Here is a 53,904-nt window from a genome sequence, read left to right on the forward strand (position 1 = left end):
GTCTTCAATTTCGCGCAGGGTGCGATGGTGTTTTTCGCCGCGCTGACCTGCGTCGGCATCATGGACAAATTCGGCGTGTCGCTATGGGTGGCGATACCGCTGACGATCGTGGTGATGATACTGCTGGGTATAGCGATTGAGCGGGTGGTCCTGCGGCCGCTGGTCAACCAGCCCGAGATCACGCTGTTCATGGCCACCATCGGCCTGGCCTTCTTCATCGAGGGGCTGGCGCAGCTGATGTGGGGCAACCAGGTGCACAAGCTGGAACTGCCGATCGAGGACGTGCCGTCGGAGTACCTGATGGAGAACTTCAACCTGCTGGTGTCGCAGTTCGACATCATGGCGGCGGCGGTGTGCGGCATTCTGGTCACCACCCTGGCGCTGCTGTTCTCCAAAACCAAGGTGGGCCGCGCGCTGCGCGCCGTCGCCGACGATCACCAGGCCGCGCTGGCGGTGGGCATCCCGCTGCAGCGCATCTGGGCGGTGCTGTGGGCGGTGGCGGGCGTGGTCGCGCTGGTGGCCGGCCTGCTGTGGGGCGCCCGCAATGGCGTGCAGTTCGCGCTGACCTTCGTGGCGCTGAAGGCGCTGCCGGTGCTGATCCTCGGCGGCTTCACGTCGATGCCGGGCGCGATCGTCGGCGGCCTGATTATCGGCGCGTCGGAAAAACTCGCCGAGGTGTATATCGGCCCGCTGGTCGGCGGCGGCATCGAAGGCTGGTTCCCGTACGTGCTGGCGCTGATGTTCCTGCTGGTGCGGCCGGAAGGCCTGTTCGGCGAAAAAATCATCCGCAGAATTTAAGAGGCCCCTAAATGCTCTACCGCGAAGCAGGACAATTCAAGACAAGTTATCAGGCCGACAACCAAATCTTCCCGATTTTGCAGGACCGCATGGCGATGCTCGCGCTGCTGGTCGTCGCCATCGTGGTGGTGCCACTGGCGGCATCGCCATACGCCTTGTCGGCGATCCTGATTCCTTTCTTGATCTTCTCGCTCGCCGCGCTGGGACTCAACATCCTGACCGGCTACGCGGGCCAGCTCTCGCTCGGCACCGCCGCCTTCATGGCGGTGGGCGCCTTCGCCTCGTACAACTTCGTTGCCCGCATTCCGGGTATTCCGGTGCTGGTGGCGTTCGTGCTCGGGGGCTTGAGCGCGGCGGCGGTCGGCATCGCGTTCGGCCTGCCGTCGCTGCGGATACGCGGCTTCTACCTGGCCGCGTCGACCCTGGCCACGCAGTTCTTCGTGATCTGGTGCCTGACCAAGATCCCCTACCTGACCAACTACAGCGCCTCCGGCGTCATCACCGCGCAAAAAATCGTCATCCTCGGCTACCAGTTCGATACGCCAGACCGCAAGTACCTGCTGGTGCTCGGCGTGGTGGCGGTGATGGCACTGCTGGCCAAGAACATGGTGCGCTCCAACGTCGGCCGCTCCTGGATGGCGGTGCGCGACATGGACGTGGCGGCGGAGGTGATCGGTTTCCGGCTGATGCGCACCAAGCTGCTGGCGTTCGCCGTCAGCTCCTTCTACTGCGGCGTGGCCGGCGCGCTGTACGCCTTCGCCTATCTGGGCACCGTTGAACCGGAGGCCTACAACCTCGATCTGTCGTTCCGCATCCTGTTCATGATCATCATCGGCGGCGTCGGCTCGATACTGGGCTCCTTCCTTGGCGCCGCCTTCATCGTACTGCTTCCGGTGCTGCTCAATATTCTGGCGCACAGCCTGGCGCTGCCCAACAGCGTGGCGTCCAACCTGGAATTGATGGTGTTCGGCGCCTTGATCATATTTTTCCTGATCGTCGAGCCGCACGGCCTGGCACGTTTGTGGCAAATCGGTAAAGAGAAACTGCGTCTGTGGCCATTCCCGCACTGAACTCAGTCAACCAGCGTAGTACCCAAGAGGAGACAACAATGAAAATCATGGCATCGTTTGTACTTGGAGCCGCACTTGTCGCAACCATCGCGCCCGCGCTGGCGCAGCAGGCCGCCGGACAGTACGTCGCCCTGCCCTCGTACCGCGTCGGCCCTTACGCGGCGGGCGGTTCCGGCTTTTACGGCGGCATCATCGACTATTTCAACCTGGTCAACCTGTCGGGCGGCGTCAATGGCGTCAAGATCGCCTGGGAGGAATGCGAGACCGAATACAACCCGTCGCGCGGCGTCGAATGCTACGAGCGGCTGAAAACCAAGAACGGCGGCGCCACACTGGTCGAACCGCTGTCGACCGGCGTCGCCTACGGCGTTCTCGATCGCCTGCCGACCGATAAAATCCCGATGACGATGATCGGCTACGGCCGCTCCGACGCCGCCAACGGCAAGGTCTTCCCCTACGTCTTCCCCCTGATCACCAGCTACTGGAACCAGGCGGCCGGCATGATCAAGTACCTCGGTGACAAAAACGGCGGCATGGACAAACTCAAAGGCAAAAAGATCGTCCACCTGTACCACGACTCGGCCTTCGGCAAGGAGCCCTTGCCGGTGCTGGAGGCGCTGTCCAAACAATACGGCTTTGAACTGATCAAAATTCCCGTCACGCCGCCGGGCAGCGAACAGCAATCGCAATGGCTGCAGATCCGCCAGGCCAAGCCCGATCACGTGATCCTGTGGGGCTGGGGTTCGATGAACGCGGTGGCGATCAAGACCGCGCAGCGCAACGGCTTCCCGCGCGAGAAAATGCTCGGCGTCTGGTGGGCGGGCTCGGAGGAAGACACCGTGCCGGCCGGCGACGCCGCCAAGGGCTACAGCGCGATGACGTTCAACACCCCCGGCAACTACCCGGTGATGGACGACATCAGGAAAAAACTCTACGAGGCCGGCAAGGGCAATCTGGCGGACCGCAACCGCATCGGCTCCGTGTACCACATGCGCGGCGTCAGCGCGGCCATCCTGTGGGTGGAGGCGATGCGCACCGCGCAGGAGAAGTTCGGCAAGGGAAAAGCCGTCACCGGCGAGCAAATGCGCTGGGGCCTGGAGAACCTCAACGTCGACGAAGCGCGCCAGAAAGCCATCGGCGCACTCGGCATGCTACCGGTGGTGAAGACCAGCTGCGACGATCACGAGGGCTCCGGCGCGGTGAAGGTCCAGCAATGGGACGGCAAAAAATGGAACGCCATCACACCCAACTGGGTGGTGGGCGATAAGGCGCTGACCCGCAAGCTGTTGGACGAAAGCTCCGCAGCCTACGCGGCCGAGAAAAAAATCACCCCGGCCTGCGCAAAATGACGCCCTACCTCTCCGTCAACAACGTGGAAGTGATCTACGACCATGTGATCCTGGTGCTGAAAGGCGTGTCGCTACAGGTCCCGCAAGGGAAGATCGTCGCGCTGCTGGGGGCCAACGGCGCCGGCAAGTCCACCACCTTGAAGACCATCTCCACCTTGTTGCGCGGAGAGCGCGGCGACGTCACCAAGGGCGACGTGCAGTTCAAGGGCGAACGCATCGACCAGCTCACTCCCAATGAACTGGTCAAGCGCGGCCTGTCGCAAGTGATGGAGGGCCGCCACTGCTTTGGCCACTTGACCATCGAGGAAAACCTGCTGACCGGCGCCTATACGCGCAGCCTGTCGCGCGCGGAGCTCAAGGAATCGCTGGACAAGGTGTACCACTACTTCCCGCGATTGAAGGAGCGCCGCACCAGCCAGGCCGGCTACACCTCGGGCGGCGAGCAGCAGATGTGCGCGATCGGCCGGGCGCTGATGGCCAAGCCGTCGATGATTTTGCTGGACGAGCCATCGATGGGCATCGCGCCGCAAATCGTCGACGAGATTTTCGGCATCGTGAAGGACTTGAACGGCAAGGAGAACGTGTCCTTCCTGCTGGCCGAGCAAAACACCAACATCGCGCTGCGCTACGCCGATTTCGGCTACATCCTGGAAAACGGCCGCGTCGTGATGGAAGGCGCGGCAGCCGACCTGGCCAGCAACGAGGACGTCAAGGAGTTCTACCTCGGCGTATCCGGCGCCGGCCGCAAGAGCTTCCGCGACATGAAATTTTACCGCCGCCGAAAACGCTGGCTGGCCTGAGGAACCTCGCGCATGAATATCAATAAAGCCAAGGCCCTTTGCCGCTCCCTGCCCGGCGCCACCGAGGACGTCAAATGGGAAACCAACCTGGTGTTCTCGGTCGGCGACAAGATGTTCGCCGTCACCGAGACCGACGACAAAGCCAAAGGCATCAGCTTCAAGGTTGACGACGACCGCTTCCTGGAATTAACGGACCGCCCCGGCATCATCCCCGCGCCGTACCTGGCGCGCGCCAAATGGGTCTATATCGAAGACCTGAAAACCATCAACGACGCCGAGGCGGCCGAGCTGCTGAAACGCTCGTACGAACTGGTGTTCGCCAAACTGACCAAAAAACTGCAGCGCGAAATCGGAGGACAGCAATGATCACGGATACCCTGGACAGCCTGGAAGTACGCCCGCCCGAACAACGCGAGCGCGAACTGATGGCGCGCCTGCCGCAACTGGTGGCGCGCGCGAAGGCTGCCGCCGGCTGGTCGCGCATCCTGCGGGACGTGAACGCGGCCGACATCACCAGCCGCGCCGCGCTGGCGACTTTGCCGGTGACGCGCAAATCCGAGCTGCACGCGCTGCAAAAGATGCAGCCTCCGTTCGGAGGCCTGAATACGACGCCGGTGGGACAATTGGCGCGCCTGTACATGTCGCCCGGCCCGATCTTCGACCCGGAAGGCAAGGGCCAGGACTGGTGGCGCTTCGGCCGTCCCATGTACGCGGCCGGCGTGCGTCCCGGCAGCCTGCTGCAAAACTGCTTCTCCTATCATTTCACGCCGGCGGCTTTCATGGTCGAAGGCGGCGCCGCGCGCATCGGCTGCACCGTCATCCCGGCCGGCAGCGGCCAGACCGAGATGCAGGTGCAGGCGATCAGCGAACTGCGGCCGGACACCTATGTCGGCACGCCGTCCTTCCTGAAGATCATCATCGAGAAGGCGCAGGAGATGGGCGCCGACATCAGCAGCATGACCAAAGCGCTGATGGGCGCCGAGGCGCTGCCCGAATCGCTGCGCGAGTGGTTCGCCAGCAACGGCGTGCCGCATGTGCTGCAGACCTACGCCTCCGCCGATATCGGCAGCATCGCCTTCGAAACGCGCAGCGGCGACGTGCGCCATCCCGGCATGGTGCTCGATGAAGACGTGATCCTGGAAATCGTCCGTCCCGGCAGCGGCGAGCCGGTGGCGGACGGCGAAATTGGCGAGGTGGTGGTCACCGTTTTCAATCCCGACTATCCGCTGATCCGCTTCGCCACCGGCGACCTGTCGGCGGTTTTGACCGGCGTTCCCGATTCGCCGTGCGGCCGCACCAACACCCGCATCAAGGGCTGGATGGGCCGCGCCGACCAGACCACCAAGGTGCGCGCGATGTTCGTTCATCCATCGCAGGTGCATGAGGTGACGCGCCGCCATCCGGAAATCGTCAAGGCGCGGCTGGTGATCTCCGGCCGGATGGCGCAGGACGTGATGACCTTGCACTGCGAGGTGGCCGATCCCGGCGCCATCAGCGACGCGGCCATCGTCGAATCGATCCGCGAGCTCACCAAACTGCGCGGCGAGGTGCGTTTCGCCGCCATCGGCAGCCTGCCCGGCGACGGCAAAGTGATCGACGACGTACGGGATTACACGTAGCACCGCGGCAAATCCTGTGGCGGGATAGCAACGGTGAGCGGCGGGCGGGGATATGGCGGATAATAGCGTTCTTCCACATGTTTTTAAAAGCCGAAGAAGACCATGCAAGACTTCCACCACAACCGCGCCCGCGCCCTGCTGGAGAACGCGGAAGAGCTGTTCAATAAAGAGACCGTCGACAGCGCCGTCACCGCGATGGCCGACACCCTCAACGCCCGTTTCAACCAAGCCGACAGCGAGGAGTTCCCGCTGGTGCTGGGCGTGATGGGCGGCGCGGTGGTCTTCACCGGGAACCTGCTGCCGCAGCTGACGTTCCCGCTCGAATTCGACTACATCCACGTCAGCCGCTACGGCGATGACGACCAGGGCGGACAAGTGGTGTGGAAAGTGGTGCCGCGTTCGAACGTGGCCGGCCGCGTCGTCATCGTGTTGGACGATATCCTCGACGAAGGCGAAACCTTGGCGCACGTCAAACAGCGCCTGCTGGACATGGGCGCGGCCGAAGTGGTGTTGGCCGTCTTCGCCGACAAGGCGATCGGCAAGCCCAAGCCGGTCAAAGCGGACATCGTCGGCATCACGATCCCGAACCGCTTCGTGGTCGGATTCGGCATGGACGCATACGGGTACTGGCGCAATCTGCCGGGCCTGTGGGCGATCCAGACCGAGAACCAATAACCGAATCTACGGCTGCAACCCCCAGGTATCGACGAATTTACGGATACCGTTCGGATGCGCCGTCTTCCACGCCTCGAATTCGGGGCGGTAGGATTCCTTGTACCGCAATATCAACAACCCCGCCTCCAGCTGATCGGCCTTGGCCAGCATCTGCATCGCGACCAAACCGGGATCGGTAAGCGCGCCGCCACCGTTGGCCGCCAGCTCGTCGGCCACTTTCATCGCCCCCTTCCATACCGCCAGCTCCATCGCGAACGGCGTGGTGGTGGTCTTGTCCTGAAGGTCTTTCGAGCGGATGTTCGCTTCGCTCACGCCCACCATCAGCCACACCGCGCCATCGGGCTTCTTCTGCTCCGCCGGATCGCTGAACGCCGGGTCCAGCCTGACCGTCCCTTTGCCGGTGGCCGGATCAAGCGTGGCGCTGGCCTTGCGCACCAAACCCAAAGGCTTCAGCGGCGTACCTGCCGCCTCCCGCAAGCGCGCCAGTTTGCCCCAGCTGGGCATCTGGCTCGGTTGCGCGGCGATCCCGTTCAGCAGCGCTTCCTCGGCTCCGGCGCGCTTACCTTGCGCCGCCAACGCGTCCGACAGGAAGCGCCAGCCCTGGCCATTGAGCGGTTCGATCGTCACTCCCTTGCGGAACATCTCCTCCGCCTCCGGCCATTTTTTCTGCGCGTAGTAGCAATCGCCGGCGTAGATCCACGGGGCCGAATATAGCGGATCGGCCTTCGCCGCGAGCATATATTTTTCGCGGGCCTCGTCGAATTTTCCGGCGACGAAAAGCTGCTCGCCTTCAGACGAAAGCTTGACCGATTCAGGCGTCGGCACGTGCAGCGGCGCTGGCTTTTCCTCCGCCAGCAACCGCAACACCTCCTGCGCGATGGGGTCTCGCGGATCGAGCTTCAACGCTTGCTGCGCGAGGCCCTCGGCCTGCGCGCGCATGTTCGCTTTTTTATCGGCATCGGCGACGCGCGACAACGTGTAAAGAAGACTGGAGAGTCTCGACAGCGGTTGCGAGGACGCGGGATCGGCCTTGCCGGCCGCTTGATAGCTGCGCACCGCATCCATGTACTTCCCCTGGGTCAGGGACTTATCGCCCTCCTGCGTCAGCGCATTGGCGGCGTCGTTGATCGGCACTTGCGCCGACACGTTGGCCGCGCAGCATAGCAGCGCCAGCGACAAGGGGATGGATTGACACAGTGCGCGCAACTTCATCGTTCGAACCTAATATTTTTTGCCAAGGTTAATTTAATTATAATTGCTTTCGATGGTCGATGCTGTCAGCATCGATGGATGCCCGTTCCAGCGATTTTTGCCTCAAATCAAACACCTGGTGCCACGATATTCAGTTCGAGCGCCCAGCCGTCGAACCGTAAAGCAGTTTTAACAGCTGACACCTATCGCAACTTTGGATTGCTACGACATGAATGAACTGCTGAATGCCGATTCCCGCGCCCTGCATGCTCCCTTCTCGACAGTTTTGGCGACGCAGACCGCTGACGAAGCGTTTCGTTGGATTACCGCCGTCCTCGCCGCTCAGAGCAACAATCTCCGCTCGTCCAATTCGCATCTGGTCGCCTACACCGGAAGCGACTCGGGGTTCAACTGGTATGAAACCAACGTCGGCTCGCCGGTGACAGATCATTGGGGGAGTGGGGCAGCGCTGCTAGGTGTTCCGTGGCCGCGTCTGGCGACCTGGCTGAAAGCCGGCGGACCGCAAACCCTGATGGCGTTGGATGTGCTCATTGCTTACCGTAAGCCCGCGCCGAACATGTCACCTTTGGCCCGAATCGCCGCGCCAGTGCTGCCGGAGGCGCCTGATAGGGCCCAATTTGAGCGAACTCTCTTGGACGTACTGGAGAAAAACGGCACGCCGCGAATAAAGAGCGCTGTGCAAACGGTGATGGATTATGTCGAAGAAATACTTCGCGGTGACAATCGGGGCGTAGCCGTGGGCGACCTTCCTCTTCTGTTCTTGAATCCCGAAAAATTTGAAAATGCCGCACCGATTCTGGAACAACATAATTCGGCAATCAGTGCAATGAGAGCATCATTTACAGCCTTGATAGATAAAAGCCGATGACAGGGCTAAGAGCGTGCGCGACATGACGACGGCGCGACAGTCTGACCGAGTGACTCGCGAAAATTTATGAAAAAAAACCTTTCCCTATCGCTGTCTTTAGCCATCCTTGGTTCGACCGCGCTTCTCCAGGGTGCTCGCGCGCACGCATGCAAGCTTGCGCTCGAGGCGCATGATTTGTCTGCGTACCTATCTTCCGACCGTCCGAATAAAATTGTTTTTCAAGGAGAGGTTGAGAGGGCGACTATGGACGCCGAGACCAAAGAAGGCGGAAAGGTTCAGATCATTCGCTTCAAGCCGAGTCGATGGTGGCTCGGTCAGGCACGTGAAAAAGTGAATGCGCGCGGTGTGACGGGAAGTGTGCCCGGCACATCTTGCGCAGGAATGTTCGATTTCACGGTAAAAACCCGCGAGATTTGGCTGATCGCCGGATACGAAGAAAACGGCGTTATCTATCCATCACCACATTTAAGTCGCATTCTTCCGAAGGGACGGTTGCCAGCCGACGCACAAAAGGTGCTCCAGGCTGCGCGCAATGGGGTCAAATCAAAGTGAGGTGCACCAGTGGAGCTCAGCCCGTACGAACTGCAAGCCATACGAACAATTTCCCTCGATACTCCTTATCAGGACATCCTTCTGGCACAATTAGTGAAAGCCCGCTGTGATGCACGCGAATACACAGGCGTGGGCCTGTACACAAAAATTCTAGTGGATGCGACGGCACCAAAACTGAGTATCGACTTGTGGAAAATTGAAGACCTTCCAAAAGGATACGCTGAGCACCCAGATCTCGCCGCTGGGGTTTCGATCATCTTGTGGCTGACAGACGGATATATGACCGGTCTTGAATCTTATACTCATGAAGGCGACTGGCCAAAAAACGAGTCACTCTTCCGAATATCTACCTAGCCCCCCGTTAAGGGCAGCTAAACCCGAGGGTCAGGTCCGACATTCGGACATCAGGGAACTTTTAAGCGGTGAAAAAATTCCCCATTTTTCCCATTTGTCCGAATGTCGGACCTGACCTAATGCCGCTAATGCCGCAGGAGCACTTCAAACAGCGCCTGCTGGACATGGGCGCCGCCGACGTGGTGCTGGCCGTCTTCGCCGAGAAGGCGATCGGCAAGCCCAAGCCGGTGAAGGTGGACATCGTCGGCATCACGATCCCGAACCGCTTTGTGGTCGGATTCGGCATGGACGCATACGGTTACTGGCGCAATCTGCCGTGCCTGGGGGCGATACAGACCGAGAACCAGTCACTACGGCTGCAATCCCCACGTATCGACGAATTTGCGAATGCCATTCGGATGCGCCATGGTTGTGATCTTATAGCAACGTTAATTGCTAAAAACAAGTTGTAAATTTATAACTATCCTTAGAATAGTGCTATCTTCGGTTTTTAACTTGAAAATGGCGTTATATGAAATTATTCCGAGTATTTATAGGTGCCGCCGCGATATTCGCTTCGGTTCACGCGGATGCAGCTCAGCACACCTATGCTGTCAAAGGTTATCAAGGGCCAGAATGGGCTTCACCGATCAGCTCGGAATTACTTAGCCTCTATCAGGTAGGAACCAACTTCAGTGGAACTTTCACGTTGGACGACTCGGCTCCGCCCTTCAGATATCCAGAAATACGCGAATATCGCACTGGTTTTAGTGGTGCAATCAATGTCGGTGGCAACGAGATCAAGTTCGCCGACAGCCTGGTCTACACTTTCCTCCCGTCCAATAGTCCGCCCTGGCTCACCATGTTGGGCGGAAATGCATGGGGTACCGGCGGCACGATTAGTGAGTCGCAGTCCGTTAGCGGCCTTCATTTGGACGGCCTGCAGATTTCATTCGGTCTCGATCCTTCTCTTCAGCTTTCCAACGATGCGCCGCTAGCTACTTGGGTGGCAGCGGCGAATCCACAATACGGTTCTCTTTATCTGGACTACGTCGACGCAAACGGTCAATCGTTTGGGGGTTGGTGACAAATCACTGAAATGACGCAAATATCTCCGGTACCAGAACCGGATTCGGTTGCGATGCTCACGATGGGAATTGCAGTATTACTGGCTGCGGCATCGCGCCGAGGCCGTCAAAACGAAACGAATACTGCCCGCCTTAAAGTGCTTTTGTAGACGGCCGATCTGCTGGTTGGAGCTTTCGGATGGCCGGACTAGCGAAAGTGAGCGACGGGGGCCACACCGTCGCTCACTCTAGATAGAAGCCGTTACCTTTACAGCGCCAGGCGCGCGCGGGCCGCGTCGTATTCGGCCTTCAGACGCGCGACCATCTCGGCGGTGGTCGGCACGTCGTCCATCAGGCCCACGCCCTGGCCGGCGCCCCAAATGTCGCGCCAGGCCTTGGCGCTGCCGGAGCCGAAGTTCATCGAGCTCTTGTCGGCCTGCGGCAGCGCGTCCGGATCGAGGCCGGCGTTGATGATGGATTTCTTCAGGTAGTTGCCATGCACGCCGGTGAACAGGCTCGAATACACGATGTCGGCGGCCGACGATTCGACGATGGCGTCGCGGTACTCATCGCTGACGTTCGATTCCTTGGTCGCCAGCCAGCGCGAGCCAATATAGGCGAAGTCCGCGCCCATCGCCTGCGCGGCCAGGATGGCGTCGCCGGTGGCGATGGCGCCGGACAGCGCGATCGGGCCGTTGAAGAATTTGCGCACCTCGCCCACCAGCGCGAACGGCGACAACGTGCCGGCATGGCCACCGGCGCCGCTGGCGACCAGGATCAGGCCATCGACGCCCGCTTCCAGCGCTTTTTCGGCGTGGCGGATCGAGACGATGTCGTGCATGACGATGCCGCCGTAGCTGTGGATCGCGTCCAGCATCTCTTTCGGCGGCGCGCGCAGCGACGAGATGATGATCGGGATCTGGTGCTTGACGCAGACTTCCACGTCGTGGGCGAGGCGGTCGTTCGATTGGTGCACGATCTGGTTGACGGCGATCGGGCCGACGCGTTTGTCCGGATTGGCTATCTGGTAATCGGCCAGTTCGTTTTGCAGGTCGGTCAGCCAGACGTCGAGCGTTTCCGCCGGGCGGGCGTTCAGCGCCGGGAAGGAGCCGACGATGCCCGCCTTGCACTGCGCCGCCACCAGCGCGGGGCCGCTGGCGATGAACATCGGGGAGGCGATTACGGGAAGTGAAAGATTTTGTAACGCTGCAGGCAGGGCCATGGCGAACTCGCTGACGTAAGTTGATCGGGGTGTGACTGTCTCAGACGATTATAAGCTGAAAATAGTACGATCGTGCCAAAAATAGGTGGAGTGCTCTAGAAGTTGGCGAAGGCCGGTGGCGGCTTGGTGGCGGATTACGCGCTTTGCGCTAATCCGCCAGGTTCCGCCCTCGGCTCACGTATTAAGTAAGTACTCACCTTCGACGCGCGCCGCTAAACTGCGCACCAGCTGTCGAACCGCCCACGTGGCCAGCGCCTCCGGCGTCTCCTTCAAAAAACGCGCGTTGGCTGTCTCGAACACCGGCATCGCCAGCAGCAACGCCGGCACATCGCTCAACGCGATCCGCTGCCGCTCCAAAAGCAAAAACTTCAGCAGCACCTTGATCGCGTTCTGCGCGTTGCGCACCGGGTCCGCCTCCAGATAAGCCAGCCGCGACCTGGCCCGCGCCAGCGCGCCCGCCACGTCGCTGAACGGCCGTCCGTGCCCCGGAATCACCAGGCGCACATCCAACGCCGCGATCACGTCGAGCGTGGCCCGCTCCTCGGCGAAACCGGATTCGCCATCGAGTTCCGGGAAGATCACGCCGAAGCCGTTCTCCCACAACGCGTCGGCCGACACCAGCACGCGCTCCGCCGGACAGTAAAAAATCAGCGAGTGCGGATCGTGCCCCGGCGCGCCCAGCGCCTGCCACTCCATGCCGCCCAACGCCAGCACCTCGCCCGGGGCGATGGTGGCGTCGAAGGTGAATCGCTCGCAGCGCTGGCCGGTGGCCTTGAAACTGAGCGCGTCGACGTCCCAGTCCCGCACCTTGTCCGCCTCGGCGACCGGAATCGCGACGCGGCTGCCGTAATGCGCCTGCAGCGTGGCGTTGCCGCCGCAATGGTCGGAGTGAAGATGGGTATTGAGCACCAGGTCGAGATGCCGGCCTTGCAGCGCGTGCCGCACCAGTTCCAGCGTTTGGGGCGCGTGGGTCAGATAGCCGGTGTCGATCAGGGCCGCGTCGTCGCGTCCCAACAACAGCACGTTGTTCGAGGACAGCCAGCCCCGCTCGAATACCTGGATCGAGGCCGGCAGCGCGTTCATTGCTGGAAATCGTCGTCGAAATTCACCGCCAGTTCGCGCCGGCGGATCTCCGCCCAGACGCCGCGCTTGTAGTCGTCGTCCGCCTTGGACCAGTTGACGATTTCCTCGATGGTGCGCAGGCATCCCATGCAATAACGCCGGTCGGCGTCCATCTTGCACAGGCTGACGCAGGGTGATGGGACGGGGGTGGCGAGCTCGGGGACCGCGCCCGGGGCTGCTAAGTTAGTTGGATCACTCATGACCACATTATGACCCGAATGCGCTTGACTTGGGGAACGCGAAGCCTATACTACCATCCATGTAGATGGTAACTGGATGGAGACGTATGGCTAAGCAAGAACTAAAACTGAAGACCGCCGAGTCGGAAAAGATCACGATCAACCTCGGTCCCATCGACCTGGGGCAGATCGATTTGCTGGTGCAGGAGGGGTTTTATTCCAACCGCACCGATCTGATCCGGACGGCGATCCGCAATCAGTTAAACGAGCACGCCGACGTGGTGAAGCAAACGGTGGCGCGCAAAAGCCTGGTGCTCGGAATGCAACATTACACCCGCTCGGATCTCGAGGCGGTGCAGGCGGCCGGCCAGCGGCTGCAGATACAGGTACTTGGTTTGGCCAGTATCGCCAGCGACGTGTCGGTCGAATTGGCGCTGGCGACCATCGATTCGATTTTTGTACTAGGTTCGCTACACGCCAGCGCGGTGATCAAAACCGCATTAGCCCAACGAATCCACTAAAGGACAGCTATGAAATTACCGTTTATGTCGAGCGTGCGCAGTGCCGCACAAAAGCTCATTAACAAGGGCGCCACGGCCGCCGTGCAAAAAGCCATGGAAAGCATGATCGAACTGCAGCAAAAGCAGCAGCAACAACGCGCCGCCGGACCGCAGCCGGCATCGCCATCGGCGGCCCAACCGTCATCGCCACCGCATATGCGCGACATTAACCCGCCGCCCGAATATGTGGCGCCGCGTTCCGCGCCCCAATCGACCGCCGACAGCGCGCGTGTTCACGCCGAGTCGACGGCGAAACCGGCCGCCAATCAGGCCAGTCACACCGCCAAAGCGGCCGCCGAACCGCAGCAGCAGGCCACGCCGGCCAGCGCGCCCAATCCGGCCACCAATCCGACCGAATACGCGCAAGACATGCTGAACCGGATGGGCATCAAGATCGATCTGCAGTCCATCGATCTGCAGTCCAACTTCGGCATGGACATGGGTTCGATCATGAATCCCACCAAGGCCGCGCCGCTGCCGGAAGGTGCGAAGTTCATCAGCGGCAGCTATGCCAACCACGCCGGCAGCCGCAATTACAAGTTGTATGTGCCGTCGACCTACACCGGCCAGGCCATGCCGTTGCTGGTGATGCTGCACGGCTGTACGCAAAACCCCGACGATTTCGCCGCCGGCACGCAGATGAACCAGGTGGCAGAGGAGATGGGCTGCTTCGTCGCCTATCCGGAGCAGACGGCCGGCGCCAACCACTCGAAGTGCTGGAACTGGTTCAACGCCATCGACCAGCAACACGGCCAGGGCGAGCCATCCATCATCGCCGGCATCGCACAGCAGATCATCGACGAGTATCCCGTCAACGAGCGCCAGGTGTATGTGGCCGGGCTGTCGGCCGGTGGCGCGATGGCGGTCATCGTCGGCACCTTGTATCCGGAGCTGTTCGCGGCGGTCGGCGTGCATTCGGGCCTGCCGTTCGCCTCGGCGCAGGATTTGCCGTCGGCGCTAAGCGCCATGAAGCGCGGCGCCAGCAGCGCGCACAAGGCCGGCAATGGTTCGCAGCCGATCATCGTGTTCCACGGCGACAGCGACACCACGGTCAACCCGCGCAACGGCGAGCAGGTCATCGCGCAACGCCTGCATAGCCACAAGGGCGCGCCATCGATCCAGTCGGGCAGCGTGCCGAATGGCTATCGCTACACGCAGACCACGCACACCAAGGCCGACGGCACGCCGCTGGGCGAGCATTGGGTGGTGCACGGGGCGGGCCACGCGTGGTCGGGCGGCAGCGCGCACGGCACGTACACCGATGCCAAGGGGCCGGACGCCAGCCGCGAGATGCTGCGGTTTTTCCGGACGGTGAGCTAGGCCTCGGCCCGCGATCACGTCTAGAGACACGTAGGGCGGATTAGCGCAGCGTAATCCGCCATGAGTCGCCGACGGCGCATGCATGGCGGATTACGGCTTCGCCTAATCCGCCCTACGTGGTTCCGGGGTCCGGTTCAGGTCTACATGCTGCTTGAGGCACGCCGGACACCAGCAGCTGGCGCCCGGCGCCGACGGCACCGGCAGCGCCGCCGGCAAATATGTGCACCAGCAGGGCTGCGCCGCCGTCGCGGGGTCGGCGTCCACCATGGCGCACGAGAATTCGGCGCCGCAACGCGAGCAGGTACTCATAGGGCGGCAAGTTGGCTGGTCATGCGGTCCAGCGTATCGGATGATCTCGGAAAATACAACCGGATAGCCCTATAATGCGTAACTGATCGCAGCGATCGCAGCCACAGGCTGTAAAATTGCACAAAATTTTTAACCGGACTCGCCATGACCCAACTGACTAACCTTAACTTAGGCATGAATGACGACTTGACCGCGGTGTCGCCGCAGATCAAGGCGCAGATTCTGGCCGAGGCCCTTCCCTACATCCGTAATTTCCATGGCAAGACCATTGTCATCAAATACGGCGGCAATGCGATGACCGACGAGCGCCTGAAGCACGGCTTCGCCCGCGATGTCATTTTGCTCAAACTGGTGGGCATGAATCCGGTCGTGGTGCACGGCGGCGGTCCGCAAATCGACAACGCGCTGAAAAAAATCGGCAAGCAGGGCACCTTCGTGCAGGGCATGCGCATCACCGACGAAGAGACCATGGAAGTGGTGGAGTGGGTGCTCGGCGGCGAAGTCCAGCAGGACATCGTGATGCTGATTAATCACTACGGCGGCCAGGCCGTGGGCCTGACCGGCAAGGACGGTGGCCTGATCCGCGCCAAGAAGATGGCGATGCCGGACAAGGAAAATCCAGGCCAGTTCCTCGACATCGGCTTCGTCGGCGAGATCGACGCGATCAACCCGGCCGTCGTCAAGGCGCTGCAGGACGACGCCTTCATCCCGATCATTTCGCCGATCGGCTTCGGCCAGGATGGCCAGGCGTACAACATCAACGCCGACGTCGTCGCCGGTAAGATCGCGGAAATCCTGAAAGCCGAAAAGCTGATCATGATGACCAACATCGCCGGCGTTCAGGACAAACAAGGCAATCTGGTGACCGACCTGTCGGCGCGCGAGATCGACGAGATGTTCGCCGACGGGACGATTTCGGGCGGTATGCTGCCTAAAATATCATCAGCGCTGGACGCCGCGAAGTCCGGCGTCAATACGGTTCACATCATCGACGGGCGAATTGAACACTCTTTATTGCTCGAAGTGTTGACCGAACAGGCATTTGGAACTATGATCCGGTCTCACTGAAAAAACGGCGATGCACTTTTAGCCGCGTTTTTGAGTGCATCGTCATACCAGTACGCCCTTTTAGCTCAGTGGTAGAGCACTCCCTTGGTAAGGGAGAGGCCACGTGTTCAATCCACGTAAAGGGCACCACTTCCCTGCTTTCCCCCCTCCCGCAGCACCTTCCCCGCTTGTCCTTAACTATTTAATAAATCCGCTCCACCGTCATGCCGCGTTGGCGCAGCAGTTCCGGCACGCTTCCCTTGCCGATCAAATGCAGCACGCCGATCGCCGCGACGCTGTTGTTTTCACGCGCCATCAGCTTGGCCATGCTGTCGGCCAGCGCCGGATTGCGGCCGTCCAGCAGCACCTTCTGCACGAAGCGGCCGGAGAAGGTGTCGTCGCGCTCCGCCTGGGCGGCCAGCGCGTCGAGCGCCTTGATGTCGGCGTTGCGCCAGGCCTCGGCGATCTCGCGCGCCTGCTTGGCTTGCTCCTTGTCCTCGATGCCGGCGATGGTCTCCTGCAGGAACAGCAGCTGCTCGGCCGGCGACAGACTGCCGAACAGGCCCATTTGGCCCTCCGGCGATTCCAGTTCGATGACTTTCTGGCCACGGTCGTGCGCCTGTTTGGCCAGGTGGGCGTCGACCGCCTGCGCGGCGTCGTAGCCCTGGCTGGCGAATTCGCTCACCGTCAGCACGCTGGCGAGCAACCATGGCTTCATCGCCGCCACGGTCTGCGGTTCGATCTTGTACTGCTTGAGCAGAACGTCGAGCCGGTGCCGCCATTCCGGCGACAACGCCGGCGCGGCCGCGCCGGGTCCCACCAGGCCATACTTCTGCACCGCCCGCGCCAGTTTTTGCGGATCGCCCAACGGATCGATTTCCAGCGCCAGCACGGACGCCTGCTTCAACACGCCGGCCACGCGCGGCTCGAGCGGATAGAAATCCTTCGAGCCGACATGGATGGTGCCGAACAGGTATAGCGCATGTTCGCCGCTGCGCACCTTGAACAGCGCGCCACGGTTGGGCGCCCGCTCCTGGCCCGCCGCCTGGTCCGCCGCCCAGGTGGGGCCGAGGGCAAAGCAGAACAAACTGCAGAACATCACTATAATCTGGCGTCGCATGGCTTCCTTTGTAGATTGGTCTCCCGTGAATATTACTCGTAACTCACCCGTGTGGTTGTTCGATCTCGACAATACACTGCACAACGCCTCCCACGCCATCTTCCCGGCGATCATGGCGAACATGAACGTCTATATCGCCCGCGTGCTGGGCGACGGCGTCACGCCGGCCGGCGAGGATGTCGTCAACGCCGCGCGCACCAAGTACTGGCGCAGGTACGGCGCGACGATACTGGGACTGGTCAAGCACCATGGCGTAATACCTGCCCACTTCCTGCACGAGACCCACGCGATCGCCGAGCTGACCGAGATGATCCGCGCCGAGCGCGGATTGCGCCAGCTGATGCGCCGCCTGCCCGGACGCAAAATCCTGCTCACCAACGCGCCGCACCGCTATTCGACGCAGGTGCTGCGCCATCTGGGCCTGCACCGTGAATTCGGCCAGCACGTCTCGGTCGAATCGATGACGGTGCACAGGCAGATGCGCCCCAAGCCGTCCAAGCTGATGCTGCGCAACCTGATGCGCCGCCACCGCCTGACGCCGGAGCGCTGCATCCTGGTCGAGGACACGCTGGCCAATCTGCGCAGCGCCCACGCGCTCGGCATGCGCACCGCGTGGATCACCCAGTATCTGACCATCGGCGACACCGCCGGCCTGGCGCATCCCCAAAAAAGGCTAATTCGCCCCGCTTATGTCGATGTCAAAGTAAAATCTGTCAGGAATCTGCCGGCACGCCTGCATCATCTGCGCTGATTCCCCTCTTTTTCGACACCTATCCGCGAGATCACATGGCAAGCACACCGCCGGGCCAGCGCCGCCTTGAAATCCTCCGAGCGCTGGCGGAGATGCTGGAACAGCCCAAGGGCGACAAGATCACCACGGCCGCGCTGGCGCGCAAGCTCGAGTTTTCCGAGGCCGCGCTGTACCGGCATTTCGCCAGCAAGGCGCAGATGTTCGAGGGGCTGATCGAATTCATCGAGTCCACCGTTTTCGGCCTGATCAACCAGATTGCCGAACGCCAGGCCGACGGCCTGACGCAGGCGCGCGACATCGTCGGCATGCTGCTGCAATTCGCCAGCCAGAATCCGGGCATGACGCGGGTGCTGATCGGCGAGGCGCTGGTCAACGAGGACGAACGCCTGCAACTGCGCATGAACCAGTTCTACGACCGCATCGACCTGGCGCTCAAACAGGCGTTGCGACAGTCGGTGGCGGAGGGGCAGGCGCACGAGAACGAAGTGCAGGCGCGCGCAGGCATGCTGACCAGTTTTGTCATCGGCCGCTGGCACCGTTATGCCAAGAGTGGCTTCAAGAACAACCCGTCGCAGGACGCCCCGCTGCAAATCGCGCTGCTGTTATCGTAAATGGAAATGAACGCTGAATGTTTCGCACTGCTGGACGACGCCAGTCCCGGCAACGGCCGTGAAGGAGAGGCCGCGCAACCCGCGCCCTCGCGTTCGCGGCTGTACACCGGCCATCTGGGCACGCTGCGCTGCGACGACATCGGCCAGTGGCCGCAAGTGCTCGAGCAGATGCGTGCGGCGCTGACGCGCGGCGAGCACGCGGTTACCCTGTGCGCCTATGAGCTGGGCGCGCAGCTGCTCGATATCGGCACCGCCCCGCCGGCGGGCGGGCCGCTGGCGCAAATTCTGCTGTTCAAGGATTGCGCGTCGCTGACCAACGCCGAAGTGGGCGACTGGCTGGCCGCACGCTCGTTCCCGATCGACCGGCCGGCCGGCATCGCCGACATCCGCGCCAACATCGGCCGGGACGAATTCGACGCCGCGCTGGCGCGCATCCACGACTACATCGAGGCCGGCGATACCTACCAGGTCAACTACACCTACCGGCTGCGCTTCGACGCCTTCGGCGGCATCCACGCGCTGTACGCGCGCCTGCGCGGCCGCCAGCCGGTGCCCTACGGCGCGCTGGTGGGACTGGAGGACGGCTCGGCCATCCTGTCGCTGTCGCCGGAGCTGTTCGTGCGCCACCAGGACGGCGTGCTGACGGCGCGGCCGATGAAGGGCACGGCGCCGGCCGCGCCGCCGGCGCAGGCGGCCGAGAACATCCTGCGCGCCACCGTGCTGGCGGCCGATCCGAAGAACCGCGCCGAAAACCTGATGATCGTCGACCTGCTGCGCAACGACATCGGCCGCATCGCCCGCACCGGCAGCGTGAAGGTGCCTGCGCTGTTCGAGGTGCACCGCTACAGCAGCGTGCTGCAAATGACGTCGACCGTCACCGCAGAACTGCGCGACGACGCCACGCTGGCCGACATCTTCGAGGCGCTCTATCCGTGCGGCTCGATCACCGGCGCGCCCAAGCGCCGCACGATGGAGATCATCGGCGAGCTGGAACCGGACCCGCGCGGCATCTACACCGGCGCCATCGGCTGGTTCGATCCGGACAAGGAAGGCAAAGTCGGCGACTTCTGCATGTCGGTGCCTATCCGCACCCTGGCGCTGGGCGCGCCGGACGGTATCGACGGCGTGCGCCGGGGCGAGATGGGCGTGGGCGCCGGCATCGTCTTCGACAGCGACGCCGCCGGCGAATACGCCGAGTGCCAGTTGAAGGCGCGCTTCCTCACCGGCCTGAAAAACGACTTCGAAATCTTCGAGACGATGTACGCCACGCCCCAGGGCGGGGTCCGCCACCGCGCGCGCCACCTGAAGCGCCTCGCCGCGTCGGCGGCCTACTTCGGCTACGCTTGGGACGAGGCGGCGGCCAACGCCTATCTGGACACCGCCTGCCACATGCTCGCGGACGACGCGCCCCCACCACCAGCGGCAGGCATCGCGTACCGCCTGCGATTGGCGCTGGGTTCATCGGGGGCGTTCTCGGTGCAGCACGCGCCGCTGGCGCCGCTCACGCAACCGGTGCGCGTGCTGCTGGCCGGCGACGCCACCGCCTCCGGCGACCTGTTCCTGCGTCATAAAACCAGCGTCCGGGCGCGCTACGACGCCGCCTGGCGCGACGCCGAGGCGCACGGCGCCTTCGACACGCTGTTCTTCAACGAGCGCGGGGAACTGACCGAGGGTGGGCGCAGCAGCGTCTTCGTGCGCATCGACGGCCGCTGGCTGACGCCGCCCCTGGCCTGCGGGGTGCTGCCCGGAGTGATGCGCGGCGTGCTGCTCGACGATCCCGAATGGAACGCCAGCGAGGCGGTGATCACGCGCGCCATGCTGGAGCGCGCGCAGGACATCGTCGTCTGCAATGCCCTGCGCGGCGCGATGAAGGCGACGCTTTAAAGGTCCACGATCATCTCGAAACCGCCGTAGATCATGCGCTTGCCGTCGAAGGGCATGCTCTTGGGATCCATGAAGTCGGCCAGGCGCGGGTCCTTCATGACTTTCTCGTTGATCTCGTCGCGCTTGGCGCGCGATTCGTAGACGATCCAGGAAAACGCCACCACTTCGTTTTCCTTCAGATCCACGCTCATCGGGAACGAGGTGACCTTGCCGGGCGGTACGTCGTCCCCGATGGTTTCACGGAACTCCAGCGCGCCGTATTCCTTCCAGACCGCGCCGCAGGCCAACGACATTTTTTTGTACGCTTCGATGTTCTCTTTAGGTACCGGAATCACAAATCCATCGACATATGCCATGACTGTCTCCTAGTTATTGGGTGAACAATCAGATTAGTCAACTAACCACCGGATGACAAGCGACATAGCTTAGGGTGAATCAAAACGATTGACGATTTTCAGCCGGCGTCGACGAAGCGTTTCCGGTAGGCGCCCGGCGTGGTCGCGGCCAGCCGGCGGAAATGATGCCGCAGCGATTCCTCGGAACCGAAGCCGGCCCGTTCGGCGATCTGCGCCAGCGGCACGTCCGGCACTTCCAGCATCTCCTTGACGAGCGCCACCCGCTCGCGGATCAGCCACTCGAGCGCGCCCAATCCCGTTGCTTGCTGGAACTGACGCTGCAAGGTGCGCGGACTCATCGCGGCGCGCTCGGCCATGCTGGCGACCGTGTGCGGCCGCTCCGGATGGCTGCGCAGCCAGTCCATCAGTTTCGACAGCCTGCCCTGCTCGCCCTGCGCCATCGGGCGCGGCAGGAACTGCGCCTGTCCGCCCTCCCGGTGCGGCGCCACCACCAGCCGCTGCGCGACCAGATTGCCGACGCGGGCGCCGTGGTCGCGCCGCACCACGTGCAGCAGCATGTCGAGCCCGGCGGCCGAGCCGGCCGCGGTGATGACCTGGCCGGTGTCCACATACAAATGGTCCGGCTGGACGTCGATGTTCGGGTAGCGCTTGGCCAGCTTGTCGGCGTAGCGCCAGTGGGTGGTGGCGCGCTGGCCGTCCAGCACGCCGGCGGCGGCGAGCACGAAGACGCCCGAACAGATCGAGCACAGGCGCGCGCCACGACGGTGGGCGGCGCGGATCAATTCAAGCAGCGTGGGCGGGGGCGGCTCGTCGGCGTCGCGCCAGCCGGGGATGACGATGGTGTCGGCCAGCGCCAGCAACTCGGGCGCGTACGGGGCCTGCACGGTGATGCCGCCGGCCGCGCGGATCGGCCCCGGCTCGATGGCGCAGACGGCGAAGTCGTACCAGTCGACGTCCAGTTCGGGACGCTCCAGGGCGAACAGTTCGACCGTGCAGCCGAACTCGAAGGTGCACAGCCGGTCGTAGGCCAGCGCGACAACGAGATGTTTTTTCATGGCGTGATCTTAACGCAGAATGGCGGATGCGCCACTTATGGGGATAGCGGTGGCCAGGGACAATAGGGTCACCGTTCAAACACGTAGGGGGGATTAGGCGGCACGCCGTAATCCACCATGCATGAGCCGCCGACGGAGCTTGGCGGATTACGCTGCGCTAATCCGCCCTACGTGGAACTCGTCTACCCAGGAGATAACATGCAAGCCAAATCCCTCGTCAGCGCCATCCCGGCCGCCTCCAGCGCCGCCGCCCTCGCCCACTTCGAAGCCAGCTTCACCTACGAAACCGATTGCTGGGACGTGCACGACGCGCTCGCCGGCGGCAAGCAGGATTTCGTGTTGCTGGATGTGCGCGGCACGGAGAAGTACGCCGCCGGTCATGTGCCCGGCGCGCTGGATCTGACGCACCGCAAGATCATCGGCTCGAAGATCGCCGAATTCCCGGACGATACGCTGTTTGTCGTCTACTGCGCCGGCCCGCACTGCAATGGCGCGGCGCGCGCCGCCGTGCGGTTGGCGCAACTGGGGCGCCCCGTCAAACTGATGGCGGGCGGCGTCACCGGCTGGCTCGACGAAGGCTTCGCCCTCGCCACCGCCCCGGCCGGCGAGCCGCACCAGGACTGATTACATCGCCAGCGCTTTTTCGACCGCGCCGACCAACTGCTTGTCGTCCGGTTTGACTTTGCTGCCGAAGTTATCCACAACCTTGCCGTTGCGGTCGATCAGGTATTTGTGGAAGTTCCAGGCCGGCGCCTTGCCGGTCGCCTTGATCAGGTTGGCGAAGAGCGGATTCGGCTCCTTGCCCGACACCACCGACTTGGAGAACATCGGGAACTTCACGCCATAGGTGTTGTAGCAAAAATCGGCGATTTCCTTGCTGCTGCCCGGCTCCTGCTGGCCGAAGTCGTTGGACGGGAAGCCCAGCACCACCAAGCCCTTGCCGCCGTATTTGGCGTACATCGCCTCCAACCCCTCGTACTGGTTGGTGAAGCCGCAGTACGACGCGGTATTGACCACCAGAATCACCTTGCCCGAGTACTGGCACAGGTCTTGCGGCGCCTCGTCCTGCAGACGCTTGAACGTTTGTTTGAGGATGGCCGGACAATTGGCCGGCGCGGCCGTCGCCGCAGGCGCCGTCCCGGCCGCGACGGCGGGGGCTTGCGCGAACGCCGAGGCGCCCGCCAACAAGGTCAGCGAGGAAACTACGCACAACTGGGCAATTGTCTTGGACATGGTCGAGGTCGCTAAGAGTAAAAAAATCATTCTATGCCAATCCGCAAGAGCTTGCCTGACGAGCATGCGAAATCATAAACTTCGGCGTTCCTTTGACCGAGATTAAGCGACCGCGACCGTAGTAGCCGACACTGGGTATCCGCTTTAAACCCAAGGCCGCAAAGGAGGTCGACATGCGTATCCTATTGGCACTGATGCTGTTTGCCGCCAGCCACGCGGTGCCTGCGGCACCGGCGCAAACGCTGGCGCGGTCGTCCGTGCCGCTGGTCGCGTTGCCGTACATGAAGGCGGAACAGGTCACGGTCTCGGGCTTGTCCGCCGGCGCCTACATGGCGGTGCAGTTCCAGGTAGCGTTTTCGCGGACGATCAAAGGCGCCGGCATCATCGCCGCCGGGCCGTATTTCTGCGCGCGCGGCAATGTGCTCACCGCCACCACCGTCTGCAGCTGCACGAACGACGTGTTCCCCTGCCAGGTCGCCCCGCGCGCCACCCGCGTGCGCGAGCTGATCGCAGTCACCGACTGGTATGCCGCACTGCAGGCGATCGATCCGACCAGCGCCATGGCCGGACACCGGATCTGGATGCTGTCGGGCACCGCCGATACCGTCGTGCCCCAGGCGGTCGTCAACGACCTGCAAAGCTTCTACCGGCACTATGTCGCGGCGAATCGTATTTCCTACAAACGCGATTTGCCCGTCCAGCACGCCATGCCGACGGACAACTTCGGCAACGCCTGCGCCAAGCTGGCCTCGCCGTTCATCAACAATTGCGGCTTCGACGCGGCGGGGGAATTGCTGAAGTGGATCTACGGTCCGCTGGCGGCGCGCAACCCAGCCGGCCCGGCGGGCCGCTTCGTCGTGTTCAACCAGGCGGAATTTCTGGCGCATCCGCGCATGCACGGCATGGCCGAGCGCGGCTATCTGTACGTGCCGCCGGCCTGCGACAACGCCGGCAACAACGGCTGCCGGCTGCACGTGGTGTTCCACGGCTGCCTGCAAGACCTGGAAGAGATCGGCACCACTTTTATCGAAAGGGCCGGCTACAACGCCTGGGCCGACAGCAACAAACTGATGATCCTGTATCCGCAGGCGGCGTCGATCGGACAGTACAAGAACCCCAACGCCTGCTGGGATTGGTTCGCCTACGACGACCTGCGCTACCCGCAGAAAGGCGGCCGCCAGATGAAGGCCGTCAAACGCATGGTCGACCGGCTCACCGGCGCGCCGGCGGCCATGCTACCGACGGCGCCGCCGGTCCCACCCGCTAAATGCCGCCTAGGCAAATGTACTTAACCACCAGGAACTCATCGATGCCGTGATGCGACCCTTCACGGCCCAGGCCCGACTGCTTGACGCCGCCGAACGGCGCCACCTCGTTCGAGATCAGGCCGGTGTTGACGCCGACGATGCCGCATTCCAGCGCCTCGGCCACGCGCCAGATGCGGCCGATATCGCGCGAGTAGAAGTAGCTGGCCAGGCCGAACTCGGTGTCGTTGGCCAGGGCGATGACCTCCTCGTCGGTCTTGAAGCGGAACAGCGGCGCCAGCGGGCCGAAGGTCTCCTCGCCGGCGACCAGCATGTCGTTGCCGACGTCGGCGATGACGGTCGGCTGGAAGAAGCTGTGACCCAGCGCGTGGCGTTTGCCGCCGGTCAGCAGGCGGCCGCCCTTGGACAGCGCGTCGGCCACATGCTCCTCGACCTTCTGCACGGCCTTCTCGTCGATCAGCGGGCCTTGCGTGACGCCCTCCTCGACGCCGTTGCCGACCTTGAGTTTTTCGACGGCGGCCACCAGTTTTTCGGCGAATTGTTCGTACACCCCGTCCTGCACATACAGGCGGTTGGCGCACACGCAGGTCTGGCCGGCGTTGCGGTATTTGGAAGCGATCGCCCCTTCGACGGCGGCATCGAGGTCGGCGTCGTCGAACACGATGAACGGCGCGTTGCCGCCCAGTTCCAGCGACAGTTTTTTGATCGTCGGCGCGCTTTGCTCCATCAGCAGCCGGCCGATGGCGGTGGAACCGGTGAAGGTCAGCTTGCGCACGATGGGGTTGGACGTCATTTCGCCGCCGATATCCTTGGAGGCGCCGGTCAGCACGCTGAACACGCCCGGCGGCACGCCCGCGCGCCCGGCCAGTTCGGCCAGCGCCAGCGCGCAATACGGCGTGGCCTCGGCCGGCTTGAGCACCATCGGGCAGCCCGCCGCCAGCGCGGGGCCGGCCTTGCGGGTGATCATCGCGATCGGGAAGTTCCACGGCGTGATCGCCGCGCACACGCCGATCGGCTCCTTGGTCACCAGCAGGCGGCGGTCCGGCCACGGCGACGCCAGCGTCTCGCCGGCCACGCGCTTGGCTTCCTCGCCGAACCATTCGATGAACGAGGCGCCGTAGGCCACCTCGCCGCGCGACTCGGTCAGCGGCTTGCCCTGCTCCGCCGTCATCAACAGCGCCAGGTCGTCGGTGTTTTCCAGGATCAGGTCGTTCCACTTGCGCAGAATGGCGGCGCGCTCCTTGGCGGTCTTTTTGCGCCACGCCGGCCAGGCGGCGTTGGCGGCGTCGATGGCCCGTTTTGTTTCGGCCGCGCCCATGCGCGGCACGGTGCCGATTTGCTCGCCGGTGGCGGGATTGGTCACCGGATGGGTTTCGCCGTTGTCGGCGTCGCTCCAGACGCCGTTGATATAGGCTTGCTGGCGCAGCAGTGTGGGGTCTTTCAGTTGCAGCATCGGTCGGTCCTCCTCACGCAAAGAATGACTATGCCATAGACCGCGCCGGCGTGATTTACACTACGGTGAACGAGGACAGGTCCGGGTGCGGCGGCGGGAAGCTCAGTTCCATGCCTTCCAGCGTCTCCAGCAGCAGGCTGGCGATCACCAGGTTGCGGTGGGTCTTGGAGTTGGCCGGCACGATGTACCACGGCGCGTGCGGCTGGTCGGTCTCGCGGATGGCTTGCTCGTAGGCGCGCTGGTACTCGTTCCACTTCTTGCGCTGCTCGATGTCGGTGGGGGCGAACTTCCACTGCTTGTCCGGATCGTCCAGGCGCTCCTGCAGCCGCTCGCGCTGCTCCTCCTTGGAGATATGCAGGAACACCTTGACGATCACGGTGCCGGTTTCGGCCAGCATGCGCTCGAAATCGCGGATCTGCGCGTAGCGGCGCTTGCACTCTCCGCCGTCGATCATGCCCTGCACCTTGGTGATCAGCACATCCTCGTAGTGGCTGCGATTGAAAATCGCGATCTGCCCCTTGACCGGCACATGCTGATGCACCCGCCACAGGTAATCGTGGGCCAGTTCCTCGTCGGTCGGCGCCTTGAAGGCGACCGCGCTCACGCCCATCGGGCTGACGCCGCTGAACATCGCGCGCACCGTGCCGTCCTTGCCGGAAGTGTCCATCCCCTGCAGCACCAGCAGCACCTTCTGCTTACGCTGGGCGTACAGCATGTTCTGCAACTCGGAAATGCGTTTGATCAGCGCGTCGGTACGCTCGATGTCCAGCGCCTTGCCCTTGGCTTTACTGAGTTTGGGATTGGCGGCGCGACTGGAGAAGGCGCTGTCGCCGGCGTCCTCGTCACGCAGTTTTTGTTTGTCGGCGGCGCGGAAGTGCTGGCGGGCGTTATGGGTCATGGCGGTCGATTCGATTTATATGATTTAGCTAGAATATCATTTCGCCGCCAGTCCGGCTGCCCGGTAGCCCCACCACGCCGCCTCCTCGAACACCGAGAAGCCGGAAAGGTCGGCATGGGCGAACAAAATCGGGCCGTCCACCTCGCGCAAGGCCTTCATGCCGGCGTTGGCGCGGAAGTTGGGCCATGGCGCCGCCATCGCGTGGCCGCGCAGGGTGATGTCCACCCGCTCGACGCAGGATGCGAACTGCGTGCCGTAGGCGGTTTTGAGGTCGGCGCCGGCCAGCGCCAGCAGTTCCTCCGGCTTGGCGGCCGCCATCCAGTGCCGGGCGCTGCTCGGCTTGCGGTCGGACAGCGCGATGTAGGCGCTGAAGACGGTCTTTTCCGGCGGCCGCACGCGGATATCCTGGTGGGTGGAGACGACATAGCCCAATCCCGGTTCGCTGTAGACGACGTTGTCCCACGACAGCGGCGGCGAATGCGGCCCCTCCTGCAACTCCTGCGGAAAACGCTTGAGCAGGAAGTTGGCGACCATCCACGGCGCGTATTCGGGGATATGTTTGGCCGGATCGAAACCGTAGGCGGCGATGTTGTCCACAACCCGCGCGGCGACATAGATCGGCATCGCGCAGATGGCTTTGCGGGCGCGCACCAGATACGTGGTCGGCTTGCCGTTTTCGAGCTTGAAGCACAGGGCCTCGACGCCGTCCGCCGTTTTTTTCAGCGACACCACCGTGCCGGCGACACGCTTGATGCCCGAGGCGCGCTCCATGCCGGTGGCCAGCGGTTGCAGGCCGCCCGGCCACGTCAGCCAGGTGCCGCTGCTGGCGTTGGCGGCTGCGCCCCAGCGGCTGCAATAATAGTGCAGGCCGGCCCACGCCGAAACCTTGTCGTAGCGGGTGCCGTAGTCGTCGCGGCAGCAGTAATTCAGGTACCAGTGCAAGGTCGGCGAGCGATAACCGCTTTGCTCCAGCCACTGCTTGAGGGTGATGCGGTCCAGCGCCTGCCACTTCGGGTCCTCCGACGACATCACCGTCGGGAACACGAACACGCGACGGCCATCGGCGCCGTGGGTTTGCCGCAGCCGTTCCACTTCGGCGAAGAAGCGCGTGTGCTCGTCGATCTCCCATTGCGGCACGCCCTCGGTCGGCATGAAGCCTTCCTGCCACTGGCCGTTGTACAGCAGCCGCTCCTCCGGCGCATGCAGGATGAAGCGCTCGTCGTAGTAGGGCTTCTCGCCCATCGGGTCTTTTTGGATGATGCCAAGATCGGCCAGGATCTCGCGCACGTGCACCGATTCGGGCGATGGCAGCGGCAAATAATGCGCGCCGGTCGGATATTCGAACTCGCCGAAGGCGCCGCCGGCGGCGTTGCCGTGCGGTTGCGGGCCGTCGACCATCAGCATGTCGGTCTTGCCGAGCTTTTTGAGCTTCCACGCCGCGGTCAGGCCGGCGATGCCGGAACCGAGGATGGCGATATCGGTGTGCAGCACCTGCGACGGCGGCGGCAGCGGCTTGTTGCGTAGGTCGCGCAGGAAGTGGCCCTCGTCGCGGCCCGGATAGTGCAGCGTGGGCGTGATCTCCTGCCAGCGCTGGAAAGCGGCCACACTGCCCGCCGCCGCCAAGCCACCTGCGGCGCCGGCGCCGGCCCACACAAGAAAGGATCGGCGCAGCATCAGCGTATCACCCGGCGCCAATCCTGCTCGAACTCGTGCACCAGCGACTGCGTATTGAGGCGGTTGGGCTCCATCGGCAGCCGCTTCATATCGGGCGGGAAGATGAACATCTCGCGCGTGGTGTCGGCGTTCAGGTAGCGCATCGGCAAACGGTACTCGGCGGGCGGCGTGTACTGCGCCTGGGGCGTGGCGAGGATGAAGCCCCATTCACCGAACGACGGCACGTAGGCGTGATAAGGATAGGTTTTCATGCCGACTTCGCGCAACGTGGCGTCGATGGTCCAATAAGCGTGTGGCGCGAAGAACGGCGACGTCGATTGCACCGCCATCAGGCCGTTGGCCGCCAGGTGCTTGCGCAGCATGCCGTAGAACGGCACCGAGTACAGCTTACCCAGCGCGAAACTGGACGGATCGGGGAAATCGACGATGATGGCGTCGAACATGTCGTCGTTCTTTTGCAGCCAGACCGCCGCGTCGGCGTTGACCACGCGCACCCGCTTGTCGCTGAGCGAGCCGCCATTGAGCTTGACCAGTTCCTCGCGATTGGTGAAGGCGCCGGTCATCGCCGGGTCCAGGTCGACCAGGGTGACATGCTCGATATTCTTGTAGCGCAGGATCTCGCGCAGCGCCAGGCCGTCGCCGCCGCCCAGCACCAGCACCCGCTTCGCCCACGGCAAGGGCTGTAGCACCGGATGGACCAGCGCCTCGTGATACCGGTACTCGTCGCGCGACGAGAACTGCAGGTTGCCGTTGATGTACAGGCGCAGATCGTCCTTCCAGCGCGTGACCACCAGCCGCTGGTAAGGCGTGGTGGTGGCAAAGACGATTTCGTCGCCGAACAGGCCATGCTCGCCCCAGTAGGTCAGCTTGTCGGCCGACGCGAAGCCGGCCACCAGCACGAACATCACGGCCGACGCGCGCAGCATGCGGCCGGTGACGTTTTTGAGCTCCGCACGAAACACGCGAATTGTCCACAGGGCGACGCCGACGTTGAGCATCCCGAACAGGAAACCGGTGCGCACCAGGCCGAGGGTCGGCGCAAGCACCAGGGGGAACATGAGCGACACGGCCAGCGCGCCCAGATAATCGAAGGTCAGTACCTTGCTGACGATTTCGCTGAAGCCGGTCTGGCGCGCGTTCAGCGCGCGCATCACCAGCGGCACCTCCATGCCGACGAAAGCGCCGACCAGGAACACCATCAAGTACAGCATGGTGCGGAACGGCGCCGCCATCCACGAAAACGTCAGGAACAGGATCGCCGCCGACAGCCCGCCGACCAGGCCGACCGCCAGCTCGATATCGACAAAGCGTGACAGCACGTCCTCATCGCGCACATACTTGGAGAAGTGGGCGCCGACGCCCATCGCAAACAGGTAGCATCCGATCACGGTGGAGAACTGCAGCACCGAGTCGCCCAGCAGGTAGCTGGACAGGGCGCCAGCGATTAATTCATACGCCAGGCCGCAGGAAGCGACCACAAACACGGACAATATAAGAATCTTTTTGTTCATTTGGCTCTTTTGCACTAAGATGCTTCAGCGTTAGTAACTTAACCACAAGGTTCAACACTTTACCCCACTGAGAGCGCGCCGTGCCCGCCATCCTAAACTATCTGATTCACCTTTTACTGGCCGCCGTGCTGCTGGCCGTCTTTTTTGTCGTCTACACGCGCACGACGCCGGCCAACGAGGTGCTGCTGATCCGCCAGGGCAACCAGGCGGCGGCGCTATCGCTGGGCGGCGCGCTGATCGGTTTTTCAATCACCGTCGGTTCGGCGCTGATGCATACTGCGAATTACCAGGAGTTCTTCGCCTGGGCCTTCGGCGCGATGCTGGTGCAGGTGCTGGCGTATGCCATCACGACACGAGTGCTGAACATGTCGAAGGACCAGATCGAGGCGAACAACAGCGCCTTCGGCGGCCTGCTGGGGGCGATCTCCATTTCCATCGGCGTCATCAACGGCGCCTGCATTTCCTAATTTACGCGTAGTTTTACCCAACAGAGCGAGGACCATCATGGGCATCGGCAGCTTTATCAAGAAGCAGTTTATCGACGTACTGCAGTGGAACGAGGAAGTCGACGGCGTACTGGCCTGGCGCTATCCGATGCAGGATTTCGAGATCCAGAACGGCGGCGTGCTGGTGGTGCGCGAGTCGCAGATGGCGGTGTTCGTCAACGAGGGCCAGGTGGCCGACGTCTTCGGCCCCGGCACCCACAAGCTGACCACGCAAACCTTGCCGATCCTGACCAACCTGAAAAACTGGGACAAGCTGTTCGACTCGCCGTTCAAGTCGGATGTCTATTTTTTCAGCACCCGGGTGCAGACCGGCCGCAAATGGGGCACGCCGCAACCGATCACGATCCGCGACAAGGACTTCGACATGGTGCGCGTGCGCGCCTTCGGCATGTATTCGTACCGTGTGGCCGATCCGCGCCTGTTCTTCAAGGAGATCAGCGGCACGCGCGAGGTCTACACCCGCGACGAGGTGGAGGAGCAGCTGCGCGGCATCCTGATGGCGACCATGGCCAGCTCGCTGGGCGGCGCGCAGGTGCCGTTCCTCGACATGGCGGCCAACCAGGCGCTGATGGCGCAGCAGGTCAAGGGCGACCTGTCCACCGCGTTCGGCCGCTACGGTATCGGGCTCGATGAATTCAACGTCGCCAGCGTCAGCCTGCCGGAGGAACTGCAGGCCGCGCTCGACGAGCGCATCTCCGCAGGCATGAAGGGCGGCATGAGCGCCGACAAAATGGCCGGCTTCACGCGCTACCAGGTGGCCAGCGCGATCCCGATGGCGGCGTCGAACGAAGGCGGCCTGGCGGGCATCGGCGCCGGCCTGGGCGCCGGCATGACGGTCGGCCAGATGATGGGACAGGCGATGGCCGGCGCGGCGGCGCCCGCGGCCGCGGCACCTGCGGCACCCGCCGCGGCGCCGGCCGAGGACTCCATCGAAAACCGCCTGGAAAAGCTCAAAGGACTGCTCGACAAGGGCCTGATCTCGGCCGCCGACTACGACAGCACCAAGGCCGAACTGCTCAAAAAACTGATCGGCTGACAAGGACACATGCAAATCGTTTCCTGTCCCAGCTGCGGCGCGGAGGTCAAATTCCGCTCGCACGCCTCGGTCATGGCCGTCTGCGAATACTGCGGCACCAGCGTGCTCAAAGACGCCGACTCGGTCAAGGACCTGGGCAAGATGTCCTCCGTGCTGGAGGACTATTCGCCGATCCAGATCGGCGCCTCCGGCGTTCTCGGTCAGCGCCAGTTCAGCGTCGTCGGCCGCATCCAGCTGCGTTATTCGGCAGGCATGTGGAACGAGTGGTATTTGCTGTTCGACGACGGCGCCACTTCGTGGCTGGGCGATTCGTCCGGCATGTACACCATCACCGCCGAATACAAGGGCAATGGCATCACACCGCACGAGATCAACGTGCCGGAGTTCGAACGCCTGCGCCCCGGCGCCAGCTACGGCATCAACGGCGCGCCGTATATCGCCGCCGAGATCCGCGTGGCCGATTGCATCGGCGGCCAGGGCGAGCTGCCGTTCAAGGTGGGCGAGGGCTATCAGAGCAGGGTCGCCGACTTCCGGCGCGGCACGGAGTTCATCACCCTCGATTACTCGGATTCGCCACGCCCGGTCATCTACACCGGCATGGCGGTCACGCTCGACAGCCTGCGCATGCAGCTGCTGCGCGACGACGAGACCATCCATCGCTCCGCCGGCCTTTATCGCGGCAAGCTCGATGCGCTCGATTGCCCCTCCTGCGGCAGCGGCATCAAATATCTGCCGGGCGTGACGACCACGCTGGTCTGCCCCGCGTGCCAGACGCAAATCGACGCGGCGGGCACCGAGGCGACCGTGCTGGCGGCGGGCGAACGCGTGACCGCCGCGCGGCCGACGCTCGATCTGGGCGCCACGGCCAACATCAACAAACAGGATTTCACCATCATCGGCATGATGCGGCGCATGGACGACGAGGGCACCGAGTGGACCGAGTACCTGATGTACGGCGCGCGCGCCGGCTTCTCGTGGCTGGTGGAGACCGACGAGGGCTGGTCCGGCGCGACGGTGATGTCGGAGTGGCCGGTCGTCTACGCGCCCGGGCAGCAAAGCGTGGCCGTGGAAAAAGCGCAATACGAGCTGCTGTACGCGTACGGCTCGGAGGTCACCTTCGCCGCCGGCGCCTTCAACTGGCGCGTGGCCGTCGGCGACCATACGCAGGTCGAGGAATTCCAGGCAGGCCAGATCCGGCTGGCCTGCGAAACGAGCGAACAGGAAATGACGTGGTCGCGCTCCGCGCCGGTGGCGGTCGACCAATTGAAGGCCTGGTTCGGCGACCAATTCCACGGCAGCGCGACGCCGGCGAAGACAGCGGGCGGCAAGCTGGCGGTCAAGAACCGCTACCGCAACGCCGCCAAATACATCATCGGATTCATGCTGGTGATTAACGCGATACCGCTGCTGACGAATTTTTCCGGCACCTGGTTCATGAGCGCGATCGGCGCCCTGGCGATTTACCTGCCGGCGACATTTTTAGATAGCAACGACAAATCATGACGAAATTTTTCATTTACGCGGTCGTTGTTACCGTTCTCACCTCCTGCAACAGTTGGACGCGACTCGGCGGCGGTGGCGGCGCGGCTTCTCGCGGCAGCACCTGGAGTTCGCACACGGGCGGCGGCGGTGGCAGCTTTGGCGGCGGCTCCGGCGGCGGAGGCCACAAGTGAAACGCGAAACGCTCCCGGGCGCGGTTGCCGCGCCTGTCGTTCACCAGCCGGCCGGCATCCACGTGCTGGCCGATTTGAACGGAATCGATGCTGAAAAATTGTGCAGCTGCGAGGCGCTGGAACAGTTGCTGCGGGCGGCTGCCGAGGCGGCGCATGCCCATGTGCTGCACAGCCATTTTCACGGATTTGGCGAAGGCCAGGGCGTGACCGGGGTGGTGTTACTGGCCGAATCGCATATCTCTATCCATACGTGGCCGGAATGCGGCTTTGCCGCCGCCGACATCTTCATGTGCGGCAACGCGCGGCCGGAGTTGGCGCTCACCATCATCGAACAGGCCTTGGCGCCTGCCTCCAGCCAGATCAACACGGTGCGGCGAGCGCCGCCCGGCTTGGACTGATCAGTTCATCCTGGCCGCGCTTTGGCTGGCGGTCATCGGTTTAAGCGGAATGTCGTGGAAAATGGGGTTTTGGGGCGTGACGGCCGAAGTCCTGTTACCCGCGACCGACTCCGCTGTCAGCGATTGATGCCGAACAGTTGGTGCGCAGCCGGCAAGCGCCACCACGCCAATTAAAAAAAATGCCTTTTTCATATGTTGTCCCCGTTTTGCTATTTTACCTACTCGCATAACTGAAGTAACAATACCTCAAAGCGCCACGGGAACAATTGAAAAACGACGCAATCTGAAAAATAAATTGGAAATTAGCAACGGTGTTGCACTAGTGATAATCTTCTGGTGCGCGGGTGCTTGTCAGCCCGCTTGCGCGGCGGCCATCTCTTCATCCCGTCGCTGGACCTCGACGGCGGCTGGGCGGCCCTGCACACGGGCGACGTAGTCGGTGATTTCCTGGCGCTTGGGCAGCAGGTCGAAAGCGGTCATCCATCCCAGCGCCCCACCCCACAGCACATCGAGCGCGGTGAACTGCCCGCCCAGCATATAAGGTCCCTTGGACAACTGGCCCAACAGGGTGTTGAAAACGTCGTCGAAATTGCCGTAGCCGGTGGTCTTCTTGTCCTCGACTTCGCGCTTGAGCCAGCGGTCGACCAGCGCCGGCTCGAAGCAGCTGCCGTAGAACGCCATCCAGCGCAGATACGGGCCGCGCCGCGGATCGCCGATCGGCGGCGCCAGTTTCGCTTCGGGGAACAGGTCGGCCAGATACGGGTAGATCGCCACCTGTTCGGTGACGATGGCGTCGTCGTGACGGATCGCCGGCACCTTGCCCATCGGATTGACGGACAGATAGGCGGCCTCGCGGTTCTCGCCCTTCTTCATGTTCATCACGTGCAGCTGGTATGGCGCCTTGAGTTCCTCCAGCAAGGTGATCACGCTGGTGGAGCGGGAGTGCGGGCAGTGATATAAGGTGATTTGCGATGCCATGGACGTCTCCTGTCGGTGGTGAGGAAAATGCCACGATAGCCGCTGCTATCATGGCAGTCTTGTAAAAACGCGAACACGATCATGATGAACAAGCTGATGGCCGATGACCGCTACAAAGGTGTGGTGCATCCGGCGGCGGTGGGCAAGGTTTTCCGGCTGGAGCGCTATCTGCCCGAGCCCGACCTGGCGCCGTTCGTCGAGTACTTCTGGCTGGTCGCCTGGCAATTGCCGCCAGGCGTGGTCCACGTACAGCGCACCCTGCCCTCGCCGTGCATCCATGTGGTGTTTGACAGCGGCCGGAGCGGCGTGTTCGGCGTGATGACAGGCGCCTTCGAATACACGCTGCGCGACAGCGGCCGCGTGCTTGGCACACGGTTCCGGCCGGGCGCGTTTCGCGGTTTTCTTGGGCGGCCGGTGCAATCCATCACCGACCAGGAACTGCCGCTGTCGGCGCTGTTCCACTGCGACGACGCCGGGGCCGAACGCAGCGTGCTCGACGCGTCCGACGACGCCGGAATGGTGGCCGCCGCCAGCGCCATCCTGCGCGGCGCCCTGCCGCCGCACGATCCGCAAGTCGACCGCATCGGCGCAATATTGCAGACAATTAAAGACCATCCCGACATCACGCAAGTCCAGCAACTTGCCGATCAACTGGGAATCAGTGTGCGCCGGCTGCAACTGCTATTCAAGGAATATGTCGGCGCCAGTCCGAAGTGGGTCATCCGCCGCAACCGCCTGCTCGACGCCGCCGACCAGCTGGCCAACGGCACGGACGTCGACCTCGCCACCTTGGCGCAAGCGCTGGGCTACTACGACCAGGCCCACTTCACAACCGACTTTGAAAAACTGGTGGGCAAACCGCCAGCCGACTACCGCCGCAGCTGTAAGACAACGGCGGCCTGAGACTGTGAAAATACTGTAAATCACGTAGGGCGGATTAGCGAAGCGTAATCCGCCAAGCTCCGCCACAGACACTAGAGCTCGTGTAGAAATGGTGGACCTGACCCCGGAGTTATGAGAAAATTAACTCCCTTTTCACCCACCGGAGACAATTCATGCGCACCTTTGACCTTGCCCTCCTGTCGGCTGCCTGATTCCCCGGACTTCCCTGTCATTGTGTTGATCCGCGCGGCAACGCGCAGCTGACTTCCCGTATCCGTTCCTGTCGCGCTCGCGCGAAGGATTCTGCTCGCTTACCGGAAAACACACACCATGATAGAGATCGACTTCGCCTTACTGCGCCGCATCGGCTTGACGCACGCCATCGCGGCCCAACTTCACCAATATCCCGACGACACGCGCCTGGCGCGCATCACCGAGATCCAGCGCGACTGGATCACCGTCCATGACGGACAGGAGGAATTTCGCGCCCGCGCGCTGCCGGCGCTGCACGACGAACACCTGGCCGTCGGCGACTGGGTGCTCGGCACCGTGCGCGACCATGACGAGCGCTGGCTATGCGCGCTGGTGCCGCCCACCACTCACATCGCACGGCGCGGCAACGATGGCCGGCATCACCGCCTGGTCAGCAACGTCGACACGGCGCTGCTGGTGATGGGACTCGACCACGACTTCAACCCGCGCCGCCTGGAGCGCTACCTCGCGATCGTACAGAGCGCCGGCGTGCAGCCGGTGGTGGTGCTGAGCAAGGCCGACATCGGCGGCGACGTGGCGCAACGCGTGGAGCTATTGCGCCAGCGGCTGCCCGCAGGCATCCCGCTGCTGGCCGTCGACGGCACCAGCGACGATGCCACGCGGCAGTTGGCACCTTGGCTGGCGGCGGGACAAACGCTGGTGATGCTGGGCACGTCCGGCGCCGGCAAATCGACCTTGACCAACACTCTGACGCAAGCGGGCCAGTTGACCGGCGGCGTGCGCAAGGGCGACGGGCGTGGCCGCCATACGACCACTTCGCGTTCGCTGCATCAATGCGCCGACGGCGCCTGCATCATCGACACACCCGGGCTGCGCAGCTGGCAACCCGACACCGATGAAGCGGGCCTGGCGGCGGCGTTCGGGGACATCGACGCTTTGGCGGCGGATTGCCAGTTCCGCGATTGCCGGCACAACGGCGAACCGGGTTGCGCCGTGCAGGGCGTGATCGACGCCGACCGCCTGCGCAACTATCACAAGCTGTTGCGCGAGGCGCGGCGTGGCCAGCAAACGCCGCTCGATCGCATCGCCGACGTCGCCAAGTGGAAGGTCATGCAACGCGCCGCCCAGGCGAGATCGAAAGCCCGGCGCGGTTGATGATACGGCGGCGCGCCAGCCCGGCGCGCCGCCGATGTGAACAGACCGGACGCCGGGATTCAGTTACACTGAAAGTTAGTCACAGCCACGCGGCCCAGCCGCGTCCAAACTTCGAGGGGCGTCATTGAAAGACGCGCCTCGCGCCACTCTGGAAAGCCAAATAGTGATATGAGCATCTCCGCCTTTATCCGCAACAACATGACGGAGATCCTCGCCGAATGGACCGCCTTCGCCGAGAAAACCGCGCCACCCGAAGGGGAAATGACCAAGCTGGCGCTCACCGACCACGCCCAACAGATCCTGACCGCGATCGCGCTCGATATCGACACGCATCAGAGCGATCAACAGCAGTACGACAAATCCCAGGGCGAGGACATCGATCTGGGCCCCGAGGAAAGCGCCGCCGCCATCCACGGACGGCTGCGCCACGCCAGCAACTTCTCGCTGCTTCAGCTCAGTTCGGAATTCCGGGCGTTGCGGGCGACGGTGCTGCGGCTGTGGTTGCCGGGCGTGACGCAGATGTCGGACGAGACCATCAACGACATGGTGCGCTTCAACGAGGCGATCGACCAGGCGCTGGCCGAATCCATCGTCACCTATTCGGAGCGGGCCGACCGCACGCGGGACCTGTTCCTGGCCGTGCTGGGCCACGATCTGCGGGCGCCGCTGGCCACCATCTCACTGGTTGGCGAGCTGCTCGCGCGGCAGGACGCGTCGCCGGAACAAATCGCCACGTTGGCCGAACGCACCAAGCGCAGCGCCATGCTGATGAGCGCGATGGTGAAGGACCTGTTGGGATTCGCCCGGCTGCAGATGGCCGCCGGCATGCCGACCACGCGCACGCCGCTGCAGACCGCCGACGTCTGCAAGACGGCCGTGGCCGACGCGCAGGCCATGTTTCCAAACGCCGACATCGTCTTCCACACGGAGGGCGACCTGCATGGCGAGTTCGACGATATTCGCCTGCTGCAGCTGGTCACCAATCTGTTGATCAACGCCGCGCAGCACAGCGACAAGGGCACGCCGGTGACCTTGTCCGCGCACGGCGACGCCGACGCCATCACGTTGAAGGTGGCCAACATCGGGCCGGTGATCCCGGCCGAATCGCTGCAGACCATCTTCCAGCCGCTGGTGCAGCTGGAGCCGGCCGGCGGCCCCGATGCGCGTCCCAAGACCAGTCTGGGTCTGGGCTTGTTCATCGCGCAGGAAATCACCGCCGCGCACGAGGGCACGATCAGCGTGACGTCGAGCGAGACCAACGGGACGGTGTTCACCGTGCGCTTTCCGCGCGATCGCTGATACGCGACCAGAGTACGTCTCGAACGCTAAACTTGGAAACCTGACGAGTGCCATCTGCGGGAGTACCATAGGACCAATCAGGGCGCGTTCTTCTTAAGGAGGCCGTATGGAACAGAAAGCGATACACAGGGACGCCGAGATCATGGGCGGCATACCGGTTTTTGTGGGTACCAGGGTGCCACTGTCCTTCATGTTTGACTATTTGCGAGCTGGGGAGTCGTTGGATACGTTCTTAGAGGATTTCCCTTCTGTTTCCAAGAGTGTGGCGGTTGCAGCATTAAAGGTCGCTGAGCAATTGGCAGCTGAGTACGCGCCTGTTAGCTGAAAAATTCGACGGGATGTACAGCCGTCCAAAAATACTGTCGTTAAACGCCATGCACGTCGTCCCCGGACAGTTTCGCGGCGTGATCCAGCCAGCGCGCAACGACGGCCAGCTCTTCCTGCGAGAATCCGGCAGTCAATTGGCTATTCAAGCCTTGTAAGACCACGCTCGACTGCGTACTGGCGGCTATGCCGGCAGAGGTCAACCGTAAGCGCGTCAGACGGCCATCGGCGGCGTCTGCGACGCGCTCGATCAGGCCTGCGCCCTGCATACGCTTGGACAGGTTGGTGACCGCCGCCGGGGCCACCCGCAAGGCTTCGGCGATTTCGCCGACCGAGGCCTCGTCTTTCGACGTCAGCAGGAACAATAGCCCCACCTGCGCCGACGAAATGCCCTCCCATGAATCGGGGCTGCCTTCAATCCATTTCTGGATCGCGCGCTGGGCGCGGTTCAGCAGGAAGACCAAGCGCGGCGGCTTCGACGGCGCGCTCATTTGGGCACCGCCGCCAGCAGCCAGTTCGCCACCTTGCCCCACAATTCTTGCCCGAAGCGTTTCTTGAAAAAGCCCATATGGCCGACCGGCGGCATGCCTGCTTCGCGCGGATCGAGGTGCCAACGCTCCATTTGCGCGTTTTTCAGCGGAGATATCAGCATCTGGACGGCGCGGGCGTTGGCCCATGGGTCGTCCTCAAAGCTGACCACCAACAACGGGATGCGCAGTTGCGCCATGCGCGATTCGGCCGCCATCGCCGGATCGTCGAAAAAGTAACGCGGCAAGGTGGTCCATCGGCGCCATTGCGTCATCGCGGTCCCCGGCAAGTCTTCGCCGAAGCCCAGGCGCTTGTTGGGCATATAGCCTTTCACCGCAACCAATATCGGCGCCAGCACGCGCATGATGAAACGCACGCGTTGACGCTCGGCCCAGCCCTTGATGGTATGCGAGGCGCCGGCGTGCGACGCCAGCATCACCGCCGCGCGCAGCGCTCCGCTCGACGGCGACAAGGCGATCGCATGGCCGCCGATGCTGTGGCCGATGGCCAGCAGCGGCAACTGCGGAAACCGCCCCTGTGCCCACGCCGTGACGGTCGGAACGTCGTGATCGATCCAGTCCGACATGCTGACGTCATAGCCGCGCAAGGAGGCCGGACGCGAGCGGCCGATGCCGCGATAGTCGTAGGTGAGCACGCTCAACCCCAGGCTAGCCAGATAGCGGGCAAAACTTTGGTAGTAACCCTGCGGCACGCCGGTGGCCGGATGCAGCAGCACCAGCGCGCGTGGATTGTCAGCCGGCCAGTGGGTTCCGGAGATGGTGCCCGCATCAGGCACGTTAATGATGATATTTTCGCTGTCCACGATGGCTGGATATAGTTAACGTGTTAACGAATATAGCATCCAAGGCATGCTGCTGCAAGCAAATGCATCACGCGCGAAAGATGGTGGAACTTTGATACCGCCCTAAAACGACTATACTTCTTGAAGATACAGTCGTTCGATGTTTACCGTCGTCGAAACGCCGATGTTCCAAAGCCGCTGGCCTCTCTACTGGAGCGAGGAGGAGCGGGGAGATTTCGCATCATTCATCGCGGCTCATCCCAACGCAGGAACAGTGGTGCCAGCTACCGGTGGCGTGCGCAAGGTGCGTTGGAGACGGATGGGATCAGGCAAGTCTGGCGGTGTCAGAGTTATTTATTTCACGCGCTCAGCGGCCGGCGAAATTGTCTTGCTGACGTTGTACGCAAAAGCCGATACCGCAAATCTATCGAGTGCGATACTTAAGGAAATTCGCCGTGTCTACGAATAGAAAATTGCCTCTCAGCGACGAAGAGCTGGAAGTATTCGAAGCGACCCGTGACTTGGGCGCCGAGCTGCTACAGGCGGGCAAGGAAATGAAAGCGGGTCTGGGGCGGGTCGTGTACTCACCGCTGATTGCGGCCCGTGAAAATACCGGTCTCACACGGGAACAATTCTCGGTTTTGTTGGGAATCACCCCAGGTGAGCTCACGGAGATGGAACAAGAGCGTCAACAACCGGACGGCGCCATACGCACCCTGATTGCCATCGCCCTCAACCATCCCGAAGCATTGGTCGCCGTCGCGAACCGAACTCAAGAAGCACTAGTGCCATAAAAAAAGGCAGCCGAGGCTGCCTTTTTTGCTGTGCTGCGTGTGCGTTGCTTAGTGCTTGGCGCGCAGTTTGGCGATCGCCGCCAGCTGGCCGATCGCTGCCGCCAGTTCGGCTTGCGCTTTCGCGTAGTCGATACCGGAGGTGTTGTTCGCCAGCGCTTCTTCGGCACGTTTCTTGGCCGCTGCCGCTTTGACTTCGTCCAGATCCTTGCCGCGAATCGCGGTGTCGGCCAGCACCGTCACGGCGCCCGGCTGCACTTCCAGCAGGCCGCCGGCGACGAAGACAAATTCTTCCTCAGCTTGACCTGGTACCTGGATGCGGACCGCGCCCGGACGGATGCGGGTGATCAACGGCGTGTGCTTGGGATAGATCCCCAGCTCGCCCTGTTCGCCCGGCAACGCGACGAATTCGGCTTCGCCGGAGTAGATCAACTCCTCGGCGGAAACCACGTCAACGTGAATAGTATTTGCCATGTGTGTCCTGTCGGGTTAGCTGCGGCCCCGCCTCAGCGGGACCGCGCTCAACGATTAGTTGAGTTTCTTGGCTTTTTCGATTGCTTCTTCGATCGTGCCGACCATGTAGAACGCTTGTTCCGGCAGGTGATCGAGCTCGCCCGAAGCGATCATTTTGAAGCCCTTGATCGTGTCCTTCAGCGAGACGTATTTACCAGGCGCGCCGGTAAACACTTCAGCAACGTGGAACGGCTGCGACAGGAAACGCTGCATCTTACGTGCACGGGCGACCAGCAGTTTGTCTTCCGGCGCCAGTTCGTCCATACCCAGAATCGCGATAATGTCACGCAGTTCCTTGTAGCGCTGCAGGGTACCCTGAACAGCGCGCGCGGTGTCGTAGTGCTCTTGACCGACGACCAGCGGGTCCAGCTGGCGCGAGGTCGAGTCCAGTGGATCGACCGCAGGGTAGATACCCAGCGAGGCGATGTCACGCGACAGAACGACGGTCGAATCCAGGTGACCGAAGGTGGTCGCTGGCGACGGGTCGGTCAAGTCATCGGCTGGAACGTACACGGCCTGGATCGAGGTGATCGAACCGGTCTTGGTCGAGGTGATGCGCTCTTGCAGACGGCCCATCTCTTCGGCCAGGGTAGGCTGGTAACCCACTGCGGAAGGCATACGGCCCAGCAGTGCGGATACTTCGGTACCGGCCAGGGTGAAGCGGTAGATGTTGTCGACGAAGAACAGAACGTCCTTACCTTCGTCACGGAACGCTTCAGCCATGGTCAGACCGGTCAGCGCGACGCGCAGACGGTTGCCTGGTGGTTCGTTCATCTGACCGTAGACCATCGCCACTTTGGAGTTCTCTGGATTTTCCAGATCGACCACTTTGGCATCGGCCATCTCGTGGTAGAAGTCGTTACCTTCGCGGGTACGCTCACCCACACCGGCGAACACGGACAAACCCGAGTGCGCTTTAGCGATGTTGTTGATCAGTTCCATCATGTTCACGGTCTTGCCGACGCCGGCGCCACCGAACAGACCGACCTTACCGCCTTTGGCGAACGGGCAGACCAGGTCAATAACTTTAATACCGGTTTCCAGCAGGTCCTGCGATGGCGACAGTTCGTCGTATGCAGGAGGGGTGCGGTGGATCGAGGCGATCTGGTCGTGAGCGACCGGGCCGCATTCGTCGATCGGGTTGCCCAGCACGTCCATGATGCGACCCAGGGTCGCTTTGCCTACTGGCACCATGATCGGCTTGCCGGTGTTCTGGATCATCATGCCGCGGCGCAGGCCGTCGGACGAACCCAGAGCAATGGTACGGACCACGCCGTCGCCCAGCTGTTGTTGTACTTCCAGGGTCAGCTCGGAGCCTTCCATTTTCAAGGCATCGAATACCTTAGGCATCGCGTTGCGGGGAAACTCAACGTCCACCACAGCGCCGATACACTGAACGATTTTGCCATCAGCCATGTTCGTTCCTTCTATATAGTTTAATTCGTTTAAACCGCAGCCGCACCGGCGACGATTTCGGAGAGTTCTTTGGTAATCGCAGCTTGGCGGGTCTTGTTGTAGATCAGCTTCAATTCGCCGATCACACTGCCGGCGTTGTCGCTTGCCGACTTCATCGCCACCATACGCGCCGATTGCTCGGACGCCAGGTTTTCCGCCACCGACTGGTACACCAGCGCTTCAATATAGCGCTCCAGAAGTTCATCGATCACGCTTGCTGCGTCCGGCTCGTAGATGTAATCCCAGTTGTGATTACCCGCGTCGGCTTGCATCTTAGCGGCTGGCAATGGCAGCAACTGCTCCACCACCGGCTCTTGCTTCATCGTGTTGATAAACTTGGTGTAGCACAGGTAGACTGCGTCGACCTCACCGTTCTGGAATTTCTCGAGCATGACCTTGACCGGTCCGATCAGTTTTTCCAGGTGCGGCGTATCGCCGATCTGCGTTACTTGCGCAACGACAGGAACGCCTACGCGATTCAAAAACCCCAACCCTTTGTTACCGATGGCCACCGCGGCAATTTTGTTGCCGGCTGTTTCCAGCTCACGGGTTTTCGACGTCACCATGCGCAAGATGTTGGTGTTCATACCGCCGCACAGACCTTTGTCCGTGGTGACGATGATGAAACCAACCTTCTTGGCCGTGTCCTTTTGCTCTGTTGCCAGGAACGGGTGCGTGTATTCCGGATTAGCGGTGGCCAGATTAGCGGCGATATTGCGAATCTTCTCACTGTAGGGACGGGCGGCGCGCATACGGTCCTGCGCTTTGCGCATTTTCGATGCGGCAACCATTTCCATCGCCTTGGTGATCTTCTTCGTATTCTCTACGCTCTTGATCTTGCCTCGTATCTCTTTGCCTGCTGCCATGAGTCCTTACTCCTTCTGCGCTGAAGGCGGCATCGGGTTGTCCCCGTGCCGCCCGTGCCGCTTAAAATGCGCCGGATTTCTTGAAGTCGGCAACCGCGGCCGACAGCGTTGCTTCGCCGTCTTTGTCCAGTTGCTTCGACGATTCAATCTTCGACAGCAGATCAGCTTGCTTAGTCTTCAGGTAGGCGTGCAGACCGGCTTCGAACGACAGCACCTTCTTGACCGGCACGTCGTCCAGGTAGCCCTTGTTCACTGCGAACAGCGAAGCGGCCATCAGCGAGATCGACAGTGGCGAGTACTGGGCTTGCTTCAGCAGTTCGGTGACGCGCGCGCCACGGTCCAGCTGTTTGCGGGTCGATTCGTCCAGGTCCGAGGCGAACTGCGCGAACGCGGCCAGCTCACGGTACTGCGCCAAGTCGGTACGGATACCGCCGGACAGGTTTTTGATGACCTTGGTCTGAGCGGCGCCACCGACGCGCGACACCGAGATACCGGCGTTGATCGCAGGACGGATGCCCGAGTTGAACAGCGAGGTTTCCAGGAAGATCTGACCGTCGGTGATCGAAATCACGTTGGTTGGAACGAACGCCGAAACGTCGCCGGCCTGGGTTTCGATGATCGGCAGCGCGGTCAGCGAACCGGTCTTGCCGGTGACGGCGCCGTTGGTGAAGGCGGACACGTAGTCGGCGTTCACGCGGGCCGCGCGTTCCAGCAGACGCGAGTGCAGGTAGAACACGTCGCCTGGGTACGCTTCGCGGCCTGGTGGGCGGCGCAGCAGCAGCGAGATCTGACGGTAGGCGACGGCTTGCTTGGACAAGTCATCGTAGACGATCAGCGCGTCTTCGCCGCGGTCGCGGAAGTATTCGCCCATCGTGCAGCCCGAGTAGGCCGAGATGTATTGCATCGCCGCCGATTCCGACGCGGTCGCAGCGACCACGATGGTGTACTCGAGCGCGCCGTGCGTTTCCAGCGAGCGGACGATGTTTTTGATGGTCGAGGCTTTTTGACCGATGGCGACGTAGATACACGTCACGCCCTGGCCTTTTTGGTTGATGATCGCATCAACGGCCACAGCCGATTTACCGGTTTGACGGTCGCCAATGATCAGCTCGCGCTGGCCACGGCCAATCGGTACCATCGCGTCGATCGACTTCAGACCGGTCTGCATAGGCTGCGAGACGGACTCGCGGGCGATAACGCCCGGTGCGATCTTTTCGATCGGCGAGGTCAGCTTGGCGTCGATGGCACCCTTGCCGTCGATCGGCTGGCCCAGCGCATTGACCACACGGCCGCGCAGTTCAGGACCGACCGGCACTTCCAGAATGCGGCCGGTGCACTTGACCGTGTCGCCTTCGGAGATGTGCTCGTAAGCACCCAGAATCACGGCGCCGACGGAGTCACGCTCCAGGTTCATCGCCAGACCGAAGGTGTTACCTGGGAATTCCAGCATTTCGCCCTGCATCACTTCCGACAGGCCGTGGATGCGGACGATACCGTCGGCGACGGAAATAACCGTGCCTTGGTTGCGTACTTCAGCGCCGCCATCAAGGCCTTGGATACGGCTCTTGATCAGCTCGCTGATTTCAGATGGGTTGAGTTGCATACTAACTCCTAAAAGTGTTTCTCTCAGCTTGCGCGAGGGGAAGAATCTGTTCTAAGCGGGTCCGCCGGCTTGCGCCTTAGGCGGCCAGTGCCACACGCATTTGCGACAGCTTGGCGCGGACCGAAGTGTCCAGCACTTCATCGCCAACCACCACGCGCACGCCACCGATCAACGCCGGATCCACGGTCACGACCGGGTTCAGCTTGCGGCTGAATTTCTTTTCCAGTGTCGCGACCAGATCGGCGACTTGAGCGGCGTTCAGCTCGAAGGCGCTGGTGATCTCGGCGTCCGCCGCACCTTCCGTGGCGTTTTTCAACGCCTGGAATTGCGTGCCGATTTCCGGCAGCAGACTGATACGGCCGTTGTCGACCAGCATCGCCAGGAAGTTTTTCGCTTCCGTGTTCAGCGGCGACTTCACCAGGGCCGTAATGGCGGCGCTCACGTCGCTTGCCGAGGTCTTCGGGTTGCGGGCGAATGCTTGCACCTCGGGGTGGGCACCGATCTGGGCCAGTTCGGCCACCAGTTCGGACCACGCCGCGAGGTTGAACGATTCCTTACCTGCTTGGGCTACGCGGAACAAAGCTTCCGCGTAGGGACGGGCGACGGTTGCGTTTTCTGCCATGATTACAGCTCGACAGACAGGCGCGACAACAGATCGGCGTGGGCCGAGGCGTTGACTTCGCGCTTCAAGATTTGCTCGGCGCCCTTCACAGCCAGGTCAGCCACCTGAGCGCGCAGCGTGTCGCGCGCCTTGGCCAGTTGCTGATCGGCATCTGCCTTGGCTTGCGCAATGATGCGGTCCGCTTCGGCTTGTGCATTCGCTTTGATTTCTTCAGCCACCAGTTGCGCGCGCTTTTCGGCGTCGGCAACACGTTGCGAAGCTTCTTCGCGTGCACTGGTCAGTGCTTCGGCGGCGCGCTTTTCAGCGACAACCATCGCAGCCTGGCCCTGGTCGGCCGCGGCCAGACCATCAGCGATACGCTTGGCACGCTCATCCAACGCTGCGTTCAGCGATGGAAATACGAACTTCATCGACACCCAGACCAACACCGCGAAGGTGATCATCTGGCCGATGAGAGACATATTGATGTCCATACCTTTGCTCCTAACTAAAAGTTTCTCCTAGGGTGGAGCGGATTACTGAGCAGCGGACAGAACGGCAGCCAGGAACGGGTTGCTGAAGGTGTACAGCAGGGCAACGCCGACGCCGATCATCGAGATCGCATCCAGCAGACCAGCGATAACGAACAGCTTGGTTTGCAGTTGTGGCATCAGTTCTGGTTGACGGGCCGACGCTTCCAGGAATTTGCCGCCCAGAATTGCGAAACCGAGTGCGGTGCCGATAGCGGCCAGACCGATGATGATTGCTGCGGCCAGAACGGTCATGCTTTGTACTTGTGCGATCAGAGCTTGCATTGAAATTTCTCCTAAGATTTTAAAAAAGACTACAGATACTAAAAAAGATAAAACGATTTGTTGTTAGTGCTTCTCAACCGCAAGGCTCAGATAGACAACCGTCAACGCCATAAACACAAACGCTTGCAGGGTCACCACCAGGATGTGGAAGATAACCCAAGGACCACCCAGCAGCCACTGCGCCCACCATGGCAGCAGAGCGATCAGAATGAACAGCAGCTCGCCGGCGTACATATTGCCGAAGAGTCGCAGCGACAGCGACAGTGGCTTGGCCAGCAACTCGATCATCTGGAAGATGAAGTTGACCGGCGCCAGCACGATGGCCATGAAGCCATGCGCGTGGAACGGGGCGGTCAGCAACTCTTTACCCCAGCCGCCCAGACCCTTGGCTTTGATCGAGAAACCAATAATGCAGAGCATGACGCCGAACGACATGCCGAAAGTGTGGTTGACGTCGGCGGTCGGCACGACGCGCAGGTAGTGCACGCCAGCGTAGCCCAGCAGCTTAGGCAGCAGGTCGACCGGCAGGAAGTCCATGGCGTTCATCAGCCAAACCCAGCAGAAGATGGTGATCGCCAGCGGGGCGATGACCTTGCTCTTGGCGTGGAAGGCCGAATTGACCACTTCGTTGACCAGCTCCATGACGGCTTCGACGAAGTTTTGCAGCTTGCCCGGCACGCCGGCGGTCGCTTTACGCGACGCCATGTAAAACACGCCCAGGAAAATCAGTCCCAGAACGGCCGAAACCCAGAACGTGTCCAGGTTGTACATGCCGTCGGCACTTTTCAGGTGGGTCAGGTGATGCTGGATATACTCAATTGAGGTCGGCGCGGCTTGTTCGTGCGCCCCTGCAGCGTTTTCTGTGGTCATAAAAGTTTAGATTTTGGTGATTAAATTGCTAGCAGTGAGAACCAGTATGCCAAGGTTGCCACCGCGAAACCCAAGATCAGCCATAACCAAGAGGCCGACTGAAACAGCGCCAGTGCCACAACAAACAGCACTACCGTGATAAATATTTTCGTTACTTCGGCCCATACGTGCGACCGGAAAACTTTTTTGGGGTCATTTGTTTCGCCCGCAACAATCATCGCGTACATCAGACTCCCGATGACTGCGATTGCTCCGCCATAGGCGGCCGACCAAGCTTTGAGTACTCCACCCCAGTTCCAGGCGAGCAAGGCGAATCCAGTGACGATGGCCAGCTGGAGGGCGACGACTTTAAACATCGGCTTGGAATGACTCGTTGATTTACTCACTGCCGAGCTCCAAAAAAAGCCGATAAAACCCAAAGACGCGTGATTATATGTGTCTTTACTGTATCACGTCAAACATTGCTGCACCGCAGCAGAGCATTTTGTGCGCGAAAGAGACGCTTTTATAAACATTTCCAAACGCTTTGCACCACTTTGGAGCCAGTTAAACGTTTGGCATTTTGTTGATTTTGGAGCAAAAATTCCGGACGCTTGGGCGTCGTCTGAAACACGTAGGGCGGATTAGCGAAGCGTAATCGGCCATGGTAGCGCCCTCGGCGGCTCATCGATGGCCGATGACGGCGTTCAGCCTGATCCGCCCTACGTGTTACGCGCGCAATCTTGCCAATACACCATCGAGGATATCCAGATCGGCGAAGTCGATGATCATCTGGCCGCGTCCCTTCGTTCCCATCTTGAACACCACCGGCGTGGCCAGCTTGTCGGACAGCTCTTCCTCCAGGCGGACGATGTCGCCGGACTTCTCTTTCTGCCGCGCTTCGGTGGGAGACGCCTTCTGTTCTTCCAGGGTCTTGGTCACCAATTTTTCGGTTTCGCGCACCGACAACCGTTTAGCGATGACCATGTTGGCAAGATTGATCTGCGTGGCGGCGTCAACCGACAACAGCGCGCGCGCGTGGCCCATGTCGATATCGCCGGCCATCAACATGGTTTGCACCGCCGACGCCAGATTCATCAAACGCAGCAGGTTCGACACCGCGCTGCGCGAGCGGCCGACGGCGCCGGCCGCCTGTTCGTGCGTGAAACTGAAATCGGTGATCAGGCGGTGGATGCCCTGCGCCTCTTCCAGCGGATTCAAATCCTCGCGCTGCATGTTCTCGATCAGCGCCATCGCGGCGGCGGCCTGATCGTCCACGTCGCGCACCAAAACGGGGAGCACTTCCAGGCCGGCGATTTGCGCGGCGCGGAAACGGCGCTCGCCGGCGATGATCTCGTACTTGATCTCGCCGCTCAGTTTATCGGTGCCGACCGGACGCACCAGGATCGGCTGCATGATGCCCTGGCTTTTGATCGACGCGGCCAGTTCCTGCAGACCGCCCTCGTCCATGCGGGTACGCGGCTGATATTTGCCGGCCTGCATTTGCGTGACGTTCAATACGGACGGCGTGTTGGCGTCCGCCGTGGTCAGATCGACGTCGCCGCCGAGCAGCGCTTCGAGGCCGCGACCGAGGCCCTTGAGTTTTTTGGTTGCCATGATGTGGGTATCTTTACGTTACATTTTTTTAATGCGCGCGACCATCTCGGCGCCGAAGGCGATATACGCCTGCGCACCCTTGGAGGATGGATCGAACGTGACGCCAGGCAAACCATACGATGGCGCCTCGGCCAGACGCACGTTGCGCGGGATGATGGTTTTGAAGACCTTGTCGCCGAAGTGCTGCTCGAGCTGCGCCGACACCTGCTGCGACAGCGTCATGCGCGGATCGAACATCACGCGCAGCAGGCCGATGATCTTCAGATCGGGATTCAGGTTGGCGTGCACCTTCTTGATGGTGTTGACCAGGTCGGACAAGCCTTCCAGCGCGTAGTACTCGCACTGCATCGGGATGATGACGCCGTGCGCGGCGCACAGGCCGTTCAGGGTCAGCATGGACAACGCCGGCGGGCAGTCGATCAGGATGAAGTCGTACTCCTTGTCGACGGCCGTCAGCGCGTCCTTCAGGCGGCGCTCGCGGTTGTCCAGCGAGACCATCTCCACTTCCGCGCCGGCCAGCTCGCGGTTGGACGGCAGCACGTCGAACTTGCCCGGCTCCGAACGCTGGCGCGCGGTGGCGACGTCGGACTCGCCCAGCATGACCTCATAGGTCGACGCGGGCAGGCCCGCCTTGTTGATGCCCGCGCCCATCGTCGCGTTGCCTTGCGGGTCCAGGTCCACCAGCAGCACGCGCTGGTTCAGCTTCGCCAATCCGGCGGCCAGGTTGACGGTGGTTGTTGTTTTGCCAACTCCACCTTTTTGATTCGCTACGCAGAAAATTTTTGCCATGTAGTTCTTATCGATCTCTTTTTAGTTTCGGACGCCGCGGTCTCGTTTTTAAAAAATTATTTATACTATTAAAACGATATAAACGATTTATATCGTTTATACGGTATAAACGATTTATACGATATAAACGATTTATACATTTTCTGCCTCTATGAACACCAGATGGCGTTCCGCCTCCAGCCCCGGCACCGTCAAAGGCTCTAATTTCCGTACTTTCCATGGCTCCGGAAGCCGCTCTCTTTCGTCCTCTGGAGCCGTGCCTTTCAAGGCGATGAATCGCCCGCCCTCTTGCAGCAAATGCCCCGACCAGTTGACGAAGTCCGACAGGTCCGCAAAGGCCCGCGAGGTGATGACGTCGAACTTTGTCTTCACCTCCAGCTGCTCGACGCGCTTGGTGTACACCGTCACGTTGGACAGGCCCAGCTCCGCCTTCACCTGGTTCAAAAACGCGGTCTTCTTGTGCACCGTATCGATCATCGACACCTTCATATCCGGACGGCTGATCGCCAGCACCATGCCCGGCAAACCACCGCCCGCACCCACGTCCAGCACGTTTTTCGCGCCCGCGAAAGCCGGCACGGCGGCCAGCGAATCGAGCAAATGCAGGGTCACCATCTGCATCGGATCGCGCACCGACGTCAGGTTGTAGACCGAATTCCACTTGTTCAGCAGCGCCAGATAGTCCAGCAGCTTCTCCACTTGATCGTCCGCCAGGTCCAGCTTCAGATCCTTGATGCCTTGTTTTAAAACATCCGCGACAACTACACGGTCAAACACCTTCATTGCACCGCCTCGTCTTTCTGCGCGTTTTTGTCATTCAAATAGCCGCCGAAACCGGCCTTTTTCAGGTGCACCAGCAGCAGCGAGATCGCCGCCGGTGTCACGCCGGAAATGCGCGACGCCTGGCCCAGCGTCTCGGGACGCTGCGCGTGCAGCTTCTGGCGCACTTCCACCGACAGCGCGGTGATGTCCAGATAGCTGAAACCTTCCGGCAATTTCAGGTTTTCGTAGTGCTCGTGGCGCTCCACTTCCTTGGTTTGGCGGTCGATATAGCCCGAATATTTGAGCTGGATTTCGACCTGTTCGCGCACCGCGTCGTCGCTCACGCCGGGTCCGGCGAGCTCGCGGCCGTCGATGCCGGACAGGCTCATCAGCTTCTCGTACTCGACGCCGGGACGGCGCAGCAGGTCCGCCAGCGAGTATTCGCGCTCGATTGCCTGGCCGATGACGCGCTCCGATTCGGCTGCTTCCAGGATGCGTGGATTCACCCACGTGGAACGCAGACGCTCCAATTCCAGCGCCACCGCTTCGCGTTTTTTCTCGAACGCTTCCCACTGCGCGTCGCCGACGCAGCCCAGTTTGCGGCCGATTTCGGTCAGGCGCATGTCGGCGTTATCCTCGCGCAGACTGAGGCGATACTCGGCGCGGCTGGTGAACATGCGGTACGGTTCCAGCACGCCTTGCGTGACCAGGTCGTCGACCAGCACGCCCAGGTAAGCCTCGGAACGGGCCGGCGTCCACGCTTCCTTGCCCTGGGTTTGCAGCGCGGCGTTGAGGCCGGCCAGCATGCCCTGCGCCGCCGCTTCCTCGTAGCCGGTGGTGCCGTTGATCTGGCCGGCGAAGTACAGGCCGCTGACAGCCTTGGTTTCCAGCGACGCTTTCAAGCCGCGCGGGTCGAAATAATCGTACTCGATGGCGTAGCCGGGACGCAGGATGTGGGCGTTCTCCATGCCCTTCATCGACCGCACCAGCTCGATCTGGACGTCGAACGGCAAGCTAGTGGAGATGCCGTTTGGATAGAATTCGTTGGTCGTCAGGCCTTCCGGTTCGAGGAAGATCTGGTGCGATTCCTTGGCCGAGAAGCGATGGATCTTGTCCTCGATCGACGGGCAATAACGGGGGCCCACGCCTTCGATCACGCCGGTGTACATCGGGCTGCGGTCCAAACCGGCGCGGATGATGTCGTGGGTTTTGTTGTTGGTGTGCGTGACCCAGCACGGCATTTGCGCCGGATGCATGGCGGCATTGCCCATCACCGAGAACACCGGCACCGGATCGAGGTCGCCCGGCTGCTCGGTCATCAGCGAAAAATCGATGCTGCGGCCGTCGATGCGGGGCGGCGTGCCGGTCTTTAAACGGCCCTGTGGCAGCTTTAATTCCTTCAGGCGGGCAGACAGCGAGATCGCCGGCGGATCGCCTGCACGGCCCGCTGAGTAGTTCTGCAAGCCCACGTGGATCTTCCCGTCCAGGAAGGTGCCGGCGGTCAGCACGACGGCCGGCGCCAGGAACTTCAGGCCGATCTGGGTGACGGCGCCGACCACGCGGTCGCCCTCCACCATCAGATCGTCCACGGCCTGCTGGAACAGCCAAAGGTTGGGCTGGTTTTCCAGGCGCGAACGGATGGCGGCCTTGTACAAGATACGGTCGGCCTGCGCGCGCGTGGCGCGTACCGCCGGGCCTTTGGACGAGTTCAGGATACGGAACTGGATGCCCGATTCATCAGTGGCGATCGCCATGGCGCCGCCCATGGCATCGACTTCCTTGACCAGATGGCCTTTGCCGATACCGCCGATGGAAGGGTTGCACGACATCTGGCCCAGGGTCTCTATGTTGTGCGTCAAGAGCAAAGTCTTCTGCCCCATGCGGGCGGAAGCGAGGGCCGCCTCGGTACCGGCGTGACCACCGCCGACGACGATGACGTCGAAATTAGTTGGAAATAACATGATGGAATTGGGTAAAAGCGAAGGGATCAAGCACCGATTATAAAGTCTTTTGAGAGCTGCGACTTTTTTAGGCAAAATATTTTCGTTTGCTTGGCATCATTGTTCCACGTGAAACAATGAAAAAAAGGGATGCTTGTCATCAAACAAGCATCCCTTTTCAGCGATTCTCAGTGTTCCACGTGGAACAATCTACCAGCGTATCCACGAATCGTAGCTGGTCTTCACAATCAATATGGACACTACCACCAGGAACAATTTGCGGACGAATCCACTGCCGTGCTTCATCGCCAGACGCGTGCCGATGATCGAGCCGGCGATCTGGCACACAGCCATCATCGCCCCCAGTTGCCAGATCAGGTGGCCGCTATAACCGAACCACACCAGCGCCGACAGGTTGCAGGCAACGTTGACAATCTTGGCTACGGCCGACGCGCCGAGGAAGTCGAAACCGAAGATCCGAACGAACAGAAAGACCAGGAAGCTGCCCGTGCCCGGACCGAAGAAGCCGTCGTAGAAGCCGATGCCGGAGCCGATCAACAGCGCCAGCGTCTGCTCCTTCCGGCCGGTGTGCAGCGGCGCGTGCACGCTGCCGAAGTCCTTCTTGGCGAAGGTATAGATGGCCACAGCAAGCAGAACGATGGGCAGCACCGTGCGGAAGAAGTCGGGCGGAACCTTGGTGACCGTGTAGGCGCCAAAGAAGGAAAAGATCAGCGCGGCGAAAGCGGCCGGTGCGGCCACCGACCAGGCGATGGCGACGCGGCGCGCATAGCTGACCGCCGCCACGCTGGTGCCGGCGATACTGGCAAGCTTATTGGTGCCGATAATCGTGGCCGGCGCCATGTTGGGAAAGACCGAAAACATCGCCGGTAACTGTATCAGTCCCCCGCCCCCGACCACGGCATCCACCAAACCGGCGCTAAACGCCGCCACACCCAACACCGCATACTCAACCATAACCTGACTATCCCAACTGGCAAAAGCCACATTGTACGGAAGAAATTAGCAAGCCACCCGGCACCCCTGCCGGCCTTCATGTAAGCTTCCACGTGAAATCCACCAATCACGGACCGCAGCCATGAACGATTTCCCAGCATTCACTTTCAGCACCGTCGCCCACATCGTCTCCGAACTGGGCGCCGCCAACAAACTCGGCGAGCACATCGCCCAGCGCTTCCCCACCGTCAAACGCGCCCTGCTCGTTACCGATCCCGGCTTCCTCAAAACCGGACTGACGGACGCCCCCGCCGCCAGTCTGCGGACAGCCGGCATCGGCGTCAGCATCTACTCCAACGTCGTCGCCGATCCGCCGGAACAGATCGTGCTGGAAGCCGTCGCCGCCGCCCGCCAACACCGCAGCGACATCGTGATCGGCCTGGGTGGCGGCAGCTCGATGGACGTCGCCAAACTGATCGCCGTGCTGGCCGGCGGCGACCAGGAGATCGACGCCATCTATGGCATAGGCAACGTCAAGGGCAACCGGCTGCCCCTGGTGCAAATCCCGACCACCGCCGGCACCGGCTCAGAAGTCACCAACATCGCCATCGTCACCACCGGCGCCACCACCAAGATGGGCGT

63 protein-coding genes, 1 tRNA gene and 1 pseudogene (2 of these 65 only partly in view) are annotated in these 53,904 nt (G+C 62.0%); 34 read left to right on the plus strand and 31 right to left on the minus strand.

Annotation, left to right across the window (positions count from 1 at the left end; all coding sequences use genetic code 11):
• The 7 genes from AC07P1_RS06825 to AC07P1_RS06855 form a co-directional block, all read left to right on the plus strand.
• Window positions 1–798, plus strand: the 3' portion of a protein-coding gene (locus AC07P1_RS06825) for a branched-chain amino acid ABC transporter permease (protein WP_494695371.1). The gene continues 99 nt to the left of window position 1, outside the view; 798 of the gene's 897 nt are visible here — the last part of the coding sequence; its start codon lies beyond the left edge, outside the window; the stop codon is at window positions 796–798.
• Window positions 799–809: 11 nt separating this feature from the next.
• Complete coding sequence (locus AC07P1_RS06830) at window positions 810–1,868, plus strand: branched-chain amino acid ABC transporter permease (RefSeq protein WP_494695073.1); 1,059 nt, start codon at window positions 810–812, stop codon at window positions 1,866–1,868.
• 38 nt (window positions 1,869–1,906) lie between these two features.
• Entirely contained in the window at window positions 1,907–3,217 is a 1,311-nt protein-coding gene (locus AC07P1_RS06835) for an ABC transporter substrate-binding protein (RefSeq protein WP_494695074.1), read from the plus strand.
• On the plus strand, window positions 3,214–4,017 hold the full coding sequence (locus AC07P1_RS06840) for an ABC transporter ATP-binding protein (RefSeq protein WP_315221231.1): 804 nt from the start codon (window positions 3,214–3,216) through the stop codon (window positions 4,015–4,017). The genes AC07P1_RS06835 and AC07P1_RS06840 overlap by 4 nt, the downstream gene beginning before the upstream one ends.
• A 12-nt stretch (window positions 4,018–4,029) precedes the next feature.
• Entirely contained in the window at window positions 4,030–4,383 is a 354-nt protein-coding gene (locus AC07P1_RS06845) for an MmcQ/YjbR family DNA-binding protein (protein ID WP_494695075.1), read from the plus strand.
• Window positions 4,380–5,636, plus strand: coding sequence for a phenylacetate--CoA ligase family protein (locus AC07P1_RS06850; RefSeq protein WP_494695076.1), 1,257 nt, complete (start codon window positions 4,380–4,382; stop codon window positions 5,634–5,636). Before AC07P1_RS06845 ends, AC07P1_RS06850 begins: the two co-directional genes overlap by 4 nt.
• A gap of 102 nt (window positions 5,637–5,738) precedes the next feature.
• Window positions 5,739–6,311, plus strand: a complete 573-nt coding sequence (locus tag AC07P1_RS06855) for a hypoxanthine-guanine phosphoribosyltransferase (protein ID WP_494695077.1) — start codon at window positions 5,739–5,741, stop codon at window positions 6,309–6,311.
• Between the two features lie 6 nt (window positions 6,312–6,317).
• On the opposite strand, the gene AC07P1_RS06860 is transcribed toward AC07P1_RS06855, so the two are convergent.
• Window positions 6,318–7,523, minus strand: coding sequence for a tetratricopeptide repeat protein (locus tag AC07P1_RS06860; protein WP_494695078.1), 1,206 nt, complete (start codon window positions 7,521–7,523; stop codon window positions 6,318–6,320).
• Between the two features lie 208 nt (window positions 7,524–7,731).
• Between AC07P1_RS06860 and AC07P1_RS06865 the strand changes: the two genes are divergently transcribed.
• From AC07P1_RS06865 to AC07P1_RS06890, 6 genes and pseudogenes are all read left to right on the plus strand, one after another.
• Complete coding sequence (locus tag AC07P1_RS06865; protein ID WP_494695079.1) at window positions 7,732–8,391, plus strand: hypothetical protein; 660 nt, start codon at window positions 7,732–7,734, stop codon at window positions 8,389–8,391.
• Between the two features lie 66 nt (window positions 8,392–8,457).
• The gene (locus AC07P1_RS06870) at window positions 8,458–8,943 is read left to right on the plus strand and encodes a hypothetical protein (protein WP_494695080.1); all 486 of its coding nucleotides are present in this window, start codon (window positions 8,458–8,460) and stop codon (window positions 8,941–8,943) included.
• Between the two features lie 9 nt (window positions 8,944–8,952).
• The gene (locus AC07P1_RS06875; protein WP_494695081.1) at window positions 8,953–9,297 is read left to right on the plus strand and encodes a hypothetical protein; all 345 of its coding nucleotides are present in this window, start codon (window positions 8,953–8,955) and stop codon (window positions 9,295–9,297) included.
• 140 nt (window positions 9,298–9,437) lie between these two features.
• A pseudogene (locus tag AC07P1_RS06880) lies at window positions 9,438–9,641 on the plus strand (hypoxanthine-guanine phosphoribosyltransferase); the annotation flags it as partial.
• Window positions 9,642–9,808: 167 nt separating this feature from the next.
• Window positions 9,809–10,363, plus strand: coding sequence for a hypothetical protein (locus AC07P1_RS06885; protein WP_494695082.1), 555 nt, complete (start codon window positions 9,809–9,811; stop codon window positions 10,361–10,363).
• Between the two features lie 12 nt (window positions 10,364–10,375).
• Window positions 10,376–10,513 (plus strand): PEP-CTERM sorting domain-containing protein, encoded by a 138-nt coding sequence (locus AC07P1_RS06890; RefSeq protein WP_494695083.1) that lies wholly within the window; start codon window positions 10,376–10,378, stop codon window positions 10,511–10,513.
• Between the two features lie 98 nt (window positions 10,514–10,611).
• On the opposite strand, the gene AC07P1_RS06895 is transcribed toward AC07P1_RS06890, so the two are convergent.
• The 3 genes from AC07P1_RS06895 to AC07P1_RS06905 form a co-directional block, all read right to left on the minus strand.
• Entirely contained in the window at window positions 10,612–11,565 is a 954-nt protein-coding gene (locus AC07P1_RS06895; protein ID WP_494695084.1) for an NAD(P)H-dependent flavin oxidoreductase, read from the minus strand.
• A 174-nt stretch (window positions 11,566–11,739) separates the two neighbouring features.
• Complete coding sequence (locus tag AC07P1_RS06900; RefSeq protein WP_494695085.1) at window positions 11,740–12,648, minus strand: MBL fold metallo-hydrolase; 909 nt, start codon at window positions 12,646–12,648, stop codon at window positions 11,740–11,742.
• Complete coding sequence (locus AC07P1_RS06905) at window positions 12,645–12,887, minus strand: DUF1289 domain-containing protein (RefSeq protein ID WP_494695086.1); 243 nt, start codon at window positions 12,885–12,887, stop codon at window positions 12,645–12,647. The genes AC07P1_RS06900 and AC07P1_RS06905 overlap by 4 nt, the downstream gene beginning before the upstream one ends.
• 86 nt (window positions 12,888–12,973) lie before the next feature.
• On the opposite strand from AC07P1_RS06905, the gene AC07P1_RS06910 reads away from it, so the two are divergent.
• Window positions 12,974–13,387 (plus strand): CopG family transcriptional regulator, encoded by a 414-nt coding sequence (locus AC07P1_RS06910; RefSeq protein ID WP_209721480.1) that lies wholly within the window; start codon window positions 12,974–12,976, stop codon window positions 13,385–13,387.
• Window positions 13,388–13,396: 9 nt separating this feature from the next.
• Entirely contained in the window at window positions 13,397–14,746 is a 1,350-nt protein-coding gene (locus AC07P1_RS06915; RefSeq protein WP_494695087.1) for an extracellular catalytic domain type 1 short-chain-length polyhydroxyalkanoate depolymerase, read from the plus strand.
• A 102-nt stretch (window positions 14,747–14,848) separates the two neighbouring features.
• Here the strand turns inward: AC07P1_RS06915 and AC07P1_RS06920 are convergent, their stop codons facing one another.
• Window positions 14,849–15,055 carry a cysteine-rich CWC family protein gene (locus AC07P1_RS06920; protein WP_494695088.1) on the minus strand — a complete coding sequence of 69 codons (207 nt, stop codon included), beginning with the start codon at window positions 15,053–15,055 and terminating at the stop codon, window positions 14,849–14,851.
• A 174-nt stretch (window positions 15,056–15,229) separates the two neighbouring features.
• Between AC07P1_RS06920 and argB the strand changes: the two genes are divergently transcribed.
• Window positions 15,230–16,123 carry an acetylglutamate kinase gene (gene argB / locus AC07P1_RS06925; protein ID WP_090324085.1) on the plus strand — a complete coding sequence of 298 codons (894 nt, stop codon included), beginning with the start codon at window positions 15,230–15,232 and terminating at the stop codon, window positions 16,121–16,123.
• A gap of 54 nt (window positions 16,124–16,177) precedes the next feature.
• Window positions 16,178–16,252: transfer RNA gene (locus tag AC07P1_RS06930), tRNA-Thr, on the plus strand.
• Window positions 16,253–16,304: 52 nt separating this feature from the next.
• On the opposite strand, the gene AC07P1_RS06935 is transcribed toward AC07P1_RS06930, so the two are convergent.
• Window positions 16,305–17,222: a TraB/GumN family protein gene (locus AC07P1_RS06935; RefSeq protein WP_494695089.1), complete on the minus strand. Its 918-nt coding sequence runs from the start codon at window positions 17,220–17,222 to the stop codon at window positions 16,305–16,307.
• Here AC07P1_RS06935 and AC07P1_RS06940 point away from each other — a divergent pair.
• From AC07P1_RS06940 to pabB, 3 genes are read left to right on the plus strand one after another with little or no spacing between them, the layout of a single operon-like run.
• A complete protein-coding gene (locus AC07P1_RS06940; protein WP_494695090.1) occupies window positions 17,221–17,973 on the plus strand; it encodes an HAD-IA family hydrolase in 753 nt (250 codons plus the stop codon). The genes AC07P1_RS06935 and AC07P1_RS06940 overlap by 2 nt on opposite strands.
• Before the next feature lie 35 nt (window positions 17,974–18,008).
• The gene (slmA, locus tag AC07P1_RS06945; RefSeq protein WP_363502545.1) at window positions 18,009–18,584 is read left to right on the plus strand and encodes a nucleoid occlusion factor SlmA; all 576 of its coding nucleotides are present in this window, start codon (window positions 18,009–18,011) and stop codon (window positions 18,582–18,584) included.
• 6 nt (window positions 18,585–18,590) lie between these two features.
• Window positions 18,591–20,468 carry an aminodeoxychorismate synthase component I gene (gene pabB / locus AC07P1_RS06950; RefSeq protein WP_494695091.1) on the plus strand — a complete coding sequence of 626 codons (1,878 nt, stop codon included), beginning with the start codon at window positions 18,591–18,593 and terminating at the stop codon, window positions 20,466–20,468.
• Here pabB and AC07P1_RS06955 read toward each other — a convergent pair.
• Together AC07P1_RS06955 and ftrA are read right to left on the minus strand one after the other, a co-directional pair.
• The gene (locus AC07P1_RS06955; RefSeq protein WP_494695092.1) at window positions 20,465–20,824 is read right to left on the minus strand and encodes a DUF1428 domain-containing protein; all 360 of its coding nucleotides are present in this window, start codon (window positions 20,822–20,824) and stop codon (window positions 20,465–20,467) included. The genes pabB and AC07P1_RS06955 overlap by 4 nt on opposite strands.
• A 98-nt stretch (window positions 20,825–20,922) precedes the next feature.
• Window positions 20,923–21,879, minus strand: a complete 957-nt coding sequence (gene ftrA / locus AC07P1_RS06960; protein ID WP_494695093.1) for a transcriptional regulator FtrA — start codon at window positions 21,877–21,879, stop codon at window positions 20,923–20,925.
• Between the two features lie 198 nt (window positions 21,880–22,077).
• Here ftrA and AC07P1_RS06965 point away from each other — a divergent pair, with 198 nt between their 5' ends.
• Window positions 22,078–22,503 carry a rhodanese-like domain-containing protein gene (locus AC07P1_RS06965; protein ID WP_494695094.1) on the plus strand — a complete coding sequence of 142 codons (426 nt, stop codon included), beginning with the start codon at window positions 22,078–22,080 and terminating at the stop codon, window positions 22,501–22,503.
• Here the strand turns inward: AC07P1_RS06965 and AC07P1_RS06970 are convergent, their stop codons facing one another.
• Window positions 22,504–23,112 carry a glutathione peroxidase gene (locus AC07P1_RS06970; RefSeq protein WP_494695095.1) on the minus strand — a complete coding sequence of 203 codons (609 nt, stop codon included), beginning with the start codon at window positions 23,110–23,112 and terminating at the stop codon, window positions 22,504–22,506.
• 173 nt (window positions 23,113–23,285) lie between these two features.
• Between AC07P1_RS06970 and AC07P1_RS06975 the strand changes: the two genes are divergently transcribed.
• Window positions 23,286–24,404 (plus strand): extracellular catalytic domain type 2 short-chain-length polyhydroxyalkanoate depolymerase, encoded by a 1,119-nt coding sequence (locus AC07P1_RS06975; protein WP_494695096.1) that lies wholly within the window; start codon window positions 23,286–23,288, stop codon window positions 24,402–24,404.
• Here AC07P1_RS06975 and gabD read toward each other — a convergent pair.
• From gabD to AC07P1_RS06995, 4 genes are read right to left on the minus strand one after another with little or no spacing between them, the layout of a single operon-like run.
• Window positions 24,376–25,830 (minus strand): NADP-dependent succinate-semialdehyde dehydrogenase, encoded by a 1,455-nt coding sequence (gene gabD / locus AC07P1_RS06980; RefSeq protein WP_494695097.1) that lies wholly within the window; start codon window positions 25,828–25,830, stop codon window positions 24,376–24,378. The two genes, AC07P1_RS06975 and gabD, sit on opposite strands and share 29 nt — an antisense overlap.
• A gap of 55 nt (window positions 25,831–25,885) precedes the next feature.
• Complete coding sequence (locus tag AC07P1_RS06985; protein ID WP_494695098.1) at window positions 25,886–26,728, minus strand: PPK2 family polyphosphate kinase; 843 nt, start codon at window positions 26,726–26,728, stop codon at window positions 25,886–25,888.
• A gap of 36 nt (window positions 26,729–26,764) precedes the next feature.
• Entirely contained in the window at window positions 26,765–28,402 is a 1,638-nt protein-coding gene (locus tag AC07P1_RS06990; RefSeq protein WP_494695099.1) for an NAD(P)-binding protein, read from the minus strand.
• On the minus strand, window positions 28,402–29,913 hold the full coding sequence (locus tag AC07P1_RS06995) for a polyamine aminopropyltransferase (RefSeq protein ID WP_494695100.1): 1,512 nt from the start codon (window positions 29,911–29,913) through the stop codon (window positions 28,402–28,404). Before AC07P1_RS06995 ends, AC07P1_RS06990 begins: the two co-directional genes overlap by 1 nt.
• Window positions 29,914–29,993: 80 nt before the next feature.
• On the opposite strand from AC07P1_RS06995, the gene AC07P1_RS07000 reads away from it, so the two are divergent.
• From AC07P1_RS07000 to speD, 5 genes are read left to right on the plus strand one after another with little or no spacing between them, the layout of a single operon-like run.
• Window positions 29,994–30,380, plus strand: a complete 387-nt coding sequence (locus AC07P1_RS07000) for a DUF350 domain-containing protein (protein WP_494695101.1) — start codon at window positions 29,994–29,996, stop codon at window positions 30,378–30,380.
• A 37-nt stretch (window positions 30,381–30,417) separates the two neighbouring features.
• Window positions 30,418–31,455, plus strand: coding sequence for an SPFH domain-containing protein (locus tag AC07P1_RS07005; RefSeq protein ID WP_494695102.1), 1,038 nt, complete (start codon window positions 30,418–30,420; stop codon window positions 31,453–31,455).
• Between the two features lie 9 nt (window positions 31,456–31,464).
• Window positions 31,465–32,958: a DUF4178 domain-containing protein gene (locus AC07P1_RS07010; protein WP_494695103.1), complete on the plus strand. Its 1,494-nt coding sequence runs from the start codon at window positions 31,465–31,467 to the stop codon at window positions 32,956–32,958.
• Window positions 32,955–33,128: a hypothetical protein gene (locus tag AC07P1_RS07015; RefSeq protein ID WP_315221278.1), complete on the plus strand. Its 174-nt coding sequence runs from the start codon at window positions 32,955–32,957 to the stop codon at window positions 33,126–33,128. The genes AC07P1_RS07010 and AC07P1_RS07015 overlap by 4 nt, the downstream gene beginning before the upstream one ends.
• The gene (speD, locus tag AC07P1_RS07020) at window positions 33,125–33,526 is read left to right on the plus strand and encodes an adenosylmethionine decarboxylase (RefSeq protein ID WP_494695104.1); all 402 of its coding nucleotides are present in this window, start codon (window positions 33,125–33,127) and stop codon (window positions 33,524–33,526) included. The genes AC07P1_RS07015 and speD overlap by 4 nt, the downstream gene beginning before the upstream one ends.
• Here the strand turns inward: speD and AC07P1_RS07025 are convergent, their stop codons facing one another.
• Together AC07P1_RS07025 and AC07P1_RS07030 are read right to left on the minus strand one after the other, a co-directional pair.
• On the minus strand, window positions 33,527–33,718 hold the full coding sequence (locus AC07P1_RS07025; RefSeq protein ID WP_494695105.1) for a hypothetical protein: 192 nt from the start codon (window positions 33,716–33,718) through the stop codon (window positions 33,527–33,529).
• A gap of 159 nt (window positions 33,719–33,877) precedes the next feature.
• Window positions 33,878–34,504, minus strand: coding sequence for a glutathione S-transferase family protein (locus AC07P1_RS07030; protein ID WP_494695106.1), 627 nt, complete (start codon window positions 34,502–34,504; stop codon window positions 33,878–33,880).
• A gap of 81 nt (window positions 34,505–34,585) precedes the next feature.
• On the opposite strand from AC07P1_RS07030, the gene AC07P1_RS07035 reads away from it, so the two are divergent.
• The 4 genes from AC07P1_RS07035 to AC07P1_RS07050 all read left to right on the plus strand — a co-directional run bounded on the left by AC07P1_RS07035 (window position 34,586) and on the right by AC07P1_RS07050 (window position 38,378).
• The gene (locus AC07P1_RS07035) at window positions 34,586–35,407 is read left to right on the plus strand and encodes an AraC family transcriptional regulator (RefSeq protein ID WP_494695107.1); all 822 of its coding nucleotides are present in this window, start codon (window positions 34,586–34,588) and stop codon (window positions 35,405–35,407) included.
• 309 nt (window positions 35,408–35,716) lie between these two features.
• Window positions 35,717–36,754: a ribosome small subunit-dependent GTPase A gene (gene rsgA, locus AC07P1_RS07040; RefSeq protein WP_494695108.1), complete on the plus strand. Its 1,038-nt coding sequence runs from the start codon at window positions 35,717–35,719 to the stop codon at window positions 36,752–36,754.
• Between the two features lie 168 nt (window positions 36,755–36,922).
• On the plus strand, window positions 36,923–38,053 hold the full coding sequence (locus AC07P1_RS07045) for an ATP-binding protein (RefSeq protein ID WP_494695109.1): 1,131 nt from the start codon (window positions 36,923–36,925) through the stop codon (window positions 38,051–38,053).
• Between the two features lie 106 nt (window positions 38,054–38,159).
• On the plus strand, window positions 38,160–38,378 hold the full coding sequence (locus tag AC07P1_RS07050) for a DUF433 domain-containing protein (protein WP_494695110.1): 219 nt from the start codon (window positions 38,160–38,162) through the stop codon (window positions 38,376–38,378).
• A gap of 40 nt (window positions 38,379–38,418) precedes the next feature.
• Here AC07P1_RS07050 and AC07P1_RS07055 read toward each other — a convergent pair whose 3' ends face one another.
• Both AC07P1_RS07055 and AC07P1_RS07060 read right to left on the minus strand, forming a co-directional pair.
• On the minus strand, window positions 38,419–38,868 hold the full coding sequence (locus tag AC07P1_RS07055) for a MarR family winged helix-turn-helix transcriptional regulator (protein WP_494695111.1): 450 nt from the start codon (window positions 38,866–38,868) through the stop codon (window positions 38,419–38,421).
• Entirely contained in the window at window positions 38,865–39,728 is an 864-nt protein-coding gene (locus AC07P1_RS07060) for an alpha/beta hydrolase family protein (protein ID WP_494695112.1), read from the minus strand. Before AC07P1_RS07060 ends, AC07P1_RS07055 begins: the two co-directional genes overlap by 4 nt.
• A gap of 139 nt (window positions 39,729–39,867) precedes the next feature.
• On the opposite strand from AC07P1_RS07060, the gene AC07P1_RS07065 reads away from it, so the two are divergent.
• The gene (locus AC07P1_RS07065; protein ID WP_494695113.1) at window positions 39,868–40,176 is read left to right on the plus strand and encodes a type II toxin-antitoxin system RelE/ParE family toxin; all 309 of its coding nucleotides are present in this window, start codon (window positions 39,868–39,870) and stop codon (window positions 40,174–40,176) included.
• On the plus strand, window positions 40,163–40,501 hold the full coding sequence (locus AC07P1_RS07070) for a helix-turn-helix domain-containing protein (protein ID WP_494695114.1): 339 nt from the start codon (window positions 40,163–40,165) through the stop codon (window positions 40,499–40,501). Before AC07P1_RS07065 ends, AC07P1_RS07070 begins: the two co-directional genes overlap by 14 nt.
• Window positions 40,502–40,549: 48 nt before the next feature.
• On the opposite strand, the gene AC07P1_RS07075 is transcribed toward AC07P1_RS07070, so the two are convergent.
• From AC07P1_RS07075 to AC07P1_RS07140, 14 genes are all read right to left on the minus strand, one after another.
• On the minus strand, window positions 40,550–40,972 hold the full coding sequence (locus AC07P1_RS07075) for a F0F1 ATP synthase subunit epsilon (protein ID WP_315221295.1): 423 nt from the start codon (window positions 40,970–40,972) through the stop codon (window positions 40,550–40,552).
• Window positions 40,973–41,026: 54 nt separating this feature from the next.
• A complete protein-coding gene (gene atpD / locus AC07P1_RS07080; protein WP_090324137.1) occupies window positions 41,027–42,427 on the minus strand; it encodes a F0F1 ATP synthase subunit beta in 1,401 nt (466 codons plus the stop codon).
• A gap of 29 nt (window positions 42,428–42,456) precedes the next feature.
• The gene (atpG, locus tag AC07P1_RS07085; protein WP_090324140.1) at window positions 42,457–43,332 is read right to left on the minus strand and encodes a F0F1 ATP synthase subunit gamma; all 876 of its coding nucleotides are present in this window, start codon (window positions 43,330–43,332) and stop codon (window positions 42,457–42,459) included.
• A gap of 61 nt (window positions 43,333–43,393) precedes the next feature.
• A complete protein-coding gene (atpA, locus tag AC07P1_RS07090) occupies window positions 43,394–44,935 on the minus strand; it encodes a F0F1 ATP synthase subunit alpha (protein ID WP_090324142.1) in 1,542 nt (513 codons plus the stop codon).
• Between the two features lie 76 nt (window positions 44,936–45,011).
• Window positions 45,012–45,557 carry a F0F1 ATP synthase subunit delta gene (locus AC07P1_RS07095; protein ID WP_315221298.1) on the minus strand — a complete coding sequence of 182 codons (546 nt, stop codon included), beginning with the start codon at window positions 45,555–45,557 and terminating at the stop codon, window positions 45,012–45,014.
• Window positions 45,558–45,559: 2 nt separating this feature from the next.
• Window positions 45,560–46,030 (minus strand): F0F1 ATP synthase subunit B, encoded by a 471-nt coding sequence (locus AC07P1_RS07100; protein WP_090324147.1) that lies wholly within the window; start codon window positions 46,028–46,030, stop codon window positions 45,560–45,562.
• Window positions 46,031–46,072: 42 nt separating this feature from the next.
• Window positions 46,073–46,351 (minus strand): F0F1 ATP synthase subunit C, encoded by a 279-nt coding sequence (atpE, locus tag AC07P1_RS07105; protein WP_135200866.1) that lies wholly within the window; start codon window positions 46,349–46,351, stop codon window positions 46,073–46,075.
• Between the two features lie 63 nt (window positions 46,352–46,414).
• On the minus strand, window positions 46,415–47,221 hold the full coding sequence (atpB, locus tag AC07P1_RS07110; protein ID WP_494695115.1) for a F0F1 ATP synthase subunit A: 807 nt from the start codon (window positions 47,219–47,221) through the stop codon (window positions 46,415–46,417).
• A gap of 20 nt (window positions 47,222–47,241) precedes the next feature.
• Entirely contained in the window at window positions 47,242–47,607 is a 366-nt protein-coding gene (locus AC07P1_RS07115) for an ATP synthase subunit I (RefSeq protein WP_494695116.1), read from the minus strand.
• 322 nt (window positions 47,608–47,929) lie between these two features.
• Window positions 47,930–48,817: a ParB/RepB/Spo0J family partition protein gene (locus tag AC07P1_RS07120; RefSeq protein WP_494695117.1), complete on the minus strand. Its 888-nt coding sequence runs from the start codon at window positions 48,815–48,817 to the stop codon at window positions 47,930–47,932.
• Window positions 48,818–48,835: 18 nt separating this feature from the next.
• Entirely contained in the window at window positions 48,836–49,606 is a 771-nt protein-coding gene (locus AC07P1_RS07125) for a ParA family protein (protein WP_494695118.1), read from the minus strand.
• Between the two features lie 132 nt (window positions 49,607–49,738).
• Window positions 49,739–50,389 (minus strand): 16S rRNA (guanine(527)-N(7))-methyltransferase RsmG, encoded by a 651-nt coding sequence (rsmG, locus tag AC07P1_RS07130; protein WP_494695119.1) that lies wholly within the window; start codon window positions 50,387–50,389, stop codon window positions 49,739–49,741.
• On the minus strand, window positions 50,386–52,329 hold the full coding sequence (gene mnmG, locus AC07P1_RS07135; protein WP_090324162.1) for a tRNA uridine-5-carboxymethylaminomethyl(34) synthesis enzyme MnmG: 1,944 nt from the start codon (window positions 52,327–52,329) through the stop codon (window positions 50,386–50,388). Before mnmG ends, rsmG begins: the two co-directional genes overlap by 4 nt.
• A gap of 189 nt (window positions 52,330–52,518) precedes the next feature.
• Window positions 52,519–53,283: a sulfite exporter TauE/SafE family protein gene (locus AC07P1_RS07140; protein ID WP_494695120.1), complete on the minus strand. Its 765-nt coding sequence runs from the start codon at window positions 53,281–53,283 to the stop codon at window positions 52,519–52,521.
• 121 nt (window positions 53,284–53,404) lie between these two features.
• Between AC07P1_RS07140 and AC07P1_RS07145 the strand changes: the two genes are divergently transcribed.
• Window positions 53,405–53,904 carry the start of an iron-containing alcohol dehydrogenase gene (locus AC07P1_RS07145; RefSeq protein WP_494695121.1) on the plus strand. It continues 667 nt past the right edge of the window, so the window shows 500 of its 1,167 coding nt (coding positions 1–500); the start codon lies at window positions 53,405–53,407; the stop codon falls past the right edge of the window.

Source organism: Duganella sp. GW821-FHT07F09 (assembly GCF_059418705.1).

Excerpts from the sequence above, each read along its gene's own strand:
- AC07P1_RS06830 (WP_494695073.1), top strand. The coding sequence starts at position 810 with ATGCTCTACCGCGAAGCAGGACAATTCAAGACAAGTTATCAGGCCGAC.
- AC07P1_RS06835 (WP_494695074.1), top strand. The coding sequence starts at position 1,907 with ATGAAAATCATGGCATCGTTTGTACTTGGAGCCGCACTTGTCGCAACC.
- AC07P1_RS06840 (WP_315221231.1), top strand. The coding sequence starts at position 3,214 with ATGACGCCCTACCTCTCCGTCAACAACGTGGAAGTGATCTACGACCAT.
- AC07P1_RS06845 (WP_494695075.1), top strand. The coding sequence starts at position 4,030 with ATGAATATCAATAAAGCCAAGGCCCTTTGCCGCTCCCTGCCCGGCGCC.
- AC07P1_RS06850 (WP_494695076.1), top strand. The coding sequence starts at position 4,380 with ATGATCACGGATACCCTGGACAGCCTGGAAGTACGCCCGCCCGAACAA.
- AC07P1_RS06855 (WP_494695077.1), top strand. The coding sequence starts at position 5,739 with ATGCAAGACTTCCACCACAACCGCGCCCGCGCCCTGCTGGAGAACGCG.
- AC07P1_RS06860 (WP_494695078.1), bottom strand. The coding sequence starts at position 7,523 with ATGAAGTTGCGCGCACTGTGTCAATCCATCCCCTTGTCGCTGGCGCTG.
- AC07P1_RS06865 (WP_494695079.1), top strand. The coding sequence starts at position 7,732 with ATGAATGAACTGCTGAATGCCGATTCCCGCGCCCTGCATGCTCCCTTC.
- AC07P1_RS06870 (WP_494695080.1), top strand. The coding sequence starts at position 8,458 with ATGAAAAAAAACCTTTCCCTATCGCTGTCTTTAGCCATCCTTGGTTCG.
- AC07P1_RS06885 (WP_494695082.1), top strand. The coding sequence starts at position 9,809 with ATGAAATTATTCCGAGTATTTATAGGTGCCGCCGCGATATTCGCTTCG.
- AC07P1_RS06890 (WP_494695083.1), top strand. The coding sequence starts at position 10,376 with ATGACGCAAATATCTCCGGTACCAGAACCGGATTCGGTTGCGATGCTC.
- AC07P1_RS06895 (WP_494695084.1), bottom strand. The coding sequence starts at position 11,565 with ATGGCCCTGCCTGCAGCGTTACAAAATCTTTCACTTCCCGTAATCGCC.
- AC07P1_RS06900 (WP_494695085.1), bottom strand. The coding sequence starts at position 12,648 with ATGAACGCGCTGCCGGCCTCGATCCAGGTATTCGAGCGGGGCTGGCTG.
- AC07P1_RS06905 (WP_494695086.1), bottom strand. The coding sequence starts at position 12,887 with ATGAGTGATCCAACTAACTTAGCAGCCCCGGGCGCGGTCCCCGAGCTC.
- AC07P1_RS06910 (WP_209721480.1), top strand. The coding sequence starts at position 12,974 with ATGGCTAAGCAAGAACTAAAACTGAAGACCGCCGAGTCGGAAAAGATC.
- AC07P1_RS06915 (WP_494695087.1), top strand. The coding sequence starts at position 13,397 with ATGAAATTACCGTTTATGTCGAGCGTGCGCAGTGCCGCACAAAAGCTC.
- AC07P1_RS06920 (WP_494695088.1), bottom strand. The coding sequence starts at position 15,055 with ATGAGTACCTGCTCGCGTTGCGGCGCCGAATTCTCGTGCGCCATGGTG.
- argB (WP_090324085.1), top strand. The coding sequence starts at position 15,230 with ATGAATGACGACTTGACCGCGGTGTCGCCGCAGATCAAGGCGCAGATT.
- AC07P1_RS06940 (WP_494695090.1), top strand. The coding sequence starts at position 17,221 with ATGGCTTCCTTTGTAGATTGGTCTCCCGTGAATATTACTCGTAACTCA.
- AC07P1_RS06935 (WP_494695089.1), bottom strand. The coding sequence starts at position 17,222 with ATGCGACGCCAGATTATAGTGATGTTCTGCAGTTTGTTCTGCTTTGCC.
- slmA (WP_363502545.1), top strand. The coding sequence starts at position 18,009 with ATGGCAAGCACACCGCCGGGCCAGCGCCGCCTTGAAATCCTCCGAGCG.
- pabB (WP_494695091.1), top strand. The coding sequence starts at position 18,591 with ATGAACGCTGAATGTTTCGCACTGCTGGACGACGCCAGTCCCGGCAAC.
- AC07P1_RS06955 (WP_494695092.1), bottom strand. The coding sequence starts at position 20,824 with ATGGCATATGTCGATGGATTTGTGATTCCGGTACCTAAAGAGAACATC.
- ftrA (WP_494695093.1), bottom strand. The coding sequence starts at position 21,879 with ATGAAAAAACATCTCGTTGTCGCGCTGGCCTACGACCGGCTGTGCACC.
- AC07P1_RS06965 (WP_494695094.1), top strand. The coding sequence starts at position 22,078 with ATGCAAGCCAAATCCCTCGTCAGCGCCATCCCGGCCGCCTCCAGCGCC.
- AC07P1_RS06970 (WP_494695095.1), bottom strand. The coding sequence starts at position 23,112 with ATGTCCAAGACAATTGCCCAGTTGTGCGTAGTTTCCTCGCTGACCTTG.
- AC07P1_RS06975 (WP_494695096.1), top strand. The coding sequence starts at position 23,286 with ATGCGTATCCTATTGGCACTGATGCTGTTTGCCGCCAGCCACGCGGTG.
- gabD (WP_494695097.1), bottom strand. The coding sequence starts at position 25,830 with ATGCTGCAACTGAAAGACCCCACACTGCTGCGCCAGCAAGCCTATATC.
- AC07P1_RS06985 (WP_494695098.1), bottom strand. The coding sequence starts at position 26,728 with ATGACCCATAACGCCCGCCAGCACTTCCGCGCCGCCGACAAACAAAAA.
- AC07P1_RS06990 (WP_494695099.1), bottom strand. The coding sequence starts at position 28,402 with ATGCTGCGCCGATCCTTTCTTGTGTGGGCCGGCGCCGGCGCCGCAGGT.
- AC07P1_RS06995 (WP_494695100.1), bottom strand. The coding sequence starts at position 29,913 with ATGAACAAAAAGATTCTTATATTGTCCGTGTTTGTGGTCGCTTCCTGC.
- AC07P1_RS07005 (WP_494695102.1), top strand. The coding sequence starts at position 30,418 with ATGGGCATCGGCAGCTTTATCAAGAAGCAGTTTATCGACGTACTGCAG.
- AC07P1_RS07010 (WP_494695103.1), top strand. The coding sequence starts at position 31,465 with ATGCAAATCGTTTCCTGTCCCAGCTGCGGCGCGGAGGTCAAATTCCGC.
- AC07P1_RS07015 (WP_315221278.1), top strand. The coding sequence starts at position 32,955 with ATGACGAAATTTTTCATTTACGCGGTCGTTGTTACCGTTCTCACCTCC.
- AC07P1_RS07025 (WP_494695105.1), bottom strand. The coding sequence starts at position 33,718 with ATGAAAAAGGCATTTTTTTTAATTGGCGTGGTGGCGCTTGCCGGCTGC.
- AC07P1_RS07030 (WP_494695106.1), bottom strand. The coding sequence starts at position 34,504 with ATGGCATCGCAAATCACCTTATATCACTGCCCGCACTCCCGCTCCACC.
- AC07P1_RS07035 (WP_494695107.1), top strand. The coding sequence starts at position 34,586 with ATGATGAACAAGCTGATGGCCGATGACCGCTACAAAGGTGTGGTGCAT.
- rsgA (WP_494695108.1), top strand. The coding sequence starts at position 35,717 with ATGATAGAGATCGACTTCGCCTTACTGCGCCGCATCGGCTTGACGCAC.
- AC07P1_RS07045 (WP_494695109.1), top strand. The coding sequence starts at position 36,923 with ATGAGCATCTCCGCCTTTATCCGCAACAACATGACGGAGATCCTCGCC.
- AC07P1_RS07050 (WP_494695110.1), top strand. The coding sequence starts at position 38,160 with ATGGAACAGAAAGCGATACACAGGGACGCCGAGATCATGGGCGGCATA.
- AC07P1_RS07055 (WP_494695111.1), bottom strand. The coding sequence starts at position 38,868 with ATGAGCGCGCCGTCGAAGCCGCCGCGCTTGGTCTTCCTGCTGAACCGC.
- AC07P1_RS07065 (WP_494695113.1), top strand. The coding sequence starts at position 39,868 with ATGTTTACCGTCGTCGAAACGCCGATGTTCCAAAGCCGCTGGCCTCTC.
- AC07P1_RS07075 (WP_315221295.1), bottom strand. The coding sequence starts at position 40,972 with ATGGCAAATACTATTCACGTTGACGTGGTTTCCGCCGAGGAGTTGATC.
- atpD (WP_090324137.1), bottom strand. The coding sequence starts at position 42,427 with ATGGCTGATGGCAAAATCGTTCAGTGTATCGGCGCTGTGGTGGACGTT.
- atpG (WP_090324140.1), bottom strand. The coding sequence starts at position 43,332 with ATGGCAGCAGGCAAAGAGATACGAGGCAAGATCAAGAGCGTAGAGAAT.
- atpA (WP_090324142.1), bottom strand. The coding sequence starts at position 44,935 with ATGCAACTCAACCCATCTGAAATCAGCGAGCTGATCAAGAGCCGTATC.
- AC07P1_RS07095 (WP_315221298.1), bottom strand. The coding sequence starts at position 45,557 with ATGGCAGAAAACGCAACCGTCGCCCGTCCCTACGCGGAAGCTTTGTTC.
- AC07P1_RS07100 (WP_090324147.1), bottom strand. The coding sequence starts at position 46,030 with ATGGACATCAATATGTCTCTCATCGGCCAGATGATCACCTTCGCGGTG.
- atpE (WP_135200866.1), bottom strand. The coding sequence starts at position 46,351 with ATGCAAGCTCTGATCGCACAAGTACAAAGCATGACCGTTCTGGCCGCA.
- atpB (WP_494695115.1), bottom strand. The coding sequence starts at position 47,221 with ATGACCACAGAAAACGCTGCAGGGGCGCACGAACAAGCCGCGCCGACC.
- AC07P1_RS07120 (WP_494695117.1), bottom strand. The coding sequence starts at position 48,817 with ATGGCAACCAAAAAACTCAAGGGCCTCGGTCGCGGCCTCGAAGCGCTG.
- AC07P1_RS07125 (WP_494695118.1), bottom strand. The coding sequence starts at position 49,606 with ATGGCAAAAATTTTCTGCGTAGCGAATCAAAAAGGTGGAGTTGGCAAA.
- rsmG (WP_494695119.1), bottom strand. The coding sequence starts at position 50,389 with ATGAAGGTGTTTGACCGTGTAGTTGTCGCGGATGTTTTAAAACAAGGC.
- mnmG (WP_090324162.1), bottom strand. The coding sequence starts at position 52,329 with ATGTTATTTCCAACTAATTTCGACGTCATCGTCGTCGGCGGTGGTCAC.
- AC07P1_RS07140 (WP_494695120.1), bottom strand. The coding sequence starts at position 53,283 with ATGGTTGAGTATGCGGTGTTGGGTGTGGCGGCGTTTAGCGCCGGTTTG.